At 72.7% G+C, this 55,781-nt stretch carries 52 protein-coding genes, 1 other RNA gene and 1 pseudogene (1 of these 54 only partly in view); 29 read left to right on the forward strand and 25 right to left on the reverse strand.

Annotated elements, in window-relative coordinates:
- The 5 genes from OG965_RS13995 to OG965_RS14015 all read left to right on the forward strand — a co-directional run.
- A protein-coding gene (locus tag OG965_RS13995) for an amino acid transporter (protein WP_371652381.1) crosses the window boundary here: on the forward strand, window positions 1-1,469 show its 3' portion. The gene continues 520 nt to the left of window position 1, outside the view; the window shows 1,469 of its 1,989 coding nt (coding positions 521-1,989); its start codon lies off the left edge, out of view; its stop codon occupies window positions 1,467-1,469.
- A 196-nt stretch (window positions 1,470-1,665) separates the two neighbouring features.
- On the forward strand, window positions 1,666-1,998 hold the full coding sequence (locus OG965_RS14000; protein ID WP_371652382.1) for a hypothetical protein: 333 nt from the start codon (window positions 1,666-1,668) through the stop codon (window positions 1,996-1,998).
- A 142-nt stretch (window positions 1,999-2,140) separates the two neighbouring features.
- The gene (locus OG965_RS14005; RefSeq protein ID WP_371652383.1) at window positions 2,141-2,797 is read left to right on the forward strand and encodes a DUF3105 domain-containing protein; all 657 of its coding nucleotides are present in this window, start codon (window positions 2,141-2,143) and stop codon (window positions 2,795-2,797) included.
- Window positions 2,794-3,426 carry a DUF305 domain-containing protein gene (locus OG965_RS14010; RefSeq protein WP_371652384.1) on the forward strand — a complete coding sequence of 211 codons (633 nt, stop codon included), beginning with the start codon at window positions 2,794-2,796 and terminating at the stop codon, window positions 3,424-3,426. The genes OG965_RS14005 and OG965_RS14010 overlap by 4 nt, the downstream gene beginning before the upstream one ends.
- A 254-nt stretch (window positions 3,427-3,680) precedes the next feature.
- Complete coding sequence (locus OG965_RS14015) at window positions 3,681-5,591, forward strand: protease pro-enzyme activation domain-containing protein (protein ID WP_371652385.1); 1,911 nt, start codon at window positions 3,681-3,683, stop codon at window positions 5,589-5,591.
- Between the two features lie 244 nt (window positions 5,592-5,835).
- Here OG965_RS14015 and OG965_RS14020 read toward each other — a convergent pair whose 3' ends face one another.
- From OG965_RS14020 to OG965_RS14035, 4 genes and pseudogenes are all read right to left on the reverse strand, one after another.
- Window positions 5,836-6,306 (reverse strand): NUDIX domain-containing protein, encoded by a 471-nt coding sequence (locus OG965_RS14020; protein WP_371652386.1) that lies wholly within the window; start codon window positions 6,304-6,306, stop codon window positions 5,836-5,838.
- 4 nt (window positions 6,307-6,310) lie between these two features.
- Window positions 6,311-6,757, reverse strand: a pseudogene (locus OG965_RS14025) (XRE family transcriptional regulator); the annotation flags it as partial.
- Window positions 6,758-6,773: 16 nt separating this feature from the next.
- Window positions 6,774-7,610 (reverse strand): alpha/beta fold hydrolase, encoded by an 837-nt coding sequence (locus OG965_RS14030; RefSeq protein WP_371652387.1) that lies wholly within the window; start codon window positions 7,608-7,610, stop codon window positions 6,774-6,776.
- A complete protein-coding gene (locus OG965_RS14035; RefSeq protein WP_371652388.1) occupies window positions 7,607-8,284 on the reverse strand; it encodes a DUF998 domain-containing protein in 678 nt (225 codons plus the stop codon). Before OG965_RS14035 ends, OG965_RS14030 begins: the two co-directional genes overlap by 4 nt.
- A 72-nt stretch (window positions 8,285-8,356) precedes the next feature.
- Here OG965_RS14035 and OG965_RS14040 point away from each other — a divergent pair, with 72 nt between their 5' ends.
- The 3 genes from OG965_RS14040 (at window position 8,357) to OG965_RS14050 (ending at window position 12,273) form a co-directional block, all read left to right on the forward strand.
- Window positions 8,357-8,776, forward strand: a complete 420-nt coding sequence (locus tag OG965_RS14040; protein ID WP_371652389.1) for a hypothetical protein — start codon at window positions 8,357-8,359, stop codon at window positions 8,774-8,776.
- Window positions 8,777-8,842: 66 nt separating this feature from the next.
- The gene (locus OG965_RS14045) at window positions 8,843-10,447 is read left to right on the forward strand and encodes a multicopper oxidase family protein (RefSeq protein ID WP_371652390.1); all 1,605 of its coding nucleotides are present in this window, start codon (window positions 8,843-8,845) and stop codon (window positions 10,445-10,447) included.
- Window positions 10,448-10,524: 77 nt separating this feature from the next.
- Window positions 10,525-12,273 carry an NAD+ synthase gene (locus OG965_RS14050; protein WP_371652391.1) on the forward strand — a complete coding sequence of 583 codons (1,749 nt, stop codon included), beginning with the start codon at window positions 10,525-10,527 and terminating at the stop codon, window positions 12,271-12,273.
- A gap of 27 nt (window positions 12,274-12,300) precedes the next feature.
- On the opposite strand, the gene OG965_RS14055 is transcribed toward OG965_RS14050, so the two are convergent.
- Entirely contained in the window at window positions 12,301-13,323 is a 1,023-nt protein-coding gene (locus tag OG965_RS14055) for an endonuclease/exonuclease/phosphatase family protein (protein ID WP_371652392.1), read from the reverse strand.
- A gap of 304 nt (window positions 13,324-13,627) precedes the next feature.
- Between OG965_RS14055 and panB the strand changes: the two genes are divergently transcribed.
- From panB to OG965_RS14070, 3 genes are all read left to right on the forward strand, one after another.
- Window positions 13,628-14,506 (forward strand): 3-methyl-2-oxobutanoate hydroxymethyltransferase, encoded by an 879-nt coding sequence (panB, locus tag OG965_RS14060; RefSeq protein WP_371652393.1) that lies wholly within the window; start codon window positions 13,628-13,630, stop codon window positions 14,504-14,506.
- 188 nt (window positions 14,507-14,694) lie between these two features.
- Window positions 14,695-15,720, forward strand: coding sequence for an ATP-binding cassette domain-containing protein (locus OG965_RS14065; protein ID WP_371652394.1), 1,026 nt, complete (start codon window positions 14,695-14,697; stop codon window positions 15,718-15,720).
- Entirely contained in the window at window positions 15,717-16,571 is an 855-nt protein-coding gene (locus OG965_RS14070; protein ID WP_371652395.1) for an ABC transporter permease, read from the forward strand. Before OG965_RS14065 ends, OG965_RS14070 begins: the two co-directional genes overlap by 4 nt.
- Window positions 16,572-16,604: 33 nt before the next feature.
- Here OG965_RS14070 and OG965_RS14075 read toward each other — a convergent pair whose 3' ends face one another.
- Window positions 16,605-19,949 carry a BTAD domain-containing putative transcriptional regulator gene (locus tag OG965_RS14075; RefSeq protein ID WP_371652396.1) on the reverse strand — a complete coding sequence of 1,115 codons (3,345 nt, stop codon included), beginning with the start codon at window positions 19,947-19,949 and terminating at the stop codon, window positions 16,605-16,607.
- A 167-nt stretch (window positions 19,950-20,116) separates the two neighbouring features.
- On the opposite strand from OG965_RS14075, the gene OG965_RS14080 reads away from it, so the two are divergent.
- The gene (locus OG965_RS14080) at window positions 20,117-20,917 is read left to right on the forward strand and encodes a site-2 protease family protein (protein WP_371652397.1); all 801 of its coding nucleotides are present in this window, start codon (window positions 20,117-20,119) and stop codon (window positions 20,915-20,917) included.
- Here OG965_RS14080 and OG965_RS14085 read toward each other — a convergent pair.
- Both OG965_RS14085 and npdG read right to left on the reverse strand, forming a co-directional pair.
- Window positions 20,907-21,098: a hypothetical protein gene (locus OG965_RS14085; RefSeq protein WP_371652398.1), complete on the reverse strand. Its 192-nt coding sequence runs from the start codon at window positions 21,096-21,098 to the stop codon at window positions 20,907-20,909. The genes OG965_RS14080 and OG965_RS14085 overlap by 11 nt on opposite strands.
- Window positions 21,099-21,164: 66 nt before the next feature.
- Window positions 21,165-21,878: an NADPH-dependent F420 reductase gene (npdG, locus tag OG965_RS14090; RefSeq protein WP_371652399.1), complete on the reverse strand. Its 714-nt coding sequence runs from the start codon at window positions 21,876-21,878 to the stop codon at window positions 21,165-21,167.
- Between the two features lie 118 nt (window positions 21,879-21,996).
- Between npdG and OG965_RS14095 the strand changes: the two genes are divergently transcribed.
- A complete protein-coding gene (locus OG965_RS14095; RefSeq protein ID WP_371652400.1) occupies window positions 21,997-22,599 on the forward strand; it encodes a hypothetical protein in 603 nt (200 codons plus the stop codon).
- A gap of 292 nt (window positions 22,600-22,891) precedes the next feature.
- Here OG965_RS14095 and OG965_RS14100 read toward each other — a convergent pair whose 3' ends face one another.
- Entirely contained in the window at window positions 22,892-23,116 is a 225-nt protein-coding gene (locus tag OG965_RS14100) for a hypothetical protein (RefSeq protein WP_371652401.1), read from the reverse strand.
- Window positions 23,117-23,193: 77 nt separating this feature from the next.
- Here OG965_RS14100 and map point away from each other — a divergent pair, with 77 nt between their 5' ends.
- Both map and OG965_RS14110 read left to right on the forward strand, forming a co-directional pair.
- Window positions 23,194-24,051 (forward strand): type I methionyl aminopeptidase, encoded by an 858-nt coding sequence (gene map, locus OG965_RS14105; RefSeq protein WP_371652402.1) that lies wholly within the window; start codon window positions 23,194-23,196, stop codon window positions 24,049-24,051.
- A gap of 180 nt (window positions 24,052-24,231) precedes the next feature.
- A complete protein-coding gene (locus tag OG965_RS14110) occupies window positions 24,232-24,882 on the forward strand; it encodes a heme oxygenase (biliverdin-producing) (protein WP_371652403.1) in 651 nt (216 codons plus the stop codon).
- Between the two features lie 137 nt (window positions 24,883-25,019).
- Here OG965_RS14110 and OG965_RS14115 read toward each other — a convergent pair whose 3' ends face one another.
- From OG965_RS14115 to OG965_RS14125, 3 genes are all read right to left on the reverse strand, one after another.
- Window positions 25,020-25,697 (reverse strand): PhzF family phenazine biosynthesis protein, encoded by a 678-nt coding sequence (locus OG965_RS14115; protein WP_371652404.1) that lies wholly within the window; start codon window positions 25,695-25,697, stop codon window positions 25,020-25,022.
- An 80-nt stretch (window positions 25,698-25,777) separates the two neighbouring features.
- On the reverse strand, window positions 25,778-27,283 hold the full coding sequence (locus tag OG965_RS14120) for an HtaA domain-containing protein (RefSeq protein ID WP_371652405.1): 1,506 nt from the start codon (window positions 27,281-27,283) through the stop codon (window positions 25,778-25,780).
- Between the two features lie 67 nt (window positions 27,284-27,350).
- Window positions 27,351-28,874, reverse strand: coding sequence for an HtaA domain-containing protein (locus tag OG965_RS14125; protein WP_371652406.1), 1,524 nt, complete (start codon window positions 28,872-28,874; stop codon window positions 27,351-27,353).
- A 156-nt stretch (window positions 28,875-29,030) separates the two neighbouring features.
- Here OG965_RS14125 and OG965_RS14130 point away from each other — a divergent pair, with 156 nt between their 5' ends.
- From OG965_RS14130 to OG965_RS14160, 7 genes are all read left to right on the forward strand, one after another.
- On the forward strand, window positions 29,031-30,044 hold the full coding sequence (locus OG965_RS14130; RefSeq protein ID WP_371652407.1) for a hemin ABC transporter substrate-binding protein: 1,014 nt from the start codon (window positions 29,031-29,033) through the stop codon (window positions 30,042-30,044).
- On the forward strand, window positions 30,041-31,132 hold the full coding sequence (locus OG965_RS14135; protein WP_371652408.1) for a FecCD family ABC transporter permease: 1,092 nt from the start codon (window positions 30,041-30,043) through the stop codon (window positions 31,130-31,132). The genes OG965_RS14130 and OG965_RS14135 overlap by 4 nt, the downstream gene beginning before the upstream one ends.
- The gene (locus OG965_RS14140) at window positions 31,129-32,076 is read left to right on the forward strand and encodes a heme ABC transporter ATP-binding protein (protein ID WP_371652409.1); all 948 of its coding nucleotides are present in this window, start codon (window positions 31,129-31,131) and stop codon (window positions 32,074-32,076) included. Before OG965_RS14135 ends, OG965_RS14140 begins: the two co-directional genes overlap by 4 nt.
- 165 nt (window positions 32,077-32,241) lie before the next feature.
- Window positions 32,242-33,381, forward strand: coding sequence for an iron uptake system protein EfeO (gene efeO / locus OG965_RS14145; RefSeq protein WP_371652410.1), 1,140 nt, complete (start codon window positions 32,242-32,244; stop codon window positions 33,379-33,381).
- A 34-nt stretch (window positions 33,382-33,415) separates the two neighbouring features.
- Window positions 33,416-34,708 carry an iron uptake transporter deferrochelatase/peroxidase subunit gene (gene efeB, locus OG965_RS14150; RefSeq protein WP_371652411.1) on the forward strand — a complete coding sequence of 431 codons (1,293 nt, stop codon included), beginning with the start codon at window positions 33,416-33,418 and terminating at the stop codon, window positions 34,706-34,708.
- Window positions 34,709-34,733: 25 nt separating this feature from the next.
- A complete protein-coding gene (efeU, locus tag OG965_RS14155) occupies window positions 34,734-35,729 on the forward strand; it encodes an iron uptake transporter permease EfeU (protein WP_371652412.1) in 996 nt (331 codons plus the stop codon).
- A complete protein-coding gene (locus tag OG965_RS14160) occupies window positions 35,617-36,588 on the forward strand; it encodes a hypothetical protein (RefSeq protein WP_371656938.1) in 972 nt (323 codons plus the stop codon). Before efeU ends, OG965_RS14160 begins: the two co-directional genes overlap by 113 nt.
- Window positions 36,589-36,758: 170 nt before the next feature.
- Here the strand turns inward: OG965_RS14160 and OG965_RS14165 are convergent, their stop codons facing one another.
- Complete coding sequence (locus OG965_RS14165) at window positions 36,759-37,493, reverse strand: bifunctional DNA primase/polymerase (RefSeq protein WP_371652413.1); 735 nt, start codon at window positions 37,491-37,493, stop codon at window positions 36,759-36,761.
- A gap of 94 nt (window positions 37,494-37,587) precedes the next feature.
- Window positions 37,588-38,184 (reverse strand): TetR/AcrR family transcriptional regulator, encoded by a 597-nt coding sequence (locus tag OG965_RS14170; RefSeq protein WP_371652414.1) that lies wholly within the window; start codon window positions 38,182-38,184, stop codon window positions 37,588-37,590.
- 189 nt (window positions 38,185-38,373) lie between these two features.
- On the opposite strand from OG965_RS14170, the gene ddaH reads away from it, so the two are divergent.
- Window positions 38,374-39,216: a dimethylargininase gene (gene ddaH, locus OG965_RS14175; protein WP_371652415.1), complete on the forward strand. Its 843-nt coding sequence runs from the start codon at window positions 38,374-38,376 to the stop codon at window positions 39,214-39,216.
- Window positions 39,217-39,374: 158 nt separating this feature from the next.
- Here the strand turns inward: ddaH and OG965_RS14180 are convergent, their stop codons facing one another.
- Both OG965_RS14180 and OG965_RS14185 read right to left on the reverse strand, forming a co-directional pair.
- Window positions 39,375-40,364 carry a small ribosomal subunit Rsm22 family protein gene (locus tag OG965_RS14180; protein ID WP_371652416.1) on the reverse strand — a complete coding sequence of 330 codons (990 nt, stop codon included), beginning with the start codon at window positions 40,362-40,364 and terminating at the stop codon, window positions 39,375-39,377.
- Window positions 40,365-40,397: 33 nt separating this feature from the next.
- Complete coding sequence (locus OG965_RS14185; protein WP_371652417.1) at window positions 40,398-41,663, reverse strand: multidrug effflux MFS transporter; 1,266 nt, start codon at window positions 41,661-41,663, stop codon at window positions 40,398-40,400.
- A gap of 139 nt (window positions 41,664-41,802) precedes the next feature.
- Here OG965_RS14185 and OG965_RS14190 point away from each other — a divergent pair, with 139 nt between their 5' ends.
- Entirely contained in the window at window positions 41,803-42,567 is a 765-nt protein-coding gene (locus OG965_RS14190; RefSeq protein WP_371652418.1) for an SDR family oxidoreductase, read from the forward strand.
- Between the two features lie 168 nt (window positions 42,568-42,735).
- Window positions 42,736-43,593: a PhzF family phenazine biosynthesis protein gene (locus tag OG965_RS14195; protein ID WP_371652419.1), complete on the forward strand. Its 858-nt coding sequence runs from the start codon at window positions 42,736-42,738 to the stop codon at window positions 43,591-43,593.
- 9 nt (window positions 43,594-43,602) lie between these two features.
- Here the strand turns inward: OG965_RS14195 and OG965_RS14200 are convergent, their stop codons facing one another.
- The 3 genes from OG965_RS14200 to OG965_RS14210 all read right to left on the reverse strand — a co-directional run bounded on the left by OG965_RS14200 (window position 43,603) and on the right by OG965_RS14210 (window position 45,945).
- Window positions 43,603-43,926, reverse strand: coding sequence for a nuclear transport factor 2 family protein (locus OG965_RS14200; protein WP_371652420.1), 324 nt, complete (start codon window positions 43,924-43,926; stop codon window positions 43,603-43,605).
- 131 nt (window positions 43,927-44,057) lie between these two features.
- Window positions 44,058-44,457: RNase P RNA component class A (gene rnpB, locus OG965_RS14205), an RNA gene on the reverse strand.
- Between the two features lie 54 nt (window positions 44,458-44,511).
- On the reverse strand, window positions 44,512-45,945 hold the full coding sequence (locus OG965_RS14210) for an RNB domain-containing ribonuclease (protein ID WP_371652421.1): 1,434 nt from the start codon (window positions 45,943-45,945) through the stop codon (window positions 44,512-44,514).
- A gap of 493 nt (window positions 45,946-46,438) precedes the next feature.
- On the opposite strand from OG965_RS14210, the gene yaaA reads away from it, so the two are divergent.
- Together yaaA and eda are read left to right on the forward strand one after the other, a co-directional pair.
- The gene (gene yaaA, locus OG965_RS14215; RefSeq protein WP_371652422.1) at window positions 46,439-47,239 is read left to right on the forward strand and encodes a peroxide stress protein YaaA; all 801 of its coding nucleotides are present in this window, start codon (window positions 46,439-46,441) and stop codon (window positions 47,237-47,239) included.
- Between the two features lie 80 nt (window positions 47,240-47,319).
- Window positions 47,320-47,934 (forward strand): bifunctional 4-hydroxy-2-oxoglutarate aldolase/2-dehydro-3-deoxy-phosphogluconate aldolase, encoded by a 615-nt coding sequence (eda, locus tag OG965_RS14220; RefSeq protein WP_371652423.1) that lies wholly within the window; start codon window positions 47,320-47,322, stop codon window positions 47,932-47,934.
- Between the two features lie 208 nt (window positions 47,935-48,142).
- Here the strand turns inward: eda and OG965_RS14225 are convergent, their stop codons facing one another.
- From OG965_RS14225 to OG965_RS14235, 3 genes are read right to left on the reverse strand one after another with little or no spacing between them, the layout of a single operon-like run.
- The gene (locus tag OG965_RS14225; RefSeq protein WP_371652424.1) at window positions 48,143-49,432 is read right to left on the reverse strand and encodes a bifunctional RNase H/acid phosphatase; all 1,290 of its coding nucleotides are present in this window, start codon (window positions 49,430-49,432) and stop codon (window positions 48,143-48,145) included.
- Complete coding sequence (locus OG965_RS14230; protein ID WP_371656939.1) at window positions 49,432-50,175, reverse strand: zinc ribbon domain-containing protein; 744 nt, start codon at window positions 50,173-50,175, stop codon at window positions 49,432-49,434. Before OG965_RS14230 ends, OG965_RS14225 begins: the two co-directional genes overlap by 1 nt.
- Complete coding sequence (locus OG965_RS14235) at window positions 50,172-51,023, reverse strand: Nif3-like dinuclear metal center hexameric protein (RefSeq protein ID WP_371652425.1); 852 nt, start codon at window positions 51,021-51,023, stop codon at window positions 50,172-50,174. Before OG965_RS14235 ends, OG965_RS14230 begins: the two co-directional genes overlap by 4 nt.
- Window positions 51,024-51,249: 226 nt before the next feature.
- Between OG965_RS14235 and OG965_RS14240 the strand changes: the two genes are divergently transcribed.
- A complete protein-coding gene (locus OG965_RS14240) occupies window positions 51,250-52,362 on the forward strand; it encodes a hypothetical protein (RefSeq protein WP_371652426.1) in 1,113 nt (370 codons plus the stop codon).
- A gap of 68 nt (window positions 52,363-52,430) precedes the next feature.
- Entirely contained in the window at window positions 52,431-52,595 is a 165-nt protein-coding gene (locus OG965_RS14245) for a hypothetical protein (protein ID WP_371652427.1), read from the forward strand.
- 86 nt (window positions 52,596-52,681) lie between these two features.
- On the opposite strand, the gene OG965_RS14250 is transcribed toward OG965_RS14245, so the two are convergent.
- From OG965_RS14250 to OG965_RS14260, 3 genes are all read right to left on the reverse strand, one after another.
- Window positions 52,682-53,623: a 3-oxoacyl-ACP reductase gene (locus OG965_RS14250; protein WP_371652428.1), complete on the reverse strand. Its 942-nt coding sequence runs from the start codon at window positions 53,621-53,623 to the stop codon at window positions 52,682-52,684.
- Window positions 53,624-53,646: 23 nt separating this feature from the next.
- Window positions 53,647-54,723, reverse strand: a complete 1,077-nt coding sequence (locus tag OG965_RS14255) for a Zn-dependent alcohol dehydrogenase (RefSeq protein ID WP_371652429.1) — start codon at window positions 54,721-54,723, stop codon at window positions 53,647-53,649.
- A gap of 76 nt (window positions 54,724-54,799) precedes the next feature.
- The gene (locus OG965_RS14260) at window positions 54,800-55,654 is read right to left on the reverse strand and encodes a MaoC/PaaZ C-terminal domain-containing protein (protein WP_371652430.1); all 855 of its coding nucleotides are present in this window, start codon (window positions 55,652-55,654) and stop codon (window positions 54,800-54,802) included.
- Window positions 55,655-55,781: the final 127 nt, after the last annotated feature.

The raw sequence follows: 55,781 nt of genomic DNA on the forward strand, positions 1-55,781 counted from the left end.
CCAACCTCTGGATCACGCTGGCCCTGGTCGCCGCCCTCGGCGCGGTCTTCCTCAAGGGGTTCAAGGAGGCCATCGGCGTCGCCGTGGTCCTCGTCGCGGTCTATCTGACGCTCAACCTGGTGGTCCTCGCCACCGCCATCGGCAAGATCGCCACCGAGCCTGTGGTGGTCGACGACTGGTGGCACGCGGTGAGCGCCGAGCACTCCTCGCCGCTGGCGATGGTCGGCGTGGCGCTGCTCGTCTTCCCCAAGCTCGCGCTCGGCATGTCCGGCTTCGAGACGGGCGTGGCGGTGATGCCGCAGATCACGGGGGACGCCTCCGACACGTACGCGAAGCCGCTCGGCCGTATCCGCGACACCCGCAGGCTGCTCACCACCGCGGCCCTCGTCATGAGCGGCTTCCTGCTGGTCTCCAGCCTCGCCACGACGATCCTCATCCCGGAGGCGGAGTTCAAGACGGGCGGCGACGCCAACGGCCGCGCGCTCGCCTATCTCGCCCACCAGCACCTGGGCGAGGCCTTCGGCACGGTGTACGACGTGTCGACCATCGCGATCCTCTGGTTCGCCGGGGCGTCGGCGACGGCCGGGCTGCTCAACCTCGTCCCGCGCTATCTGCCGCGCTACGGCATGGCCCCGGAGTGGACCCGCGCGGTGCGCCCGCTGGTGCTGCTCTTCGTGGCGATCGCCTTCTTCATCACCTGGTGGTTCGACGCCGACGTCGACGCGCAGAGCGGCGCGTACGCGACCGGGGTGCTCGTCCTGATGCTGTCGGCGTCGTTCGCCTCGACCGTCGCGGTACTGCACCGGGGCAGGCGGGCCGCCGCCCTCGGGTTCGGCGCCATCACCGCCGTCTTCGCGTACACCCTGGTCACCAATGTCATCGAGCGGCCCGACGGCCTCAAGATCGCGCTGCTGTTCATCCTCGCCATCCTGCTGTCGTCGTTCGCGTCCCGGGTGCACCGGGCGTTCGAGCTGCGGGCCACCGAGGTGACCTTCGACGAGGCGGCGAGCCGGTTCATCGACGAGGCGGCCGCGAGCGGGCCGCTGCGGCTGATCGCCAACGAGCCGCAGGAGCACAGCACCCGGGAGTACCGCGCCAAGGAGTACAGCCAGCGCGAGGAGACCCACATCCCGGACGGGCGGCCGGTGCTGTTCCTGGAGGTGTTCGTGCAGAACTCCTCGGACTTCACCACCGAGCTGACCGTGCACGGCGACGAGAAGCACGGAGTGCGCAGGCTGCGGGTGGAGGGCGCGGTGGTGCCCAACACCATCGCGGCGGTGATGATGAAGCTGCGCGAGCGCACCGGCGAGGTGCCGCACGCGTACTTCAACTGGACCGAGGGCCATCCGCTCAGCCATCTGCTGCGCTTCCTGGTCTTCGGCGACGGCGAGGTCGCCCCGGTCACCCGCGAGGTGCTGCGGCGCGCCGAACCGGACCTGAAGCGGCGGCCGCGCGTCCACGTGGGCTGACCTCCGGGTCCGCGTCGGGCCGCCGACGGATCCGCCGCACGCGGCTGCCGGGCGCACGGCGGCCCGGTTCCGGCCGGGTGGCCGGATCTTGGCCGACCCCGCCCTGCCGCGCGTGGCGCTCCCTCGCTTAGCATCTGCGCCTATGGGGGGAGTGCGACGCCTTCGCATCTCACGTCCTGTGGCGCTGGTGAGCGCCATGGCGACGCTCCTCGGCGCGCTCTTCCTCTGCCTCACCGCGGGCGGCCTCACCGCGGGCGGCGCGGCGAGCGCCGACCCGGCCCCCCTGGCCCACCACGCCATGCCGGTGAGCGGCGCGGCGCAGTACAGCTGTCCGTACGACCGGGGCGACTGCGGGCTCTTCCCGCACGCGGACCCGGCCGTACTGACCGCGCCGCCGCTCGACACCCCGGCGCTGGGGGCCGCACATGCGGTGCGGGCCGCCGCGGTCCGGCCCTCGGGGGCGCCGGTTCGGGGCGGGGCTCGGCCCCGGGCCCCTGATCTTCATGTCCTTCAGGTGCTGCGGACGTAGGCGTGCCGCCAAAGGCGCGGTTTCGACTGCGGGCCCGCTTGGGCTGGTCGCGCAGTTCCCCGCGCCCCTGAGCGGCAACGGGCCTCGCGGGGTCCGAAGATCCTCCCCCGACTTCCCCATCACCAGAAGGACTTGAGCCCCCATGGCCACCAAGGAATCGAAGAACTCCCGCCAGGCGCGGATAGCCGAGATGCGCCGCGCCGAGCAGGCCCGCGAGCGGCGCAACAAGATCGCCGCCGTCACCGTGTCGGTGGCGATCGTCGCCGGGCTCGTCGGCGTCGGCGCGTACCTGCTGAACAAGGAGTCCGACGACAAGGACAAGCAGCAGGCGCAGAAGGCCGCCGACGCCAAGGCGACCATCGCCGGCGAGAAGGACTGGGACCCGAAGAAGCTCGGCCGCAACCACGTCACCAAGACGGTGTCGTACCCGATGAAGCCGCCGGTCGGCGGCGACCACAACCAGGTGTGGATGAACTGCGGCGGCGCCGTCTACAAGAAGGCGCTCCCCGACATGAACGCGGTGCACTCCCTGGAGCACGGCGCGGTGTGGGTGACGTACAACGACAAGGCGCCCGCCGCCGATGTGCAGAAGCTCTCCGACAAGGTCTCCAAGACGCCGTACTCGCTGATGAGCCCCTACCAGGACCAGACCGGGGCGATCATGCTCAGCGCCTGGGGCAAGCAGGTCACCGTGACGAGCGCGGACGACCCGCGGGTCAACCAGTTCTTCGCCAAGTACGTGCAGGGCGCGCAGACGCCGGAGCCGGGCGCGGCGTGCACGGGCGGGCTGGACCAGTGAACCGCACCTACTGGGCGTCGCTGGCGGCGGTCGTGGCGGCTCTGGTGTTCGCGACGGTGGCCACGGTCGCGAGCGCCACCGGCGGGGACTCCGAGCCCGCCGCGCACACCCCGGTGGCGGCCTCGGCGGACGCGGGCTTCGCGCGCGACATGGCCGTCCACCACCAGCAGGCGGTGGAGATGTCGTTCGTGGTGCGCGACCGCACCAAGGACGAGGAGGTCCGCCGCCTCGCGTACGACATCGCCAACACCCAGGCCAACCAGCGGGGCATGCTGATCGGCTGGCTCGATCTGTGGGGGCTGCCCAAGTCGGAGCCGGACCGGCTGCCGATGGCCTGGATGGGCATGGGCAGCGAGCCCGGCGCGGACGGCGCGCTGATGCCCGGCATGGCGACCAACACCGAGCTCGACCGGCTGCGCGCGGCTGACGGCAAGCAGGCGGAGATCCTCTACCTCCAGCTGATGACCGAGCACCACAAGGGCGGTATCCACATGGCTCAGGGGTGCGCCCAGCGGTGTACGACCGAGGTGGAGCGCGCTCTGGCGCAGGGCATGGTCGACTCCCAGCAGTCGGAGATCGATCTGATGGCCGGGATGCTGAAGGCGCGGGGGGTCACCCCGCGTACGTAACGCGGTGAACGGCCCCGGGCCGGGCGGCGTACGCAATCCGCCCGAGTCGGCATTTCAGCCACCAAAAGAACCCAAGTCCCGCCACCCCGGCGGGACTTGGGTTTCTCTTGGGACTCACATGTCCCCGGCATGAACCGTTCCTCACCAGAGTGACGCTGTGCATGCGCAGATCAAGTGCGCATGCCTCCCAGGTGAAGAGCCTCATGCAGGGGGTCACATTGAGAACCAACCGCACCAGGCGGCGTGCCGTGAGCATGGCAGCGACACTGCCTCTGCTCGCCGGCGCGCTCGCTCTCGGCATACCGTCCGCCCACGCGGCGGACCCCGTGCCGTCCGGGCGGGCCGCCCTCACGGGCACCAAGCCCGCGTGGGCCACCGGCGCCGCCGACCAGGGCGCCACGGCGACCACGAGCAAGGTCGACGCACGGGTCTACCTCGCGGGCCGCGACGCCAAGGGCCTCGCCGCGTACGCCGCGGCCGTGTCCGACCCGAGCTCGGCGTCGTACGGGAAGTTCCTGAGCGCCGCGCAGACGCAGCAGCGCTTCGGGGCGACCAAGGAGCAGATCGCGGCGGTCACCGGCTGGCTGAAGTCGGCCGGGCTGACCGTCACGGGCAGCAACCAGCACTACGTCTCGGTCTCCGGTGACGTCACCGCCGCCGAGAAGGCGTTCGCCACCCCTCTCCACAACTACCGCAAGAGCGGCCGCACTTACCGCGCCCCGGTGAAGACCGCCTCCGCGCCGGGCGCGCTGGCCGACGCGGTGCTCACCGTGACCGGTCTGGACAACGCCCCGCACAAGGCGACGCACCACGAGACGCTGCCCGCACCGGGTCCCGCGTTCAAGAACTCGGGGCCGTTCTCGACGTACTACGGCTCGAACATCGCCACCACCCTGCCGGACGCGTACGGCACCAAGGTCCCGTACGCGGTCAAGGGGTACACCGGCAAGCAGCTGCGGGCGGCGTACGGCGCGGGCCGCTACACCGGCAAGGGCGTGACCGTCGCGATCACCGACGCGTACGCCTCGCCGACGATGGCGAAGGACGCCCAGCGGTACGCGCTGCGCAACGGCGACAAGTCGTACAAGCACGGCCAGTACAGCGAGGTGAAGCCCGCCGACTACAACAGCGTGGAGGCGTGCGACGCGGCCGGCTGGTACGGCGAGGAGTCGCTCGACGTCGAGGCCGTGCACGCGGTCGCGCCGGACGCGGACATCGTGTACGTGGCGGGCGCGTCCTGCAACGACCCGGATCTGCTCGACGCGCTGAACAAGGTCGTCGACAGCCACCTGGCCGACATCGTCTCCAACTCGTGGGGCGACATCGAGGCCAACGAGACGCCGGACGTCGCGGCGGCCTACGACCAGACGTTCAAGCTGGGCGCGGTCGAGGGCATCGGCTTCTACTTCTCCTCCGGCGACGACGGCGACGAGGTCGCCAACACCGGCAAGAAGCAGGTCGACACCCCGGCCAACTCGGCGTGGGTGACGGCGGTCGGCGGCACCTCGCTGGCGGTCGGCAAGGGCGACACGTACAAGTTCGAGACGGGCTGGGGCACGCTGAAGGCCTCGCTGGCGGCGGACGGCAAGAGCTGGACGGCCTTCCCCGGCGCGTACACCTCGGGCGCGGGCGGCGGCACGAGCTCGACGGTGAAGCAGCCGTTCTACCAGCGCGGCGTCGTCCCCGACTCGCTCGCCAAGGCGAACGGCGCGGCCCGCATGCGTACGATCCCGGACATCGCGGCGGTCGCGGACCCCAACACGGGCTTCCTGGTGGGCCAGACGCAGACGTTCCCCGACGGCGCGGTGAAGTACGACGAGTACCGCATCGGCGGCACGTCGCTGGCGGCGCCGGTCATCGCGGGCGTCCAGGCGCTGGCGCAGCAGGCCCGGCACTTCCCGATCGGCTTCGCGAACCCGTCGATCTACGCGCGCTACGGCTCGCCCCTGTACCACGACGTCACCGACCACCCGCTGGGTGCGCGTGACCTCGCGGTGGCGCGGGTGGACTTCGTGAACAGCGTCGACGCGACGGGCGGTCTCGCGACGTCGGTGCGCACGCTGGGCAAGGACAGCTCGCTGCACGCGGTGCGCGGCTACGACGACGTAACGGGCGTAGGCACCCCGTCCCGAGGCTACGTGGCGTCTTACGGCCGCCACTACTAGCCGACGGGCTCGACCCTGCCAACAGCCCCGCCCCGGGACCGGGTTCGGTCCTGGGGCGGGGGTTTTGCCCTGGGTCCCGGTGTTTGTCCGCGGGTCCGCTTCCGCTCTTCGTGCAGTTCCCCGCGCCCCTGGGTATCTCCAGCCCCTCCGGCGTTCGAGGAGCGAAGTCCCTTGGGGGTGCGGTAATTGCGCGACCAGTCCCCACCGAAACCGCACTACGCGAAGCTCATCGAACCTTGGTGGCTCAGCCGAGATGGGGCCGATCCTGGTGCTCCAGGTAGTGCGTGAGCCGTAGCCGCTGCGTGTGGTGCATGGGCAGCGCCTCGAAGTCTGCGGGCGAGACGTAGCGCAGCTCTGTCGACTCGTCCGACATGGCGAGCTTCCCTCCGACCACGCGTGCCGTGAAGACGACAGCGAACTGCCGGCGAACCTCTCCGTCGCTGTACGCGATGATGTGCCGTGGGTCCGTGTACGTGCCGACCAGCCCCGTGATCTCCACATCCAGGCCCGTCTCTTCCTTGACCTCGCGGACAGCCGTACCGGGCAGCGACTCCCCGATGTCCATGGCTCCACCGGGAAGCGCCCACAAGTCGTTGTCCCGGCGCCGCTGGAGGAGGATGCGCCCCTGGCCGTCCGCGACGACGGCAGAGGCGGCAACGACCAGGCTGTTGGGCTTCGGTGCGTTCGGGTCGTCGTAGTACTCGGTCCGTGCCATGCGATCACCCTTCCACGGGTCGGGCCGTCTTCCATACGGCGCTGAAGCTCTCCGCGTAGGTGTCGAACACGCCCCCACCGCTGTTGCGCCGGAGATGCCACACTGGCGCACCGTAGGCGTTCACGCCCCATACGTGGGCGTTGACCAACACCTGGTCGTCAGCGCGGTACATGCTGTTGTAGAGCGTCGTTGCGTGGGTCCGCAGCTCAATGCCGGGTACCTCCAGCAAGGGCCGGTAGTGCAGGAGTGCCAGACGGCAACGGCTCTCGATGCCGTGACCGAATTTCTCTTCCTGACCGCGTTGCTGAACGTTCGCACTGTCGGCGTCGCCCAGGGCGATCCGCACTGAGCACCCTTCGGCTGCACGCTCTCTGAGCAAGTCGGTCAGTCGGGGGTACGCCTCGTGAAGGAACACGGCGGCGTACACCAACACGTCGATCTGTGCAGGGGCCGCAGCCCCCTGGGGGTCAGGGAACGGGTGGAGTGGGGGAAGTCGTCCCCAGGATCGCCTCCGCCACCCGCTCCGCCGCGTCCAGCATCACCAGATGCCCCGCCCCCTCCGCCACCTCCAGGCGGCCCCCCAGCGTGTCCGCCAGAGCGCGTTGGCAGGTGAGCCAGGACGGGCCGCCCGCGCCGCCCGCGAGGACCGTCACCGGGACCGGGGGGAGGGGGAAGTGATCGCGCAGGGTGAGGAGTTCCGCTGCCACCGGGCGGTAGCGGGCGTTCTCCAGGAGCAGGCCCCGCCATACCCGGGAGGTGCGGTAGCAGCGGCGGACCAGGGCGCGGGGGGCCGGGTCGGCGCCGCCCGTGCGGGAGAGGCGGACTGTCGTCCGGCGCAGCAAAGGACCGAGCGCCGCCGGCAGACCCGCCCCCGCCAGCACCGCCCCCGCCACCCGCGCCGACACCACCCGCGCCGACGCCCCCACCCGAGCCTCCGGCTCCACGCTGGAGTCCACCAGTACGAGCGCGGCCGTGCGGTCCGGGTGCAGCCGGGCGTACGCCTCCGCGTGGAAGCCCGCGATCGAGTGCCCCACCACCGTCACCGGCCCGGAAACCCCCACCGCGTCCAGGACCCCCGCGATCCGGTGCGCCTCCCCCGAGGCCGTCGGCGGCGCCACCGCCGGGCCGGAGAGGCCGTGGCCGGGGCGGTCGAAGCGGACCACCGTGCGGTGGGGGGCCAGCAGGGCCGCCACCTCGTCCCAGTCGAACCAGGCCATGCCCAGGCCCGCGCTCAGCAGCACGGGCGGACCGTTCCCCTCCACCACCACGTGGTGCGGCACCCCGTCGATCCGTACGAACGTCATACTCGATTCTCGCGCGCGACCGCGTACGCGAGCACCCCCAGCCACACCGCCACGAACAGCACCTGCAACCGCTGTCCGGCCCCCAGCGACCAGGTGCCGCGCCCGGCCTCGAACGCGGCGATGGCGGCCAGCGTCCAGACGGTGACGGCCAGTTCGAGCACCACCAGGACCGGTCCGAACCGGGCCAGCGGGGCCCACCGGCCGTAGCGGCGGGCGGCGACCGTGAGCGCCACGACGGCGACCAGCGCGCCGGTCATCGCGAGGCTGCTGCTCACCGCGTGCGCCGTGTGCGTGGCCGGGACCAGACCGGCCGTCTCGCGGGCCGCGCACTCGGGGTCGACGGTCGGCGCACAGCTCAGCGGCAGCCGCGAGTCGGCCACGGTCGCCGCGCCGAACAGCACGAGCCCCGTCCACCCGGCCACCGACCAGGCCCGCCGGTCACACCGCCACAGCGCCCACGCCGACCCGGCGAACACCAGCGCCCCGGCCGTCAGGTCCGTCGCCCGGAAGAGCCCGCCGAGCGGCTGATCGGCCGCGGCGAGCTCGCTCACATACGTCTGTACGGGGTCGAGACCGGTGTGGACGACCACTTCGAGCACCCACGCCGTGTACGCGAGCGCGCCGAGCGCCAGCAGGACCACCGCGGGCCGGACGCGTGAACCACCAAGGGACATAGTGGCCGCAATGGTACTTACGCCACCTCCCCCACACGAGAAGCCATACCGGGTGGGGGTAGGGTGCGGTCCATGGTGACCGCGAGGAGGACGACGGCGTACGGGCAGCTGCTGCTCTGCGCCGCGCTGCTCTTCGGCATCTTCACCATGCACACGGTCGGGCACCCGGCGGAGCACACGGCGACTGCCCCCGGCGAGCACACCTCGATGGTCATGGCCGGCGCCATGGCCGCGCCCGCGACGGCCGGCCAGAGCCACCACCAGGCCGCCGCTCCCCGCCACGAGCCCATGCGCGGGATGGACCCCGGCTCCGCGTGTCTCGCGGTGCTCGGCGTGTGGGGCCTCGCCCTGCTCGCCGTACGGCTGCTGTCGGCGCGCGGCCGGACGCCGGGCGCGACCGCCGTACGCGGCCGGATCCCGCGGCCCCTGTGGCCCAACCCTCCCCCTCCCTACGGGAGTTCCGTCGCCGCCTTGTCGGTACTGCGCCAGTAGGAGCGTGCGAAGCAGGAGACGCGCCCCTACTTTTCCGCATGCCCACACCACGAGGTGCACTCAGTCATGTCCGCACACCCCACCCGCCGCGCCGTGCTCGGCGCCACCACCGCCGTCGCGGGCGGCGCCCTGCTCGCCGCCTGCTCGGGCTCCGGCTCCATGGACGGCATGGACGGCATGGATCACGGCTCCACGTCCTCGGCCGCTCCCGGCGGCTTCGTCGACCCCGCAGGTCCCGAGGTCGTCGCCGCCGAGGCCCGGCGCGGCTCCGGGCCCGTCCGCGACGTCCGGCTCACCGCCACCGCCACCCCGCTCGACCTGGGCGGCGGCCGTACCGTCCGGTCCTGGGCGTACGGCGACCGGCTGCCCGGGCAGGAGGTGCGGGTCACCGCGGGCGACACGCTCGCGGTCACCCTCGCCAACCACCTCCCCGAGCCGACCTCGCTGCACTGGCACGGCCTCGCCCTGCGCAACGACATGGACGGCGTGCCCGGTCTGACCCAGCGGCCGGTCGCGCCGGGGGCGTCGTTCGCCTACCGGTTCGCCGTCGCCCACCCCGGCACGTACTGGTTCCACCCGCACTCCGGCGTCCAGCAGGACCGCGGTCTGTACGCCCCGCTGATCGTCGAGGACCCGAAGGAGCCGCTGGCGTACGACCGGGAGTGGGTCGTCGTCCTGGACGACTGGGTCGACGGGGTGGACGGCTCGACGCCGGACGCGGTGCTGGCGGAGCTGCGCGGCGGGATGGGCAGCGGGGGCGGCATGAACCACTCCGGCCACGACATGGGAGACATGGGCGACATGGATGGCAGGCCGACGCGGACGCCCTCCACCGGCCCCTCCCGCATGCTCATGGGCGCCGACAGCGAGCTCCTCGGCGGGGACGCGGGCGACGTCGCGTATCCGTACTACCTGGTCAACGGCCGTACGCCGCAGGCCCCTTCCTCCTTCACGGCCAAGCCCGGCGAGCGCATCCGGCTGCGGATCGTCAACGCGGGCGGCGACACCGCGTTCCGGGTGGCGCTCGGCGGCCATGAGCTGACGGTGACCCACACGGACGGCTTCCCGGTCCGGCACACGACGACGGACGCGCTGCTGCTCGGCATGGGCGAGCGGTACGACGTGCTGGTCACGGCGGGCGACGGGGTGTTCCCGCTGGTGGCGCAGGCCGAGGGGAAGAAGGCGGCGGCGCTCGCGGTGCTGCGCACCGGTGGCGGGGCCGCGCCCACCGCCTCCGTACGCCCCAAGGAGCTGACCGGGCGGCTGGTCACGGCCGACCGGCTCGCGCCGGACGCGTCCGTGGCGCTGCCGCCGAAGGCGCCCGACCGGACGGTGAAGCTGACGCTGACCGGTGGGATGGAGAAGTACGACTGGGCCTTCGACGGGAAGCCGTACCGGCCGGACGCGCGGCACCCGGTGAGCGCGGGCGAGCGGGTGCGGATGGTCTTCGCCAACACGACGTCGATGTGGCACCCGGTTCATCTGCACGGCCACACGTTCGCGCTGGCGGGCGGGGCGGGCGGGGCCCGCAAGGACACGGCGGTGGTGCTGCCGGGGCGGACCCTGACCGTGGACTTCGACGCGGACAACCCGGGGCTGTGGATGATCCACTGCCACAACGTCTACCACTCGGAGGCCGGGATGATGACGGTTCTCGGCTACCGGAAGTAGGCCACCGGTGGGGTGGAGCGGGGTGCCGCGCCCCGCTCCACCCCCCATCGCGTCGCTTTGACGATTACACTGGCGGGGTGCCTCAACTACGTCTCGCTCTGAATCAGATCGACTCGACCGTCGGCGACATCGCCGCGAACGCCGAGGCGATCGTGCACTGGACCCGGCACTGTGCCGAGCAGGGGGCGCACCTCGCCGCCTTCCCCGAGATGATGCTGACCGGCTACCCCGTCGAGGACCTGGCGCTGCGCTCCTCGTTCGTCGAGGCGTCCCGGCAGGCGCTGACCGAGCTCGCGGCACGTCTGGCCGCCGAGGGCCTCGGGGAGCTGCCGGTGATCGTCGGCTATCTCGACCGGTCGGACACCCAGCCCCGCTACGGCCAGCCCGCGGGCGCCCCGCGCAACGCGGGCGCCGTGCTGCACCGCGGCGAGGTGGTGCTCAGATTCGCCAAGCACCACCTGCCCAACTACGGCGTCTTCGACGAGTTCCGGTACTTCGTGCCGGGCGACACCATGCCCGTGATCCGGGTCCACGGCGTCGACGTGGCCCTCGCCATCTGCGAGGACCTCTGGCAGGACGGCGGCCGCGTCCCGGCCACCCGGTCCGCCGGGGCCGGGCTGCTGGTCTCGATCAACGCCTCGCCGTACGAGCAGAACAAGGACGACACCCGGCTCGAACTGGTCCGCAAGCGCGCCCAGGAGGCGGGCTGCACCACCGCCTACCTGGCCATGGTCGGCGGCCAGGACGAGCTGGTCTTCGACGGCGACTCGATCGTCGTCGACCGGAACGGCGAAGTCGTCGCCCGCGCCCCGCAGTTCGCGGAGGGCGGTGTGCTGCTCGACCTGGAGCTGCCGGCCGCGGGCCCGGTCCCGTCCGGCACCGTCGACGACGGTCTGCGGATCGAGCACGTGATCCTCTCCGAGAAGCCCGTCCCGGCGTACGAGCCCGAGCTCACCGGGGGGCAGGCCGAGCGGCTCGACGACGACGAGGAGGTCTACTCGGCGCTGGTCACGGGGCTGCGCGCGTACGTCGCCAAGAACGGCTTCCGGTCCGTCCTGATCGGCCTGTCCGGCGGCATCGACTCGGCGCTGGTCGCCGCGATCGCCTGCGACGCGCTCGGCGCGGAGAACGTGTACGGCGTGTCGATGCCGTCCAAGTACTCCTCGGAGCACTCCAAGGCCGACGCGGCCGAGCTGGCCCGCCGCACCGGCCTCCAGCTGCGCACGGTGGGCATCGAGCCGATGTTCACCGCGTACATGGCCTCGCTCGGCCTCACCGGGCTCGCCGAGGAGAACCTCCAGTCGCGGCTGCGCGGCACCATGCTGATGGCGATCTCCAACCAGGAGGGCCACCTCGTGCTCGCGCCGGGCAACAAGTCCGAGCTGGCGGTGGGGTATTCGACCCTGTACGGCGACTCGGTCGGCGCGTACGGCCCGATCAAGGACGTCTACAAGACGACCGTGTTCCGCCTCGCCAACTGGCGCGACAAGGCGGCGGCCGAGCGGGGCGAGGTCCCGCCCATCCCGGAGAACTCGATCACCAAGCCGCCCAGCGCCGAGCTGCGCCCGGACCAGGTCGACACGGACTCGCTGCCGGACTACGCGGTCCTGGACGCGATCCTGGCCCTGTACGTCGACCGCGACCAGGGCCGCGAGGCGATCGTGGCGGCGGGGTTCGACGCGGAGCTGGTGGCGAGGACGCTGCGGCTCGTCGACACCGCCGAGTACAAGCGGCGCCAGTACCCGCCGGGCACCAAGATCTCCGCGAAGGGCTTCGGCAAGGACCGGCGGCTGCCGATCACCAACCGGTGGCGCGAGTCGGTCTGACGGGCACCCTGCCGATCGGCTGCCGGCTCAGATCTTCAGCCTGGCCGCGATCGGCAGGTGGTCGCTCGGCGTCCGGCCCAGCGTCCACGACGACTTCGGCTCGACGCCCTTGACCATGATCTGGTCGATCCGGGCCATCGGGAACGACGCGGGCCAGGTGAAGCCGAAGCCGTTGCCCGCCGCGCCCTGGGTGGAGCGCATCTGCGAGGTGATGTTGTTCAGGGCGCGGTCGTTCATGGTGCCGTTGAGGTCGCCGAGCAGAACCACCTTCTTCAGCGGGTCGCTCGCGATCGCGTCGCCCAGGGCGTCCGCGCTGGCGTCCCGCTGGCGCGCGGTGAACCCGGCGCTGAGCTTCACCCGCACCGAGGGCATGTGCGCCACGTACACCTTCACCTGGCCCGCGGGCGTGCTCACCGTGGCCCGCATGGCGCGGGTCCAGCCCATCTTGATGTCGACCGGCTCGGCGTCGCTCAGCGGGAACCTGGACCACAGGCCCACCGTGCCCTGCACCGAGTGGTGCGGGTAGGTCCCGGCCAGCGCCTTCTCGTACGCGCCGACGCTGCTGCCGGGCAGCTCCTCAAGGGCGAGGACGTCGGCGCCGGAGGCGATGAGGTCGCGGGCGGTGCCGGCCGGGTCGGGGTTGTCGGCGTTCACGTTGTGCGTGGCGACGACCAGGTTGCCGCCCTTGCTCTCCTTGTCGGTGAGCAGCCCGCCGAACAGATTGAGCCAGACGACCGCCGGGAGGACCAGGGCGATCAGCGCGGTCGCCGAGCGGCGCCACAGGGCGAGGCCGAGGAGCACCGGGACGAAGAGGCCGAGCCACGGCAGGAAGGTTTCCGTGAGGCTGCCCAGGTTGCCGATCCGGTTGGGGATCTTGGCGTGGACCAGCATGACCAGGGCGATCAGGACCGCGAGCCCGGCCAGGACCAGGCCCCGGCGCCAGATCTCGGGATCGTTTCTCCAGCCGTCCAGCAGGCGCCGGACCCGGGATTCGGAGCGCTCGCCCTCCGCGCTGCCGTTCCCCGTCTCCGTCACGTACGCCCGCGTCATACCGTCGTCCTCACTGCCTTGCCGTTCGCACTCCGCCGCACCGATGACCCTAGGCGATGGAGGGTGGCTTTCCCTGTCGTCGTACTGCCTCGATGACGACAGGGCGCCTCGCCGGGTTCCAACGGGTCACGGCTGAAGGGACGGCTGTGACAAAACGCGCATATTTGCCAGGCAGGTGGTTTAAAGCTCACGTATTTACGTGACTGAGGCACCCACTTCCCGTCGGCGGGGGTGGGATGCCACCATGGAAGTGGTCCGGAGACGCCGTCAGGGCGCTTCGAGATGACGAACAGGAGCCGTTGCGATGACGCAACAATTCAAGGCTGCGCAGAATCCGCCCGTAGAACGTTCCGACAGCAGCAAGGCGCTGTACGGGGGCAAGTCCACGCGCCGCGTCACGATCCACGACATCGCCGCCGCCAAGGCCCGGGGCGAGAAGTGGCCCATGCTCACCGCGTACGACGCGATGACCGCGTCCGTCTTCGACGAGGCCGGGATCCCGGTGCTGCTCGTCGGCGACTCGATGGGCAACTGCCACCTCGGCTACGACACGACCGTCCCGGTCACGCTCGACGAGATGACCATGCTGTCCGCCGCCGTCGTACGGGGCACCAAGCGCGCCCTCGTCGTCGCGGACCTGCCGTTCGGCACCTACCAGGAGGGCCCGGTGCAGGCGCTGCGCAGCGCCACCCGCCTGATCAAGGAGACCGGCGTCGGGGCCGTCAAGCTGGAGGGCGGCGAGCGCTCGCTGCCCCAGACCGAGCTGCTCGTGCAGTCCGGCATCCCGGTCATGTCCCACCTGGGCCTGACCCCGCAGTCCGTGAACGCCATGGGCTACCGGGTGCAGGGCCGCTCCGACGAGGCCGCGCACCAGCTGCTGCGCGACGCGAAGGCCGCGGAGGCCGCGGGCGCGTTCGCGGTGGTGCTGGAGCTCGTACCGGCCTCGGTGGCCGCCGAGATCACGCGCTCGCTGCACATCCCCACCGTGGGGATCGGGGCGGGTGTCGAGTGCGACGCGCAGGTCCTCGTCTACACCGACATGGTCGGGCTGACCGGGGGGAAGGTGCCGCGCTTCACCAAGCAGTACGCCGATATGCGGGGGGTCCTGGGCGACGCGGCCAAGGCGTTCGCCGGGGAGGTCGTCGGCGGGGCGTTCCCTGCGGAGGAGCACACGTTCCACTAAGCACGTTGTCGGTTGACTGCGGGTCGGCTGTGGCTGAGCGCGCAGTTCCCCGCGCCCCTAATGGGGCTCGGTAACGCGGCCGCAGCCGGACACCTGACAGCCCGCCGACACAGTCTGTGTCGGCGGGCTGTCGGTCGCTGTAGGTCGGCTGTCGGTGGATTGTCGGTGGCGGCTGGCACCTTAGGGGCATGACGCGAATCGACAACAACCCCGAAGGCGGCGCGGCCAACGCCGTCACGGTGCGGGGACTGGTGAAGCACTTCGGCGACACCAAGGCGCTGGACGGCGTGGACCTGGACGTCCGTGAGGGCACGGTCCTCGGAGTCCTGGGGCCCAACGGCGCCGGCAAGACCACCCTCGTCCGCTGCCTGTCCACCCTGATCGTGCCGGACGCCGGCACCGCCACCGTCGCCGGGTACGACGTGGTGAAGCAGCCCCGCCAGCTGCGCCGCACGATCGGTCTCACCGGGCAGTACGCCTCGGTGGACGAGAAGCTGTCGGGCTGGGAGAACCTGTACATGATCGGGCGGCTGCTCGATCTGTCCCGCAAGGACGCCAGGGCCCGCGCCGACGAGCTCCTGGAGCGGTTCTCGCTCACCGAGGCGGCGAAGCGGCCCGCGATGAACTACTCGGGAGGCATGCGCCGCCGCCTCGACCTCGCGGCCTCGATGATCGGCAACCCGGCCGTGCTCTACCTGGACGAGCCGACCACCGGTCTCGACCCGCGCACCCGCAACGAGGTGTGGGACGAGGTCCAGCGGATGGTGGCCGAGGGCGCCACCGTGCTGCTCACCACCCAGTACATGGAAGAGGCCGAGCAGTTGGCGAACCAGCTGACGGTCATCGACCGCGGCAAGGTCATCGCCAACGGCGGCATCAACGAGCTGAAGGCGAAGGTCGGCGGCCGCACCCTGCAGATCCGGCCCACCGACCCGGGTCAGCTGGGCGCGATGGCGCGCGCCATCACCGAGGCCGGTCTGGACGGGGTCTCCGGCACCCAGGCGGTCCCCGACGAGGGCCTGCTGAACGTGCCGATCCTCAGCGACGAGCAGCTGACCGCGGTGGTCGGCCTGCTGGGCGCCCGCGGCTTCGGCATCGCCCACATAGGCACCCATCTGCCCAGCCTGGACGAGGTGTTCCTGGCCATCACCGGCCAGAAGCCCACCCTCCAGGAGTCCGAGAGCGACGACACGATCGAGGAGGTCGCGGCATGAGCACCGCCACCACCGCCAAGGCGGCCCCCACCAAGGCGCCGACCGGTATCCGCCCGCCCGTCACGGACGCCGACAGCCGGATCGGCCCGCGCGCCAATCTGCGGCACATAGGCGCCCTGGTGCGCCGCAACGCGCTCCAGATCAAGCAGGACCCGGAGTCGATGTTCGACGCCGTGTTCATGCCGATCATCTTCACGCTGCTGTTCGTGTACGTGTTCGGCGGCGCCGTCTCCGGCAAGGGCAACCAGGGCGAGTACGTCAACTACCTGATCCCGGGCCTGATGGCGATGCAGGGCCTGAACATCGCGATGGCCGTCGGTACCGGCATCAACGACGACTTCAAGAAGGGCGTCATGGACCGGTTCCGGACCATGCCCATCGCCCGGTCGTCGGTCCTGATCGCCAAGATCGTGGTCGAGATCGGCCGCATGATCGTCGCCACCTCGATCCTGCTGATCATGGGCTTCATCCTCGGTCTGTCCATCCACACCTCGGTGTTCGAGCTCCTCGCGGCGGTCGGCCTCTCCCTGGTGTTCGGCGCCTCGCTGATGTGGATCTTCATCCTGCTGGGTCTCACCATGAAGACGGCCCAGGCCGTCCAGGGAGTGGCGATGCTGGTGCTGATGCCGCTGCAGTTCGGCTCGTCGATCTTCGCGAAGCCGACCACGATGCCGGGCTGGTTGCAGACCTTCACGGACTACAACCCGCTCTCCAACCTCGCGGACGCCGCCCGCAACCTGGTCAACGGCGGCCCGGTCGCCCACTCGGCGCTGATGACGCTGGGCTGGGCGGTCGCGATCACCGCGGTGACGGCCCCGCTGGCGGTCGCCAAGTTCCGTAAGCGCACGTGATCCTGACGACCCATCAGCAGGTCTGACGGTCCATCAGTCCCGTTCGCGTTGTGCCAGGGCGGCGGCCTCTTCCAGGGAGAGGCCGCCGCCCTCGGCGTACGCGGCGTCGTAGACGGCGTCGTCGAGCAGCGGGCGGACCGTCGCCTCCACCCTCTCCCGCAGCTGCACCTCCATGGGCGTGGCGAAGTGGATCGACGGCAGCAGGGTGTCGTGCGCGCCGATCAGCCGCGCCGCGTCGGCGGCGGTCCCGGTGCCGGGTTCCGCGAGACCGGCCCACGCCCAGGCGACGGAGAGCAGATGCACCGGGACCATCTGGGGCGCGACCATCTGGGACATCGGCTCCACGCCCCGGGCCAGCGCGGCGCGGGCGTCCGCCAGGCCCTTGTCGTAGGCGCCCTCCAGGTTCTCCAGCCAGGCGCGGATGCCGAGCACGAAGCCCTCGAAGAGCGCGAGGTTGCTCGACTTGAAATCCTCCAGCATCAGCGCGATCTGCTCCCGGGCCTCCGCGATCCGCTCGGTGCGGCCCAGCCACATCGACAGGAACAGCCGGGCGGCGGGCTGCGCCTCGTACCCCGCCTGGCGGCCCGCGGCGAGGATCTCGCGCAGCATCGCCTCGCCGCGCTCGCCCTCGCCGGTCTCCAGGAGCACCGACGCCAGGCGCGCCTTCAGGAGCGACACCTGCGCCTGGGCGCCGAGCCGTTCGGCGTACCGCACGGCCTCGGTGTAGTCCTCGCCCGCCAGCGCGTACTCGCCGCGCCGCTCGCGTGCCTCGCCGCGCGCGGACAGCGCCTCGGCGGCGCCCCAGTCGTCGCCGAGGCGCCGGAAGATGTCCAGCCCCGCGTCGGCGTCGCGGGTCGCCTCACCGGCCCAGTCGCTGCGGTTGGCGAGGACGTTGGCCCGCATCTGGAGGGCGTTGGCGAGCTCCCACTCGTAACCGAACTCCTCACAGGCCCGTACGGTCGCGTCGAGCAGCTCCTTGAGCGCGCCCGCGTCGCTGATCAGGATGACCGGGAAGAACCAGAGCGCGCCGGGCATCCGGCAGGTCTGCGGCAGCCCCGGCCGGTAGACGCCCACGATGGTGCGCAGGCGCTCCCGCGCCTCGGGCGTCGTCCAGTTGTCGCCGGTGTGGTCCATGGAGGCGAGCAGGTACAGCCGCACCCCGCGCCGCGCCTCCTGGCGCACCTCGGGCTCCATGGGCGGCGGGCTGTCGGTGCAGCGCGGGTAGACCGGGGGCGCGGGCTCGGCGGGCGGCGCGAACGGGTCGGGGCCGAGCTCCGCGGCCGCCTCGGCCCAGCGGTGGGCCTCGCCGCGCAGATCGCGCATGTGCCAGTACGAGCCGAGCGCGTGCACCAGGCAGAGCGCCTCGTCCTCGTCGGCGAGGTCCACCGCCCGGCGCAGCGCGGTGCGCAGGTTCTCGTACTCCCGCTCCAGGAGCGCGACCGCGGCGCGCTGCCCCCGGCCGCGCAGCTCGGGGTCGGTGGTCCGGGCCAGCTCGCGGTAGTGCACCAGGTGGCGGCGCTCGGTGGCGCCCCGGTCCCCGGCGTCGTCGAGCCGCTCCGCCGCGTACTCGGCGACGGTCTCCAGGAGCCGGTAGCGCATCTCGCCGCCGTCCCCGGGCGCGGCGACGACCAGCGACTTGTCGACGAGGGAGCCGAGGAGCGGGGCGATGTCGCGGGCGGCGACGCCCTCGGCCGCGCCGTCCGCGCAGACCTCCTCCGCCGCCGCGAGGACGCAGCCGCCCGCGAAGACGGAGAGGCGGCGCAGGACCGTGCGCTCCGGTTCCTCCAGGAGGTCCCAGGACCAGTCGACGACCGCGCGCAGGGTCTGCTGGCGCGGCAGTACGGTCCGGCTGCCGCTGGTCAGGAGGCGGAACCGGTCGTCGAGCCGGTCCGCGATCTGACGTGGCGTCAGCATCCGGAGGCGGGCGGCGGCGAGCTCCACCGCCAGCGGCAGACCGTCGAGGCGGCGGCAGATCTCGGCGGCCGCCCCGGGGTCGTCCTCCACCCGGAAGCCCGGCCGCGCCGCCGCGCCCCGGTCCGCGAGCAGCCGCAGCGCCACCGGCCCCGGCAGCGGCTCCACCGGCCGCACCAGCTCGCCCGGCACACCCAGCGGCTCCCGGCTGGTGGCCAGGACGGTCAGCCCCGGACAGCGGGCCAGCAGATACTCCGCGAGCTCCGCGGCGGCGCCGATCACGTGCTCGCAGTTGTCCAGGAGCAGCAGCATCCGGCGGCGCTCGCAGTGCGCGGCGAGGTGGACGAGCGGGTCGCCGCCGGTGCGGTCGGCGGCCCGCAGCTCCTCGGCGCCGGCGCCGTGCAGCACGGTCTCGCGGGCGCCGACCGAGGTGAGGACGGCGGCGGGCACGGCCGCCGGGTCGGTGACCGGGGCGAGCTCGGCCAGCCACACCCCGTCGGGCCAGCCGTCCCCGGCCGCGCCGACGGCCTCGGCGGCCTCCTGGGAGAGCCGGGTCTTCCCGGCCCCGCCGGGCCCGAGCAGCGTCACGAGGCGTGCGCCGCCCAGGTCCCCGCGGATCGTCTCGATGTCCGCCTCGCGCCCGACGAAGGAGGTGAGCCGGGCGCGCAGATTGCCGGGGGCGGCGGGGCGGGCCGCGGGCGCGGGGTCCGGACCGGGCGGGTACGCAACGGCAGGCGACGCGTCCGGTGTGTGCAGCAACTCCCCGTGCAGCGCCCGCAGTTCGGGGCCGGTGTCCGCGCCGAGGCGGTCGGCGAGGGTGCGGCGGACGTCCTCGTACGCGGCGAGGGCCTCGGCCGTGCGGCCCGCCGCGCGCAGGGCGCGGATGCGCAGGGCGTGCAGCGGCTCGTCGAGCGGGTGGGCGGCGCAGAGCGCGGCCAGCTCGGGCAGCACCTCGTCGGCCCGGCCCAGGGCGAGGGCCGCGGCGAGGCGGGCCCGGCGGGCGTCGAGGCGGCGAGCCTCCCAGCGGGCCGCCTCGGCCGTCCGGTCGGGCAGATCGGCCAGGACGGGGCCGGTCCACAGCGCCAGCGCGTCGTCGAGCCGGCAGAGGGCCTTCGCCGGGTCGCCCTGCTCAAGCGCGCGGGTCCCGTCCCCGGCCAGCCGCTCGAAGCGGTACAGGTCGATGTCGTCCGGCTCGGCGTCGAGGCGGTAGCCGCCGCCCTCCACCGAGGCGACCGCGGTGTGCCCTGCGGTCCGCCGCAGCCGCCCCACGAGCGCCTGGAGCGCACCGGCCGCGTCGGCGGGCGGCTCGCCGTTCCACACCTCGTCGACGAGGAGGCCGACCGGGACCGTACGGCCGGGGCGCAGGGCGAGCACGGTCAGCAGGGCGCGCAGCCGCGCCCCGCCGACGGCGACCGCCGTTCCTTCGGGGTTCAACAGCTGGGTGGTGCCGATAATCCGGTAGCGCACGGCCCCATTCTCCGCGACGTCCGGCGCCCGCGTGCCCACGCCTGCCAACTCCCGGCCAAGCGGCGGTGGCCAGGGGTGGAACTCGTAAGGGATCGCCGGACGTTCACGGGGTATCACCTGTACGGTCGGGGCCGTCCGACCGCACCTCCACCCCGGGAGCCCCGCACATGGCCACCGCCACCTCGCGTCGCAGCGACCGGAGGATCAGCCCGGTCTTCCTGGGGATCGTCGCCGTCACGGCGGTCGGCGGATGGGCGGTGTGGACGGGGTTCTCGACCGCGCCGGGCTTCGCCGTCTTCCTCTTCGTGACGGGCGCCTGGGTCGTCTCCCTGTGCCTGCACGAGTACGCGCACGCGCGCACCGCGCTGCACGGCGGCGACATCTCGGTGGGCGCCAAGGGCTATCTGACGCTCAACCCGCTGAAATACACACACGCGATGCTGTCGATCGTGCTGCCGGTCATCTTCGTGATCATGGGCGGCATCGGTCTGCCCGGCGGCGCCGTGTTCATCGAGCACGGCCGGATCCGGGGCCGCTGGAAGCACAGCCTGATCGCGGCGGCGGGCCCGCTCACCAACGCGCTGTTCGCGGTGGTCTGCACGGCCCCGTTCTGGCTGCACGCGCTGGACGGCGTGCCCGCCGGGTTCCGCTACGCGCTGGCGTTCCTGGCGCTGCTCCAGGTGACGGCGGCGATCCTGAACTTCCTGCCGGTCCCGGGCCTGGACGGGTACGGGGTGATCGAGCCGTGGCTGTCGCACGGGATCCGCCGCCAGATCGAGCCGTTCGCGCCCTTCGGGCTGCTCGCGGTCTTCGCGTTCCTGTGGCTGCCGTCGGTGAACCACGCCTTCTTCGACGTGGTGGACACGATCCTGCGCGGCCTCGGCGTCACCGAGTCGGACACCTACTGGGGCCAGCGCCTCTACCGCTTCTGGCAGCACGCCCCGGACATCGACTCGCTCACCGGCTGACGGCGGCGGCCCGTCGCGCGTCGGCCTTCGCCTTGCGCAGGTAGTACCAGGCCATGTTGGAGGAGAGCCCGGCGAGCAGGATCCAGACGACGCCGGTCCAGTTGCCCTGGACGAAGGAGACCACAGCGGCGGCGACCGCGAGGGCGCAGACGGCGAGGGCGTACAGAGCGAGGCGGGGCATGGGGGTCGGCTCCTGTCCGGGTACGGCGCTGATGCCCGTCCAGTGTCCCCCATGCCCCGGGCGGACCTACACGTCGGTCACGCGCAGCCCGGCGTGCGCCTTGTAGCGGCGGTTCACCGAGATCAGGTTGGCGACCAGCGACTCCACCTGGTGGGCGTTGCGCAGCCGCCCCGAGAAGACGCCGCGCATGCCCGGGATACGGGCGGCCAGCGCCTGCACCAGGTCGGTGTCGGCGCGGCTCTCGCCGAGCACCATCACATCGGTGTCGATCTCCTCGATCGAGGCGTCCTGGAGGAGCACGGCCGAGAGGTGGTGGAAGGCGGCGGTGACCCGCGAGTCCGGCAGCAGGGCGGCGGCCTGCTCGGCGGCGCTGCCCTCCTCGGGCTTGAGGGCGTACGCGCCCTTCTTGTCGAAGCCGAGCGGGTTGACGCAGTCGACGACGAGCTTGCCTGCCAGCTCCTCGCGCAGCGCCTCAAGCGTCTTGGCGTGCCCGTCCCACGGCACCGCGACGATCACGATGTCGCTGCGGCGCGCGCACTCGGCGTTGTCCGCGCCCTCCACGCCGAGGCCCAGCTCGTCGGCGGCGGCCCGGGCGCGCTCGGCGGCCCGCGAGCCGATGATCACCTTCTGGCCCGCGCGGGCCAGCCGGTAGGCGAGCCCGCGGCCCTGGTCGCCGGTGCCACCGAGCACGCCGACGACGAGGCCGGAGACGTCGGGCAGGTCCCAGGGGTCTTTGGCGGCGGGCTTCGGGGGGGTCGCGGCGCTGTCAGTGGAAGTCATGAGGCCGACCCTACGCCGGGCCCTACTGGTAGGTACGCCCCGGTACACCTGCTCCCAATCGGGTGAGGAGTGACCGATGCGGCCCGCCGGGGCGTGCGGTGCGGCAGGATGCCGGGGCATGGATGCCGTACGCGTCGCACTGTTGCGGGAAGTCCTCGCGGGGACGGAGTGGCTGCGGGGCACCCGCCGGTTCGCGGGGGTGCTGCGGGGGTCGGTGGTGCCGAACGGCGGGGGGCTGCTGCTGGTGGGGACCGAGGCGTACGAGCCGTGGCACCTGGCGGCGCACCTGACCGACGAGGCCGCCTGGTCGGGGGTCCCCGAGCTCACCCCCACCCTCGTACGCCACCGGGTCGAGCCGGGCCGCGGCCCGCACCTGTCCGTAGGGCTCGGGCGCCTGGAGGCGGCCGGGCGGGGCGAGACGCTGCTCGTGGTGGCCCCGGAACGGCCGGACGGGGGCCTCCTGGAGCGGGTGCACGACGCCCGGCGGGCCGGGGCGCGGGTGCTCGCGCTGGACGGGGGCGACCCGGAGGTGCGGGGCCTGGTCCACGAGTCGCTGACGGTGCCGCCGGGCGCGGAGGTGGACCTGGACACGGTGCAGCACCTGGTGAGCGCGGCGGCGGGCGAGAACGGGCTGCCGGTGCAGCGGGGGCGACGGGGGTTCCGCGACCGGCTGTCCCGGCTCGCGGACCAGCTGACGGCACCGCCGCCGGCGCGGTGGTGAGGGCAACTGTTTCACCGGGGCTTCGCCCCAGACCCCCACTTTCACCTGCGGGCCGGTGGGGGCTGGTCGCGCAGTTCCCCGCGCCCCTAAAAGCGCCCCTCCGGGCCGCCCAGGGGATTGCCGCGCAGCGGCATTCTCAGGGGCGCGGGGAACTGCGCGAGCAACCCACCACCGGGCCGCAGACGAACACCGGGCCAAAAAGGGGCGCGGGGAACTGCGCGACCAGCCACCCACGGCCCGCAGCCGAACGGGGCCTGGGGCGGAGCCCCAGCAGGAGGGGGTGCGGGGGGGCTCAGTCCCCCGACTCCGGCTGCTTGTCGTGCCACTTCGGGTCCGTGTCCCACTCCAGGTTCCGCTCCTGGGCGGTCTGCATCGCGTGCTCGGCTTCCTCACGGGACTCGTAGGGACCGAAGCGGTCCTTCGCGGGGCACTCGGGGCCTTCCTCGACCTTGCCGTGGACCAGGCAGTAGTACCACTCGCCCGGCTTGCCGACCGTGCGCTTCTTGAACAGGGCCATGCGGAGGCTCCTTCCTCGGCCCGTGCTCGGACCTTCTCGACCATGCTGCCCCAACGCGGCTCGATAGACTCGGCGGCATGTCTGGCCAGTCGCTGCTCGTACCAGGGGAGCTCTCTCCCACCCGCTCCGTCCCGGGGAACATCCGCCGCCCCGAGTACGTCGGGAAGCCCATGCCCACGCCGTACACCGGCCCCGAGGTGCAGACCGCCGAAACGATTGAGCTCATGCGGATCGCGGGGCGCATCGCCGCCCGGGCGATGGAGGAGGCCGCCAAGCTCATCGCGCCCGGCGTGACCACCGACGAGCTCGACCGGGTCGCGCACGAGTACATGTGCGACCACGGGGCGTACCCCTCGACGCTGGGCTACCGGGGCTTCCCGAAGTCGCTGTGCAGCTCGGTCAACGAGGTCATCTGCCACGGCATCCCGGACTCCACCGTCCTGAACGACGGCGACATCGTGAACCTCGACGTCACCGCGTACATCGGCGGCGTCCACGGCGACAACAACGCCACCTATTTCTGCGGCGACGTCGACGAGGAGTCGAAGCTCCTCGTCGAGCGGACCCGGGAGTCGCTCAACCGCGCCATCAAGGCCGTCAAGCCGGGCCGCCAGATCAACATCATCGGGCGCGTCATCGAGTCGTACGCCAAGCGGTTCGGCTACGGCGTCGTGCGCGACTTCACCGGGCACGGCATCAGCACGGCCTTCCACTCCGGCCTGATCGTGCCGCACTACGACGCGCCGCACGCCACCGCCGTGATCAAGCCCGGGATGACCTTCACCATCGAGCCGATGCTGACGCTGGGGACGCACGAGTACGACATGTGGGAGGACGGCTGGACGGTCGTCACCCGCGACCGCAAGCGGACGGCCCAGTTCGAGCACACGCTGGTGGTGACCGAGACGGGCACGGAAATCCTCACGCTGCCGTGATCGATCCCCCGTGTGCGGGGTACGCATGAGGGGTACGGCATTTACCGACAGGGCGTCGGGAACCAGTTGACTTAGGTGAACCTAAGTAGTTAGGTAAGCCTAAGTAGCGGGATCGGTGCTGCTCCGAGCTGTCCGATCAGTGCTGGTTCCCCGTACCCCCTCGGTCTCCGGAGGCACGCCTTGGACACGCCCTTCTCCACTCTCATCCGCACGGCGTCGCACGAACAGCACACCGAGGCGGAGAACTCCGGCTTCATGAGCGCCCTGCTCGGCGGACGGCTCGGCGTCGAGGCGTACGCCCGCTACACCGAGCAGCTGTGGTTCGTGTACCAGGCACTGGAGGAGGGGGCGGGCGCTCTGCGGAGCGATCCGGTGGCGGGTCCGTTCATACGGCCCGAGCTGATGCGTACGGCGTCGCTGGAGCAGGATCTGACGCATCTGCGGGGCGCGGGGTGGGAGCGGGGCGTTTCGCCGCTCCCCTCGACGCGTGCCTACGCGGCCCGGGTCCGCGAGTGCGCCGTGACCTGGCCCGCGGGGTATGTGGCGCACCACTACACCCGGTATCTCGGGGACCTCTCCGGGGGCCAGATCATCCGTGACCGGGCGGAGAAGACCTGGGGGTTCGCCCGCAAGGGCGACGGTGTGCGGTTCTACGTGTTCGAGGCGATTCCGAACCCTGCGGCGTTCAAGCGGGGGTATCGGGAGTTGCTGGATGCGGTGGATGTGGACGAGTTGGAGCGGCAGCGGATTGTTGAGGAGTGTCGGCGGGCGTTCGCGCTGAACACTGCCGTGTTCCGGGAGCTTGGCCAAGAGTTCCCGCTGAGCGCGTGAGTGGTCCTCGTTTCGGCTGCGGGTCCGTTGTGGCTGGTCGCGCCCACGCGGCGGAGCCGCAAATGTCACAGCCCCGCGCCCCTAGGGGGTTGGGGTCTCCGGCGAGCCAGCCCAGCGCCACTTAAGGGGGCGGCCCCTCAGCGCGTCAGTGTGCGCTCCAAGCGGACCCTGCCGCCCAGTTCTATCGTGTCGTCCGGGCCCGGGGCCGTCAGCAGTTGTGAGCCTTGGCCCTGGGTGATGTTCAGGGCCCGGCCCAGACCGGCCGTGAGCAGGAGGGCCGCCGCGCCCGTTGCCTCGTCCTCGTCGATTCCGTCGCCCCGGCCGGGGAACGCCCGTGCCCGGACGCGGCCGGCGGCCTCGTCCTCCCAGCCCCAGGCGTACACCCACTCCCCCGGCTCGGGCACGTCCAGGGCGTCCACCTCGGCGGCCGAGGCGTACTGCCGCAGGGTGCGCGGCGGGGCCCACTCCGGGCGGGCGGTGATCCAGGTGAACTCGCCGTCCTGGCGCGCGAAGACCTCTCCCACGGCCAGTTCCAGTACGTCGATGTCGAGCAGCCAAGCCGCCCCGACCAGCGGATGCCCCGCGAAGGGGAGCCGCAGGCCGGGCGTGTAGATGTCGACGGCGCCCCGCTCGGGGTCGTCCACGAACACCGTCTCGCTGAAGCCGAGTTCCTTGGCCAGCGCCTGCCGGGCCGCCTCGTCGGGCAGCGCGGAGCCCTCGCGCACCACGCCGAGGGCGTTGCCGTGGCGGCCGTCGGGGCCGCAGAAGACCCTGAGTACGTCGATGAGCACGCCGGGTACGCCGTTTTCCGTCACCCCGGCATTCAACAACACCCGCGACGGCCGCAGGGCCGCACCCTGCGGAAAGGGTGCGGCCCCGCGGTGCGGGTCGGGGATCAGGCGCGGCCGAGGGCCGTCCGGCGGCGGGCCGCGTACACGGCGGCCGCCCCGGTCACCGCGATCGCGCCCGCCGCGCCGAGCAGCGGGCCGGTCGGGGCGGCGGAGCCGGTGGCGGCGAGGGAGCCGCCGGCCGTCGAGCCGCCGACGTTCCCGCCGGTGCCGCCGGTGGTCCCGGAGGTGCCGGAGGTCCCGGTTCCCCCGGCCGTACCGCCGCTCGTCCTCACCGTGTCACCGGCCTCCAGATCGGCGCTCTCGCTCAGGCCCAGCGCGACGGTGACGGGGTCGATGGACTCCCCCGCCTTGTACTGGGACTGCTCGCCGGGCCGGGCGAAGGCGGCGGCGCCGTCGGCGGTGAAGGCCGCCGGTACGGCCGTCAGCCGCACCACGTCCTTGCGGGCCGTGAAGTCGGCCCGGGAGAGGTCGAGAGAGGCGAACTCGACGTTCCGCTTGACCCCTTGGGGCGTGGTGACGTCGACATACAGGGCGCCCTTGGCTCCGGCCGCCTCGATCCGTACGGCACCGAAGGCGATGTCGAGGTTGCCGTGGGCCGCATAGGTGAAGCGGACGCTGCCACGGAAGGAGGCGTTCACCTTGCGGGCGTCGGGCTTCAACTCGCCCTTACTGAGGGGGAACCCGAAGGCGTCCTTGGAGGCGGTCGCACCCTCGGAGACGGCGGTGCTGCCGCCGCCGGCGATGTACGCCCGCCACGACTGCTTGAGCCCCCAGCTCAGCTTGGCCTTCACGACTTTGTCGGGAGAGGGAGCGGGAGCGGGAGTGGTGGGAGTGGGCTTGGTGGGGGCGGGCTTGCTCGGGTCCGGCTTGGCAGGGTCGGGCTTCGTCGGATCGGGCTTCGTCGGGTCCGGCTTCGTCGGGTCCGGCTTGGTGGGGTCGCCTCCCATCGGGAACGTCAACGTCGCCGGGTCGAGCTTCTCGCCCTTCTTGTAGTTGCCGTTGAACGCGGCGGCGCCCTGCTCGGTGAGGGTGGCCGGGATGTCCTTGAAGGTCATCGCCGCGCCCGGCGACGGCTTGACCTGCGACAGGTCGAGATCGGCGAGCGGTACGTCGTCGGCCGTCCTGTCCTTGCCGCCGTCCTTGGTGGTCACGTCGGCGGTGATGACCCCGGTCGTGGTGGTCGTCGTCACCTTCAGGTCGGACAGTTTGATGTCGAGGACGCCGCCGTGCGCCGAGAACCGGACGCTTCCCTTGAAGGCCGTGGCGCCGGCATGCGTGGACGTGTCGTACGTACCCGTGCCGTCCACGAACGTGAACACCCCGTTGCCGGGGGCCTGCTTGGCGCCGTCCGCGACCGTGATGCCGCTCGCGCCGACGTACCGCCGGAAGCTGTCCTTGAAGCCCCAGTCGAACGTGGCGCCCTTCAGCTCGACTTTCGACGCGGCGAGGGCGGGAGCGGCGGACAGCACCGAGGCGGCAGTGGCCGCACAGACGACGGCGATCGCCGTCGCACGGGCGGCGGGCCGAGGAAGACGGGAGGTGACGGACATGGTCAGGAGGCTCCTTGGTGAAGGTGAATTCGGGGGTGGGGAAGGTCAGTTCTGGGTGGGTTGGGTATCAGGGGCGGTCGCTGAAGCGGTCCCGGTGTCGGCTGTCGTCGCGGTCGTGGCTCCCCGCGGCCCGGCGCTCTCGTTTTCCGCCGCGGGCTGTGGGTGGCTGGTCGCGCAGTTCCCCGCGCCCCTTGGGGGTACGGGTGACCGGCGACGGCGAAGCCGAGCCTTCAAGGGGCGCGGGGAACTGCGCGACCAGCCCCCGCCGAGCCGCACCCGAAGAACGCCGCACCGCGAACGCGATCGCCGCCGCGGCGAGCAACCCCGCGCCCACGAGCCCGACGTACAACCGCCCGTGGTCCGGCGAGGACGAGGGGGAGGCGGCCTCCGGCCGGGCCACCGGCGAGGGCGACGGCACCGGCGCAGCCGACCCCCCGCTCCCCACGTCCGGCAACGCCGGCAACCGCGCCGCCCCGTCCACGGCGACCGCGAGCGACACCGGATCCATGGCCGTGCCCGCCGGGTACATCCCGCCGAACACCTTCGCGCCCTCGGCCGTGAGCGTGGCGGGCGCCTCGGAGACGGCCACCAGGCCGCCGCGCGGGGCGAGTCGGCCCGCCGCGAAGGTGATCAGGGGCCGCCCGGCCGAGGAGAGCGTGCCCCGGCCGTCCGCGACCCGCACCGCGATCCGGTCGAGGGTGAGGCCGAAGTGGGCGCCCGCGAACCGCACCGTGCCCGCGAACGAGGCGTCGAGCGTGCCCTTCTCCTGGTCGTACGAGCCGTGTCCGCGCGGGAACCTGAACAGCGCGCCGCCGTCCTGGGCCCCGCCGGAGAGCGTCCAGCCGCCCTGGGCGACCGACCCGGTGACGTACTCGCGGAAGGTCCGGCGCACCCCCCAGTCGACGGCCGCGTCCGCGAAACCGGCGCTCGCGCTCCGGGACGGTGTGGGCGACGGGCTCGCGGGCGCGTCCGCCGCCCGGGTGTCCACCGACAGGCTCACCGGGTCGAGCGCGGTCCCGGCCGGGTAGTACCCGGCGAAGGCCGTCGCGCCCTGGGAGGTCAGCGTCGCGGGGACGTCGGTGAGCGCCACGGGCGAGCCGCCGCCGCGCATGTCGATGCCGCCCAGCGAGAGTGCGGCGAGCGGCACTTGGCTCGCCGTGGTGACCTTGCCGGTGCCCTTCGCCCGGCTGGTCATGTCGGCGTAGAGGGTGCCCCGGCCGCCGGAGATGCGGACGGTGGGGCGGGCGATGGTCAGGTCGAGCTCGTACGAGCCGTCGGCCTTGGGGTGTCCGGTGAACCGGACGCCGCCGGAGAACCCGGCGTCGAGGACGCCGCCGCCCGGGTCGTACGAACCGGCCGCCGAGTGGAACCGGAACCGGCTGGAACCGACGGTGGCGGCCCCGCCGAGCAGGCTCCAACTCCCGTGCGCCACCGGGCCGGTGACATAGCTCTGGAAGGACGATTTGACGCCCCAGTCGAGCCTGCCGCCGCGCACGGTCCGGTCCGCCGCGTGCGCCGCGCCCGCCGGGACGAGCAGGGCGCCGAGGACGGCCGCGAGCAGGGCGGACGCGAGGGAGCGGGACGGCAGCATGACGAACCCCTTCAAGGGCTGGCGACTTAGGTAAGGCTAACCTAAGCTAATCCCGGTCAACAGGCCACACCCGAAAGCCGACCCCAACGGCCGCTCGCAGATGCCCCCTCGACAGACGACCACTCCACAGATGACCCCTCCGCAGACGACAGGACGGTGCACCCGGTGCGCACCACACGCACATCACGCCTACTCACGGGCGCGCTGATCTCCGTACTCGCCCTCACGGGCTGCGGCACGAGTACGAGCGGTGGCGGCCCCACCCCGGCCGCCTCCGCCGACCGCGCCGAGCCGCTCGCCGCGCGGGACATCGCGGTGCCCCGCCTCCCCGCCACCGTCGAATCGGCCGACGGCCGACGCGTCGAAGTGGCCTCCGCCGACCGGATCGTGCCGCTCACCGGCTCGCTCAGCGAGATCGTCTTCTCGCTCGGCCTGGGCGGCCACGTCGTCGCCCGGGACATCACCGCCACCTTCGAACAGGCCGCGAAACTCCCGGTGGTGACCCGCGCCCACGACGTCTCGGCCGAAAGCGTGCTCTCCCTGAGGCCGACGCTCGTCCTCGCCGACACCGAGACGGGCCCCGCCGAGGCGATCGGCCAGATCCGCGCCGCCGGGATCCCGCTCGTGGTGGTCGCGCCCGCCAAGAACCTCAGCGACGTGGGCCGACGCATCACGACCGTGGCCGGGGCCCTGGGCGTACCGGGGGCGGGCCGACAGCTCGTCACCCGGACCGAGGACCGGATCTCGGCCGTACGCAAGGGCGTTCCGGCCGCGCCGGACGGCAGGAAGCCGCGCGTCGCCTTCCTCTATCTGCGCGGCTCGGCCGCCGTCTATCTGCTCGGCGGCGCCGCGTCCGGCGCGCCCTCGCTCCTTGAGGCGGCGGGCGCGGTCGACGCGGGCGCGGAGTCGGGTCTGCGCAAGGACTTCACGCCGCTCACCAGCGAGGCGCTGGTCAAGGCCGCGCCGGACGCGATTCTCGTGATGCGCAAGGGACTTGAGTCGGTGGGCGGGGTCGGCGGGCTGTTGAAGATCCCGGGCGTCGCCCAGACCCCGGCCGGGCTCGACCGCCGGATCGTCTCCATCGACGACGGCGTGCTCCTCAACTACGGCCCCCGCACGGACCAGGTCCTGAAGTCGCTGGTGGACCAGCTGTACAAGGGCACCAAGTGACGGCCTCCCCGATCGAAGCGGCTCCCGCCGAAGTGCGCGATCCCGTCGCGAGGTCCCGCCGCCCCACGCCCGCCTGGGCGCTCACCGTCGCCCTGGCCGCCGCCCTGCTGGTGCTCGCCCTGCTCTCCGCGGGCATCGGGGCGTACCACATCCCCCTCTCCGACGTGCTCGGTTCGGTCCGCCACCGGGCGGGGCTCGGCGGGCACCCGCTCGACCGGGTCGGCGAGAGTGTGCTGTGGAACGTACGGCTGCCCCGGGTGGTCCTCGCCCTGCTCGTCGGGGCCTCGCTCGGGTGCGCGGGGGCGCTGACGCAGGGCGTGTTCGGCAATCCGCTGGCCGAACCGGGTGTCATCGGGATCTCGTCGGGTGCGGCGGTCGGCGCGGCCGGCTCGATCGCGCTCGGGCTGAGCTTCCTCGGCACCTGGACCGTGACGCTCTGCGCCTTCGCCGCCGGGCTCGTCACCGTCCTGCTCGTCTACGCCCTGTCCCGCTCGGGCGGCCGTACGGAAGTGGTCACCCTGATCCTCACGGGCATCGCCGTGAACGCCTTCGCGGGCGCGCTCATCGGCCTGTCCGTCTTCTTCGCGGACAGCGCGCAGCTCTCCCAGATCACGTTCTGGCAGCTCGGTTCGCTCGCCCAGGCCACCTGGCCCAAGGTGCTGGCCGTGCTGCCCTGCGCGGTGGTGGGCCTGGCCGTCGCCCCGCTGTACGCCCGCAAGCTGGACCTGCTCGCGCTCGGCGAGCGCCCGGCCCGGCATCTGGGCGTGGACGTGGAGCGGCTGCGGATCGTTCTCGTCCTGGTGGTCGCGCTGCTGACGGCGGCCGCGGTCGCGGTGGCCGGGGTCATCACGTTCGTCGGGCTGCTCGTGCCGCATCTGCTGCGGATGGCTGCCGGGCCCGGGCACCGGTTCCTGGTGCCCGGGAGCGCGCTCGGCGGGGCCGTCGTGCTGGTCGCGGGCGATCTCGCGGCCAGGACCGCCGCCGCGCCCGCCGAGCTCCCCCTCGGCGTGCTCACCGCGCTCATCGGCAGCCCGTTCTTCTTCTGGCTGCTGCGCAGGACCCGTCGTGGACAAGGTGGTTGGGCATGAGGTTCGCAGGGATCACGGCAGCGCGCCGCAGGAGCGTGCCCCGGCCCGCCGCCCCTGGCGAGGTCCTGGCCGAGGCGCGCGGGCTGCGGGTGCGCCTGGGCGGGCGGACCGTGCTCGACGGAGTGTCGGTCCGGGCCCGCGCCGGGGAGGTGCTCGCGCTGGTGGGGCCGAACGGCGCGGGCAAGTCGACCCTGCTGGCGGCGCTCGCCGGGGACCTCACCGCCTCGGCGGGCGAGGTGCGGATCGACGGGCGGCCGCTCGCCGACTGGTCCCCGGGCGATCTGGCGCTGCGCCGCGCGGTGCTCCCCCAGTCCGCCGCGCTCTCCTTCCCCTTCCCGGTCGAGGAGGTGGTCCGGATGGGCCGGGCGCCCTGGGCCGGGACTCCTGGGGAGGACGAGGACGACGCGGTGGTCGCGGCGGCCATGGCGGCCACCGAGGTCGCCCCGTTCGCCGCCCGGCCGTACGCCGCCCTGTCCGGGGGCGAGCGCGCCCGGGTGGCGCTGGCCCGGGTGCTGGCCCAGCGCACCCCGGTGCTGCTGCTCGACGAGCCGACCGCCGCGCTCGACCTGCGCCACCAGGAGCTGGTGCTGCGGCTGTGCCGGGAGCGGGCCGGGGCCGGGGACGCCGTGGTGGTCGTACTGCACGACCTGGGGCTCGCGGCGGCGTACGCGGACCGGGCGGCCGTGCTGCACGCCGGGGTGGTCGCGGCGGAGGGGGCGCCCGCCGAGGTGTTCGGCCAGGAGCTGCTGAGCCGGGTCTACCGGCAGCCGGTGGAGGTCTTCCCGCACCCGGAGACCGGGGTTCCGCTGGTGCTGCCCAAACGAGAGCCCGTACGGAGTCACGGGGGCGCAAAGAAGCGTGCGGGGGCGCAAGAAATCAGCCATGCGCAGGGGTGTGAGCCGGGGGCGAAACAGGTGGATCATGCTCCACGCAGCGCCGCTTGACCATCCCTTGACTCCACCATGGCTTTCCTGTGATTGGCCTGTTATCGACGGCCGCGACCGGTCGGGAGGTGAGAGCTGAATCACTGACCCGATGGGTATCGGTCAGGTAAGCCTCGGTTAAGTTAGGTCCGCCTCACCCCCTGACCGAAACCCCGTGGAGCCCGCATGCGAGCCGTCCGTCTCTCCGTAGTCACCGCCGCCACGGCCGTGGCGGCTCTGGCCGCCGTCACGGGCTGCTCCTCGAAGAGCGACTCCAAGAGCGCCGACGGCGCCATCCAGGTCACCGCCTCCGACGACGCCTGCAAGCTGTCGAAGACGGAGTTCGCGGCCGGCCACGTGCAGTTCGCCATCGAGAACAAGGGCAACAAGGTCACCGAGGTCTATCTGCTCTTCCCGGACGACCGGATCGTCGCCGAGCGCGAGAACATCGGCCCGGGCACGAAGCAGAACCTCACCGCCGAGGTGAAGGCCGGTTCGTACGAGGTCGCCTGCAAGCCCGGTATGAAGGGCAGCGGCATCCGCCAGAAGGTCACCGTCACGGGCGGCCAGACCGCCAAGCGCGACCCCAAGCTGGACGCGGCCGTCGCCGCCTACCGCACCTATGTGCAGCAGCAGGCCGACGACACCCTGCCGAAGCTGAAGACCTTCACCGACGCCATCGCGGCCGGTGACGTCGAGGGCGCCAAGAAGGCGTACGCGCCCTCGCGCATCGGCTGGGAGCGCACCGAGCCGGTCGCGGAGTCCTTCGGCGACATCGACCCGAAGACGGACGTGCGCGAGGACGGCCTGGAGAAGGGCCAGACGTGGACCGGCTGGCACCGCCTGGAGAAGGCGCTGTGGGCCGACGGCAAGATCGGTGACGAGGAGAAGAAGCTGGGCGTCCAGCTCTCCAAGGACATCGCGGACTGGCAGAAGCGCGTCGGCACCGCCGAGATCACCCCGACCTCCATGGCCAACGGCGCCAAGGAGCTCCTGGACGAGGTCGCCACCGGCAAGGTCACCGGCGAGGAAGAGCGCTACAGCCACACCGACCTGGTCGACTTCAAGGCCAACGTCGAGGGCGCCCAGAAGGCGTACGAGCTGCTCAAGCCGGTCGCCTCGAAGAACGACCCGGCGCTGACCGCCGAGCTCGACAAGCAGTTCGCCGCGATCGAGGCCCAGCTCGACAAGTACCGCACCGACAAGAGCTCGTACGAGTTCACCTCGTACGACAAGGTCGGCCCGAGCGACCGCAAGCAGCTGTCCGACGGCGTGAACGCGCTCAGCGAGCCGCTCTCCAAGCTCGCCGCCGCCGTCGCCAAGTAACACCGCACGCAGACAGAACAGGAGGGGATCCGCCATGAGCGACACGACCGACGCCGGCGCCGGCACCACCACCGACGCCGCCGGGGGCACCACGTCCTCTGCCCCGTCCCGCCGTTCCCTGCTCGGCTGGGGCGGTGCGGGCCTGGCGCTCGGCGCCGCCGCGGCGGGCGGTGCCGTCGCCGCCGTGCGCGACGACGGGAGCGACGCGGTGCCCGCCGCCGACACCGGCGCCGCCGTGCCGTTCTACGGCGCCCACCAGGCCGGCATCGCCACCGCGGTCCAGGACCGGCTGCACTTCGCCGCGTTCGACGTGACCACCAAGGACCGGGCCGAGCTGATCCAGCTCCTCAAGGACTGGACGGCCGCCGCGGCGCGCATGACCGCGGGCCAGACGGTCGGCGAGGGCGCCTACGGCGGCCTCGCGGAGGCGCCGCCGGACGACACCGGCGAGGCGCTCGGCCTCAAGCCGTCCCGGCTCACCCTGACGATCGGCTTCGGCCCCTCGCTCTTCGCCAAGGGCCGCTTCGGCCTGGAGGGCAAGCGGCCCGAGGCGCTGGTCGACATCCCGAAGTTCCCCGGCGACAACCTCGATCCCGCGCGCAGCGACGGCGACCTGTGCGTCCAGGCGTGCGCGGACGACCCGCAGGTCGCGGTGCACGCGATCCGCAACCTGGCCCGGATCGGCATGGGCAAGACCGCCATCCGCTGGTCGCAGCTCGGCTTCGGCAAGACCTCCTCGACGACACCGGACGCCCAGACCCCGCGCAACATGATGGGCTTCAAGGACGGCACCCGGAACGTCTCGGGCACCGACGCCGCCGCCCTGGACAAGCACGTCTGGGTCGGCGAGAAGGACGGCTCGCCCTGGCTGGCCGGCGGCTCCTACCTGGTGGCCCGCCGCATCCGGATGCACATCGAGACCTGGGACCGCACCTCGCTGTCGGAGCAGGAGGACATCTTCGGCCGCGACAAGGGCGAGGGCGCCCCGGTCGGCAAGGCCAAGGAGCGCGACGAGCCGTTCCTGAAGGCGATGAAGCCGGACGCGCACGTGCGCCTGGCGCACCCCGACACCAACAGCGGGGCGACGATCCTGCGCCGCGGCTACTCCTTCACGGACGGCACGGACGGCCTCGGCCGCCTGGACGCGGGCCTGTTCTTCCTCGCCTACCAGCGGGACGTCCGCAAGGGCTTCCTGCCGGTGCAGCGCAGCCTCGCGGGCCACGACGCGCTCAACGAGTACATCCAGCACGTGAGTTCGGCGATTTTCGCCGTCCCGCCGGGCATCCGCGACAAGGATGACTGGTGGGGCCGGGCACTGTTCAGCTGATCGGCCGAGGGCTGAGGGGAATCTAATGTTCGGCAATTATCTGATCGGCCTGCGCGAGGGTCTGGAAGCCAGTCTGGTCGTCTGCATCCTCGTCGCGTACCTGGTCAAGACGGGTCACCGCGAGGCGCTGCGGCCGATCTGGATCGGCGTCGGCGTCGCCGTCCTGGTCGCGCTGGGCTTCGGCGCGGGCCTGGAGTTCGGCTCGCAGGAGATGACGTTCAAGGCCCAGGAGGCGCTCGGCGGCTCGCTGTCGGTCGTCGCCGTCTGCCTGGTGACCTGGATGGTCTTCTGGATGCGGCGCACCGCGCGGTTCCTGAAGTCCGAGCTCCAGGGCAAGCTGGACGCGGCGCTGCGGCTCGGCACCGGCGCCCTGGTCGCCACCGCGTTCCTGGCGGTCGGCCGGGAGGGCCTGGAGACCTCGCTGTTCGTCTGGACGTCCGTGCACGCGGCCGGGTCCGACAGCGGCAACACGGACCCCCTGATCGGCGCGCTCCTCGGGCTCGCCACCGCGGTGTTCCTGGGCTGGCTCTTCTACCGGGGCGCGCTCAAGATCAACCTGGCGAAGTTCTTCACCTGGACCGGCGCGATGCTGGTCGTGGTCGCGGCGGGCGTGCTCGCGTACGGCGTGCACGACCTCCAGGAGGCCGACTTCGTCCCGGGCATCAAGAACCTGGCGTTCGACATCAGCTCGACGATCCCGCCGGACAGCTGGTACGGCACGGTCCTCAAGGGCGTCCTCAACTTCCAGCCCGACCCGACCGTCCTCCAGGTCACGGTGTGGGCGCTGTACCTCATCCCCACGCTCGCACTGTTCTTCGCCCCGGTAGGGTTCGCGAAGTCCGCCGGGAGCGCCGCTCCCGCGGCGGCGGCCAAGCAGGACGAGGGGCAGAAGGCAGTCCATGAGCAGGGTGAGTCGGCTGACGGCGGCGCTCGCGACGGTGACCGTACTGACGGTGACGGCGAGCGGCTGCGTGACGGTGCACGGCGAGCGGGAAGTAGTACCGTCGGCGACCAGGGCTGAGGCCGCACAGGCGCTCAGGGACTTCACGGACGCGTACAACAGGGCCGACAAGGCCTTCGACCCGGCCCTCGACGCGGGCCGGGTCACCGGTCCGCTCGGGGCGGTCAACCAGGCGGGCCTCAAGGCCCGGCACGTCACCAACCCGGGCGGCAACCCGCAGCACGTGCCGCTGGAGCTGACCGACGCGAGGTTCGCGATACCCAGGAAGGCGGGCTGGCCGCGCTGGTTCGTCGCGGACACCGACTCCAACCGGGACAAGGACACGGGCCCGGACGACACGCGCTGGCTGCTGGTGTTCGTACGCGACGGCGTGAACGACGTCTGGAAGGTGGCCCACCTCTCGGTCCTGGCCCCCAAGGACGTCCCGGCCCTCGCTTCGGACAAGGACGGCTTCGCCGAGCCGATACGGCCGGACGACACCGGGCTCGCGGTGGCGCCGAAGGATCTGAGCGAGAGTTACGTGTCGTATCTGCGCACCGGCCGCCCCGAGAGCTTCGCGCCCGGCCCGCACACCACCGAGTGGCGCGAGCTGCGCAAGAAGAACGCGACGCGGCCGGGTCTGTCCACGCAGTACGTGGACCAGCCGCTCGACAGCGGCGACTTCGCGCCCCTCGGTCTGCGCACCCGGGACGGCGGCGCGCTCGTCTTCTTCGCCAGTCGGCACTTCGAGCGGCAGACGGCGGCGAAGGGGGTCCGTCTGGACATCAACGCGGATGTTCGGGCGCTGATGACGGGCGAGGCCCGGTCGACCGTGACGAAGGAGCGGGTGTCGGACGACGCGGCGCTGGTCCCGGCGGGACGGGGCTCTGTCACCGTGATCAACCGGCTTCAGGGGCTTACGTCCGCGAAGGGCGAGTAGCTTGCAGGTCAGCTGCGGGCCGGTGGGGGCTGGTCGCGCAGTTCCCCGCGCCCCTTGAAATGCCGCTACGCGGCATCCCCGGGATCGCCCCGCAGGGGCGCATTAGGGGCGCGGGGAACTGCGCGAGCAGCCAAGCACGGTCCGCAGACGGAAGCGCACCCCCGCAGGGGCTACCGGCCCAGTGGCCAAGCCACCGCGTGCGCGTCCGCCACGCCATGCCTGGCGCACGCGTCCGTCAGGGTTTCCAGGAGTGTCAGGGGGTCCGGCAGGTCGTGCTCCGGGCCCCGTACCCAGGAAACCTCGTGGTCGCCGGGGAGGCGGGCCGGGGGGACCAGGACGTAGCTGCCCCGGCAGTGCCAGCGCAGGCCGGGGTGCTCGTCCATCGTCTCGGGGTGGCAGTCCAGCTCGCAGGGCCACCACTCGTCCTCGTCCTCCGGCGTGCCACGCGTCGCCGTGAAGAAGAGCATCCGGGCCTGGTCGCCCACTCCGCCGGACTCGGCCACCGGGCCGACGTCGACACCCTCGGCGAGCAGCCGCTCCAGGGCCTCGCGGCCCGCTTCGAGGGGCACGTCCAGTACGTCGTGGACCATGCCCGTCGCCGTGATGAAGTTCGCCTCGGGCTGGCCCAGCGCCCACCGCTCGATCTGGGCACGGTCGGTGGTCGACTGGGTCTGCCAGGCGAACGAGACCGGATGGCGCGCCGGGGTCGGACAGCCCACGCGGTCACAGGAGCACCGGTAGCCGGCGGGGTACGCGGCCGGGGCGAGCGGCAGTTTCGCGGCGGCGGTGGCGAGCAGCAGGCCGAGGCGGTCCGCGTCGGCGCCGGGGGCGTCCTTGGGGCGCCTGCGCAGCCAGCGGGACAGCCTGCTCTGCGGACTGTCGGAACGCCCGTACTCCGCGCCCATCTATCCCCTCACCTCACCGTTGCCCCGCGAGAACCTTCCCCCATGCTCCCACCATCCTGCGCCCGGCGAGGCCGTACCCCCCAACCCGGGGCCCTCAGCGGGGGGTGAGTCCGCGCAGGGCGTATTCGACGACGGTGTCCGCGTACGCGTGGGTGAGCGGCAGGGTGCGCAGCAGCCAGCGGTGCGAGAGCGGGCCGACCAGCAGTTCCAGGGCGGTGCGCGGGTCGACGTCGGCCCGTACCTCGCCCGCGTCCTGCGCGGACCGCAGCCGGTCCATGTACAGCCGAAGCTGAGGCTCCAGGAGGTTCTGCACGAACGCGGCGCAGAGCTCCGGGTCGATGACGCCCTCCGCCGCGAGCGCCCGGTACGGCGCGTCGGTCGCGGTGTCGTTGAGCTCGTCGACGGTGGCGCGCAGCACCAGTTTGAGGTCGGCCTCCAGGTCCCCGGTGTCGGGCAGGGCCACCTCGCCCTGGACGGCCTCGCGGCTGAGGTCGACGAACGCTTCGAGCAGGACCGCCGCCTTCGAGGGCCACCAGCGGTAGATGGTCTGCTTGCCGACCCCGGCGCGGGCGGCGATGCCCTCGATCGTCGTCTTCGCGTACCCGGCCTCGCCGACGAGGGAGAGAGCCGCGTCGTAGATCGCGCGCCGCGAGCGCTCGCTGCGGCGGGTGGAGTCGGGTGCGTTCGCCATGACGGGATCCTAGCGTCACCGAGGCGAAACGTATCGTCTCTGTCAAGGGCGCGCGCGGGGCAACAGCGTGTGAAGCGGCGAAAAACACCCGGACGGATCACTGCGCGAACGGCGGGCAGGCCGCACCATGGGCTGACCACGACCGCAGATGCGGCGCGTGCAGCCGAAGTCGTCCGTGAGGAGCCCTCATTGCTCAGTGAGACCCGTGACCTCAGTGCACCCCGAGTCGCCAGACCCCGGCGCTATCTGATGTGCCCACCGGCACACTTCAAGGTCACGTACTCCATCAACCCCTGGATGGACCCCGCCAAGCCCGTCGACCTGCCGCTCGCCCTCGCCCAGTGGGAGGACCTGCGCGACCGCTACCGGGCGCTCGGCCACACCGTCGAGCTGCTCGAACCCCGCCCCGACCTGCCCGACATGGTCTTCGCCGCCAACGGGGCCACCGTGATCGACGGCCGGGTGCTCGGCGCCCGCTTCGCCCACCCCGAGCGGGCGGCGGAGGCCGAGGCCCATCTGGACTGGTTCCGCGCCCACGGCTTCACGGAGATCCACGAGCCGTCCCACATCAACGAGGGCGAGGGCGACTTCGCCGTCACCGCCTCGTATCTGCTGGCCGGGCGCGGCTTCCGGTCCAGCCCGCTCTCGCACGACGAGGCCCAGGAGTTCTTCGGCCGCCCGGTGATCGGGCTCGACCTCGTCGACCCGCGCTACTACCACCTGGACACGGCCCTGTGCGTGCTCGACGACTCGGCCGACGAGATCATGTACTACCCGGGCGCCTTCTCACCCGGCAGCCGGGCCGTCCTCGCCCGGCTCTTCCCGGACGCGGTGATCGCCTCGGAGGCGGATGCGGGGGCACTGGGACTGAACGCGGTGAGCGACGGTCTTCATGTGCTGTTGCCGCAGGGGGCGTTGGGGCTGTTCGACTCCCTGCGCGAGCGCGGCTTTGTTCCCGTGGGGATGGACCTGGGCGAGCTGCTCAAGGGTGGGGGCAGCGTGAAGTGCTGCACGCAGGAGCTTCGCGTTTAGCAGGTCGTTTCGTCTGTGGGCCGGTGGGGGCTGGTCGCGCAGTTCCCCGCGCCCCTGAGGTGGTCCGCCGCAGCCGGAGAACCCAGCTCAGCCACAGGCCTTTAGGGGCGCGGGGAACTGCGCGCTCAGCCCCCACCGGCCCGCACCCGAAAACCGACCTACCCGGCCGGAGGCCACACGTCGCCCCACGACGCGTCGCGGGCCGCGCGGTACAGCGTCCCGTTCCGCTTCGTCACCGTCTCGCGGCGCAGCACCTCATCCACCGTGCACAGGTCGAGCAGCACCTGACCCTTGCGGATCTGGGGCCGCCGCACGACCCGGTTCACGGCGGCCTCGGCCGCCCCCCGCACCGCCGCGACGTAGCTGAACTTCTCGTCCTCGTACGCCAGTGAGCCGCCCTTGACCTGCCGGTGCAGGGAGGAGCGGCTGACCCGGGCGGAGAAGTGGCACCAGTCCGTGCCGGGCTCGATGGGGCAGGCGGCGCTGTGCGGGCAGGGCGCGGCGACGGTGAACCCGGCCGCGATCAGCCGGTCCCGGGCCTCGATGATCCGGGCGTAGCCGTCCGGGGTGCCCGGCTCGACGATGACCACGGCGCCCCTCGCGGCGCGGGCGGCGGCGTCCACCAGGGCCAGGCGGTCGTCGGCGGTCAGCTCGTTCAGTACGTACGAGACGGTGACGAGGTCGGTCTCCGGGAGGCTCAGCGCCGAGCCGATCCTGGCCCGCTCCCAGCGGATCGCGCCGAGGCTCTCGATGCCGGAGGCGTCGGCGAGTTCACGGCCGAGCGCGAGCGCGGGCTCGGCCCAGTCGAGGACCGTGGTCGCGGTGTCCCACGCCTCCGCGACCGCCCAGCTCGCCGCACCGGTACCGCCGCCGACGTCGGTGTGGGTGGCCGGGGTCCAGTCCGGGACGGCGTCCTGGAGGGCGGCGAGGGCGGACCGTACCGCCTCGAAGGTCGCGGGCATCCGGTACGCGGCGTACGCGGCCACGTCGGAGCGGTCGCGCAGCACCGGGGCGTGGGTCTGGGTGGCTCCCCGGTAGTTGGCGATCAGCCGGTCGACGGCCTGCGCGGCCTGCGACGGCGGCAGCCCGTCGAGCAGCCCGGCGAGGGCGGAGCGCAGGGCCTGCGGGACGGGGACGTTCTCGTTCACCTGGGGATTCTACGGGCGGGAGCCCGGGGCGGCTCAGACCCCGGCTTCCTGCCGCTGCCAGGGGCGGCACATCCCCAGGAAGCACAGCAGCGCGGCCACGCCGGACACCAGCTGCACCACCGCCATGGGAACGGCCGTCCCCTCCCCCGCGATCCCCACCAGCGGCGACGCCACCGCCCCGATCAGGAACGACGACGTGCCGAGCAGCGCGGACGCGGAGCCGGCCGCGTGCGGGGTGCGCATCAGGGCCTGGGCCGTGGTGTTGGGCGTGGCCATGCCCATCGCGGACATCAGCACGAACAGTCCGGCCGCGACCGGCGCGAGGCCGGGGTCGCCGAACACCCCGGTCGTCATCACGAGCAGCGCCGCCGCCGCGAGCACCACCGTGCTCAGCGAGCACACCAGCACCTTGTCGAGGCTGACCCGGCCCACCAGCAGCTTCCCGTTGATCTGCCCGGCGGCGACGAGGCCGACCGAGTTGAGCCCGAAAAGGAGCGAGAAGGTCTGCGGCGAGGCCCCGTAGATCTCCTGGATCACGAACGGGGAGGCGGAGATGTACGAGAAGAGCGCGGCGAAGGCGAGCCCGCCGGCCAGCACGTACCCGGTGAAGACCCGGTCCTTGAGCAGCGCGCCCATGGTGCGCAGGGCCTCGCCGACCCCGCCCTCGTGCCGTCGTTCGGGCGGCAGCGTCTCGCCCAGGCACCGCCAGACGAAGAGGGTGAGCAGCAGCCCGACGGCGGTGAGCACCACGAACACCCCGCGCCAGTCGGTCAGCCGCAGCACCTGCCCGCCGATCAGCGGCGCCACGACGGGGGCGGCGCCCGAGATCAGCATCAGGGTGGAGAAGAACCGGGCCATCTCGACGCCGTCGTACAGATCGCGCACCACCGCCCGGGCGATCACTATGCCCGCCGCGCCCGCCAGGCCCTGGAGCAGCCGGAAGGCGATGAGCAGTCCGGCGTCGGGCGCGAAGGCGCAGACGGCGGTGGCGATCACGTACACGACCATGCCGACGAGCAGCGGCCTGCGGCGGCCCCACTTGTCGCTCATCGGCCCGACGACCAGCTGGCCGAGCGCCATGCCCGCCAGGCACGCGGTGAGCGTGAGCTGCACGGTGGCGGCGGGCGCGTGGAGCGCGCCGGTGACCTCGGGCAGCGCGGGCAGGTACATGTCCATGGAGAGCGGCGGGAGCGCGGTGAGCCCGCCGAGGACCAGCGTGACCAGCAGACCGGCACGGCGGGCGGCGACGGGGGCCGCGGCCGGTATCGGGGCCGGTGCGGTCCGGCTGGTCTCCGCCATGGTGTCTCCCGTTTCCGGCCGCATGGACCGTTGTAGTTTCAAGCATCCATGCTCTCAGCCCGGCGGGGGTGCTCGGGACCGGGCCCATATCCCGGACGGCTCCGGCCGGGGCGCGGGCCGCTCCCGTACGCTCCGGACCATGAACGCATCCGCAGCGCGCAAGACCGCCGTCGTCACCGGCGCCGGTTCCGGCATCGGCCGCTCCGTGGCGCTCACCCTGGCCGCGGCGGGCTGGTCGGTGGCCCTGGCCGGCCGCCGGTCGGAAACCCTGGCGGAGACCGCCGCCCTTGCGGGCCCCGAAGCCGATGTCCTCCCCGTCCGTACGGACGTGACGTCACCGGACGAGGTGGCGGCGCTCTTCGAGGCGGTACAGGACCGGTACGGACGGCTCGACCTGCTCTTCAACAACGCGGGTACGTTCGGGCCGGGCGGGGTCGCGGTGGAGGACCTGGCGTACGAGGCGTGGCGCCATGTCGTCGACACCAACCTCAACGGGGCGTTCCTGTGCGCGCAGGCGGCGTTCCGGCAGATGAAGGAGCAGGACCCGCGGGGCGGCCGGATCATCAACAACGGCTCGATCTCGGCGCACGTGCCGCGGCCGCACTCGGTCGCCTACACGGCGACCAAGCACGCGATGACGGGCCTGACCAAGGCCCTCTCCCTGGACGGCCGCCCGTACCGGATCGCCGTGGGCCAGATCGACATCGGCAACGCGGCCACCGACATGACGGCCCGGATGAGCACGGGCGTGCCCCAGGCCAACGGGGAGCTGGCGGTGGAGCCGGTGATGGACGCGGCGGACGTGGCCCGCACGGTGCTGCACATGGCGGAACTGCCCCTGGAGGCGAACGTGCAGTTCGCGACGGTGATGGCGACGGCCATGCCGTACATCGGGCGGGGTTGAGCGCGCGCCCCACCATGGGTGCGGTTGTTCGTCTGCGGACCATCTCGGGTTGCTCGCGCAGTTCCCCGCGCCCCTGAATGCGCCCCTTCGGGACGCCCAGGGGATTGCCGCGCACCCACTTCAGCTCCCGCGCGGAATGCCGTGCCGTCGTCCGGAGTTGATCACGGCATGACAGACGTACTGCGTTACACCGCCTTCTCCTCCGACCCCGCCGGCGGCAACCCCGCCGGGGTCGTCCTGGACGCCTCCGGGCTCGACGACGAGCGGATGCTCGCGATCGCCGCGGAGCTCGGGTACAGCGAGACCGCGTTCCTGACCGCTCCCCCGGAAGGCCTCGGCGAGGAGGGGCGCGCGTTCACGATCCGGTACTTCAGCCCGCAGGCCGAGGTCCCGTTCTGCGGTCACGCGACCGTGGCGACGGCCGTGGCGCTCGGCGAGCGGATCGGCGTGGGCGACCTGGTCTTCGCGACCCCCGTCGGCACGGTCCCGGTGACCGTCACCGAGGACGGCGGCGCCCTGCGGGCCACGCTGACCAGCGTCGAGCCGCACAGCGAGGACATCGCGCCCGACGACCTCACCGAGGCCCTGGCCGCGCTCGACTGGCCCGCCGCCGACCTCGACCCGGCCCTGCCGCCGCGCATCGCGTACGCCGGAGCCCGCCACCTGGTCCTGGGCGCCGCCACCCGCGAGCGTCTGGCGGACCTCGACTACGACTTCGACCGGCTGGCCACGCTGATGCGACGGCTCGACCTGACGACGGTTCAGCTGGCGTGGCGCGCGTCGGACACGGTCTTCCACGTCCGCGACCCGTTCCCGATCGGCGGGGTCGTCGAGGACCCGGCGACGGGCGCGGCCGCGGTGGCCTTCGGCGCGTACGTACGCGAACTCGGCCTGGTCCCCGAGGAGTCGGTCCTCACGCTCCACCAGGGCGAGGACATGGGCCGCCCCGGCGTCCTGACGGTGACGCTGCGAGCGGGCGACGCGCGCGTACGGGTGGGCGGCGCGGGCACCCGTATCCCCGAGTGACGACAGGCCCTAGGCCTGCCCGGTCTCGAACCGCCTGACCTTGCCGTCCTCGACGTCGAAGCGCCAGGCGGTGCGCATCGCGCCCCAGGTGTCGTTGCGGTAGTTCACGATCAGCGAGAGCCCGCCATCGCTCTCCTTCTCGACGTCCATGTGCCCATTCGAGGAGAAGACCTCACGTTCGGTCCACTCGGCCAGGTCCCGGTCGGACCCGTCGTCGGACATGGTGGCGTCCGGGGTGAGGGCGGCCTGGAAGGCGGCGCGGTCGTTCGCGTTGAGCGCGGTGGCGAAGGCGCGGACGGCCGGGTCGCTGAGCTGTTCGACGGGGACGGTCATGCGGGGCTCCTCCGGATGCGGGAGTACGGGACCGGGCTCGCCCACCACGGGGACGGGCCCGCCTCCCAGCTCACCCCATCGCCACCACTCCCGCCACCGGTCGCGGCGCGGGAGGGGGAGGTGTGAAACGGCAGACGAGTCGGGCTGTACGCCGGGTTCTGTCGCCCGGTCGCCTCGCGGCGGCCGGGGAGACGGCCATCCATCTAGGACCGGTGTTGCCACCGGCCTCGTGCGGTCTACCCGCGGACTCGGGCGGGCAGCCCTCGAACGTCCGCGCAGGAGCACCGGAGTGCTCCCTCTTGACCTTGCTCCGGGTGGGGTTTACCTAGCCGCCTGAGTCACCCCAGGCGCTGGTGGTCTCTTACACCACCGTTTCACCCTTACCCGGCACCTGAGCGCCGGGCGGTCTGTTCTCTGTGGCACTGTCCCGCGGGTTACCCCGGGTGGGCGTTACCCACCACCCTGCCCTGTGGAGCCCGGACGTTCCTCGGGGGGATCCGAGGATCCCCACGCGGCCGTCCGCCCGGCTCGTCTGCCGTGCCGACCATGCTACCTGCCGGAGGGGCGGGCCCGCTGCCGACGCCGTCAGGCAGGGGCGAACTCCACCTTCGCCGTGCCCGGGTCGGCCTGGGTGAGGCGGACCCGTAGGCGTTCGCCCAGCGGGAGGGGGGCGGTGCCCTTGACGGGGGCCACCACGGCCGGGTCGGTCAAGTGGACGGTGCCGACGGCCGGTTCGTCGTCCTTGAGGTCGACGACGGTCGCGTCGAAGACGTCGCCGACCCGGTCCTTGAGGAGGGCAGCCTCCACCAGGTCGACGCACTCGCGCTCGACCGTGTTGGCCCTGCGGGTGCCCTCGGCCATCTCCTTGGGGAGGGCGTCGAGGGCGGCGAGCACCCAGTCGGGGATGTCGGCGGTGGCGACCGCCGCGAGGCAGAGCTCACTGGCGTATCGGTCGACGAGACGGCGCAGCGGGGCCGTGCAGTGGGTGTACTCGTCGGCGACGGCGGCGTGGATCGCGGGGTGCGGGACGTTCCCGCCGGTGAACACGGTGTACCCGGCGCCGCGCAGCAGCGCCGTGCACTCCTGGAGGAACGCCGCGTGGTGCGGGTCGCTCGGGTCGAGGGAGCGGATGACCTGGGCGTACGAGACGTGGTGCGGCCAGTCGATGCCCAGCGCCCGGGCGCACAGGCGCAGCCGGGCGACGGCGCCGTCGGGGGCGCTGGGGAGGGTGCGCAGGACACCGGTGCCGTACGCCAGCATCAGGTCGGCCGCGGCGATGCCGGTGAGCAGGGAGATCTGGGCGTTCCAGCCGTCGGCGGGGAGGGGGGCGCGGTACTCCAGGCCGTACCGGCCGCCGCGCTCGACGACCTCTTGCTCAGGGACATTGAGGGAGATCCCGCCACGGGCGACCTCCTGCTGTTCGCGCAGCCGCCCGATGTCCTGAAGGAGGGCGAGGGCCGGCTCGGCGGTACCGGCGTCGATCTGCCGCTGCGCCCCCTCGTAGTCGAGCTTGGCGCGGCTGCGGACGAGGGCGCGCTCGACGTGGGTCGCGGTGGTGGCGCCGTCGGCGTCCAGGTCGATGGTCCACAGGACGGCGGGCCGCGTACGGCCGGGCAGCAGGCTGGCGGCGTCCTCGGACAGTACGGGTGGGTGGAGCGGGATGCGCTCGTCGGGGAAGTAGAGGGTGTTCACGCGGCGGTGGGCCTCGATGTCCACGGGGCTGCCGGGGACGACGTAGGCGGCGACGTCGGCGATGGCGTAATGCACGCGATACCCGCTGCCGCGCCGGGCCAGATGCATGGCCTGGTCCAGGTCCATGGACGCGGGCGGATCGATGGTGAAGAAGGGGAGGTCGGTGGCGTCGCGGGCGGGCAGCCGGGGGTTGCCCGCGGCTCTGTCCGCCTCGGCGAGGACGTCCGGGGGGAAGCCCTCGGGGACGTCGAGGGTGGTGCGGAGGTCGCGCAGGGCGGCCCTCAGCGGGTCGGCTGCGCCGGTCATACGGAGGTGGCGGCGAGGCATGCCCCGAGCGTAGGCCGCGCGCCGGGGCTTGGCCCCTTTTCGTGGCTGGGCCCCGGGCCCGGCGGATCCGACTGCGGGGCTCCGCCCCGACCCCTATTTGTCCGCGGCCCCGGTGGGGGCTGGCCGCGCAGTTCCCCGCGCCCCTTTTTGGCCCGGTGTTTGTCTGCGGGTCGGCGGTGGTTGCTCGCGCAGTTCCCCGCGCCCCTTAGGTAACTCCAGCCCGGGCGGCGTTCGAGGTGCGGGCCCCGTTAGGGGCGCGGGGAACTGCGCGACCAGCCACAGACGGCCCGCAGACGAACGAAGGTGCAGGGGCCGCAGGCCCCGCCAGGGGTGCAGGGGGCGCAGCCCCCGCCGGGGGTCCGGGGGCGTAGCCCCCGGGAAACGAGCCTCCGCCCCCCACCCACCCCCGGAGGGTTTAGGGAAGGGGTGGGGTGGGGGCTTAATCTGGCTGCGGGGCCGCACCCCCGTCCCGTACCACCCCCAAGGAGACCCCGTGCTCGTGCTGCTCCCGCCCTCCGAAGGAAAGGCCGGCGGGGGGCGCGGGACGCCCCTCAAGGAGGAGGCGCTGTCCCTGCCGGGGCTCACCACCCCCCGCGCCGCCGTCCTCGACGAGCTGGTCGAGCTGTGTCTCGGGGACGAGGACAAGGCTCGCGACGTGCTCGGCCTCAGCGAGGGCCTGCGCGGCGAAGTCGCCAAGAACGCCGACCTCCGCACCGCCGGCACCCGCCCCGCGGGCGAGATCTACACCGGCGTCCTCTACGACGCCCTCGGCCTCGCCACTCTCGACCCCGCCGCCAAGCGCCGCGCCGCCAAGTCGCTGCTCGTCTTCTCCGGCCTGTGGGGCGCCGTCCGCACCACCGACCGCATCCCGTCGTACCGCTGCTCGATGGGCGTGAAGCTGCCGGGCCTTGGCGCGCTCGGGGCGTACTGGCGCGGCGTCATGGACCCGGTCATGACCGAGGCCGCCGGGACCGGCCTCGTCCTCGACCTGCGCTCCTCCGCGTACGCCGCCGCCTGGAAGCCCAAGGGCGAGGTGGCCGGGCGGACCGCGACCGTACGCGTACTGCACTCCCAGATCGTCGACGGCGTCGAGAAGCGCTCGGTCGTCAGCCACTTCAACAAGGCCACCAAGGGCCGCCTGGTGCGGGATCTGCTGCTGTCGGGGGCCGCCCCCGCCGACCCGGCGCGGCTCGTGGAGGCCCTGCGCGACCTCGGGTACGCCGTGGAGTGCGCCGCCCCCGCGAAGCCGGGCAGGGCGTGGGCGCTGGATGTGGTCGTGGAGCAGATCCACTAGCCGCCACGCCCTTTTGACGTCCCGTTGCATCCTCCGCAACGACCGTTGCAGGCCCCGCATCCGCCCGGCAGGATGCCCCCATGACCTCCGTCCTGGACCTCGCCCCCGTCGTCCCCGTGGTCGTCCTCGACGACGTGGCCGACGCCGTACCGCTCGCGCGGGCCCTCGTGGCGGGTGGGCTGCCGGCGATCGAGGTGACCCTGCGTACGCCCGCCGCGCTCGACGCGATCCGGGCGATCGCGGACGGCGTGCCGCAGGCCGTGGTCGGCGCCGGGACCGTGGTGTCGGCCGCCGGGGTCGCCGACGCCGTGGCGGCCGGGGCGCGTTTCCTGGTCAGCCCCGGCTGGACCGGCGGCCTCCTCGACGCGATGACCGCGTCCGGGGTCCCGTTCCTGCCCGGGGTCGCGACCGCGTCCGAGGTGGTGGCGCTCCTGGAACGCGGAGTCAGCGAGATGAAGTTCTTCCCGGCGGAAGCGGCGGGCGGTACCGCCTATCTGAAATCCCTCGCCGGGCCGCTTCCCGGCGCCCGCTTCTGCCCCACCGGCGGCATCTCGCTCGCCTCGGCGCCGGAGTATCTGGCGCTGCCGAACGTGGGCTGCGTCGGAGGTACGTGGATGCTGCCCCCGGACGCGCTCGCCGCGCGGGACTGGGGGCGGGTGGAGGCGCTGGCGCGGGAGGCGGCGGGGTTGCGCTGAGGGGTGCGGTCGTTCGGCTGCGGGTAGTCGGTGGCTGGTCGCGCAGTTCCCCGCGCCCCTTATCTGCCCGGTGTTTGTCTGCGGGCTGTGTGTGGTTGCTCGCGCAGTTCCCCGCGCCCCTTAAATGCGCCCCTTCGGGGCGCCCCTTTAGGGGCGCGGGGAACTGCGCGACCAGCCCCCACCGGCCCGCGGACGGAAAACAACCGCCTCAGCGCAAATGCGACGTGTCGTTCAGCAGCCGCACCGACGCGTTGCCGTCGCTGTAGTACGCCACCGCCGACACCGACGCCGCCGACAGCTCCATCCGGAACAGCGACTCCGGCGGGGCGCCCAGGGCGAGCCGGACCAGCGTCTTGACCGGGGTCACATGCGTGACCAGCAGGACCGTACGGCCCTCGTACGCCGTGAGCAGCCGGTCCCGGGTCGCCGAGACGCGCCGCGACACCGTCGCGAAGCTCTCGCCGCCGCCCGTCGGCGCCGCCTTGGGCGAGGCGAGCCACGCGTCGAGGTCGTCGCCGTACCGCTCGCGCACCTCCGCGAAGGTCAGGCCCTCCCACGCGCCGAAGTCCGTCTCGCGCAGGCCTTCCTCGACCCGTACGTCCAGACCGAGGCGCGTCGCGACCGCCGCCGCCGTCTCGCGGCAGCGCCGCAGCGGGGACGAGACGACCGCCTGGATCGTGCCCCGGGCGGCCAGCGCGGCGGCCACCTGCTCGGCCTGGCGCCGGCCCGCCGCCGACAGCTCGGGGTCGGAGCCACCGCTGCCGGAGAACCGCTTCTCGGGGGTCAGCGCGGTCTCGCCGTGCCGCAGCAGGACGAAGGTCGTGGGCGTGCCCAGATCGGGCGCGCTCCACCCGGCGGCCGGCGCCCCGGCCGTCGCCGCCCGGGCCGGAGCCGGAACGGTGGCCGTGGTCGCGGCAACAGCCGGAGCCGGAGCCGCACCAGAACCCGCCCCCGGCCCCGTCGCCAGCGCCGCCCTGGCCCGCGCCGCACCCGCCGCCGCGTCCCCGACGACCCGTGCCGCACCCGAGTCGGCGGAGCCGGTGCCCGTGTTCAGCGCGGCCATGGACGCCGACGGCTCCCACTGCTTGCCGCGCTTGCCCGCGTCCATCGCCTCGTTGGCGAGCCGGTCCGCGTGCTTGTTCTTCTCGCGCGGGATCCACTCGTACGTGATCTGCCCGGGCGGCAGGATCCGCCCGGCCTCGGCCGCGAGCGGCTTCATGTCGGGGTGCTTGATCTTCCAGCGGCCCGACATCTGCTCGACGACCAGCTTGGAGTCCATCCGGACCCGCACCTTCGCCGCCGGGTCCAGGGCCTTCGCCGCCTTGAGTCCGGCGATCAGGCCCTTGTACTCGGCGACGTTGTTGGTCGCGACGCCGATGTACTCCGCCGCCTCGGCCAGCGTCTCGCCCGTCACCGGGTCGAGGACCACCGCGCCGTAACCGGCCGGGCCCGGGTTGCCCCGGGAGCCGCCGTCGGCCTCGACAACGAACTGCCGCACTACAGGCCCGACTCCGACGTACGGACCAGGATGCGGTGGCAGTTCTCGCACCGCAGCACGGTGTCCGGGGACGCCGACTTGACCTCGTTGACCTCGGTGATGTTGAGCTCAAGGCGGCAGCCCTCGCACCTGCGCTGGTAGAGGCGGGCCGCGCCGACGCCGCCCTGCTGCAGGCGGAGCTTGTCGTAGAGCTTCAGCAGGTCGGCGGGGATCACGCCCGCGACGACCTCGCGCTCCTTGGCCACGTCGGCGGCCTCGGCGTCGAGCTGCTGCGTCGCGGCGTCGCGGCGGGCGGTCGCGTCGTCGGTCTTCGACTGCACGGAGGAGACGCGCTCGGTCAGCTCGGCCGCCCGCTCCTGGGCGGACTCACGGCGCTCCATGACCTCCAGGACGACGTCCTCCAGGTCACCCTGGCGCTTGGCGAGCGAGACGATCTCGCGCTGGAGGGACTCCAGGTCCTTGGGGGACGAGACGGCGCCCGAGTCCAGGCGCTGCTGGTCGCGGGCGGCGCGCTGGCGGACCTGGTCGACGTCCTGCTCGGCCTTGGTCTGCTCGCGGGCGGTGTCGCTCTCCTCGGTCTGCGCGGCGACCAGCAGGTCGCGGAGCTGGGCGAGGTCCTTGTTCAGCGACTCGATCTCGGCGTGCTCGGGCAGCGACTTCCGCTTGTGGGCGAGCTGCGACAGGCGTACGTCGAGGGCCTGTACGTCGAGGAGGCGGATCTGGTCGGCGGGCGCGGCGTTCAGTTGGGGGCTCCAGAAGAGTGGTGGGATGACCAGGGGTCGGTGACCGTCTTCGAGACGTGGACCCGCAGGTCCCAGCCGTGACGGTCGGAAATCTCGTCGAGCTGTGCGGCGGCCTGCTCGCACCAGGGCCACTCGGTGGCCCAGTGGGCGGCGTCGATCAGGCCGAGTGGGCCGGAAGAAAGAGATGCGGCCTGGGTCGCCTCCGAAACCGGGTGGTGGCGCAGGTCCGCGGTGAGGAAGGCATCGGCTCCCGACGCCCGTACGGCGTCGAAGAGGCCGTCGCCCGAGCCGCCGCTGACCGCGACGGTCTTCACCGGCGCCCCGGTGTCGCCCGCGACCCGGATCCCCTGCGCGGTGGCGGGCAGCCGGGCGGCGGCGTGGGCGGCGAACTCGCCCAGCGTCATCGGGTGGTCCAGCTCGCAGATCCGGCCGAGGCCCCGGCGGCCCGAGGGGTCCGTGGCGTCGGGCACGAGCGGCCGGACGACCCGGATGTCCAGGGCGCCCGCGAGGGCGTCGGAGACGCCGGGGTCGGCGGTGTCGGCGTTGGTGTGGGCGACGTGCAGCGCGATGTCGTGCTTGATCAGGGTGTGCACGACCCGGCCCTTGAAGTGGCCGGCCGCGACCGTCGTCGTGCCGCGCAGATAGAGCGGGTGGTGGGTGACGATCAGATCGGCGCCGAGCTTCACGGCCTCGTCCGCGATCTCCTGTACGGGGTCGACGGCGAACAGCACGCGCCGGACCTCCGCGTCGGGCTCGCCGCAGACGGTGCCGACCGCGTCCCATCCCTCGGCCCGCTCGGGCGGCCAGAGGGCGTCGAGCGCGGCGATGACTTCAGACAGACGGGGCACGGACACAGGTTACCCGCGCGGGGCGCCCCGCCCACCATGGCTTCGGCCCGCCCGCCCCGAGCGGCTGCCCAGGTACGCCTTGCCTTACTTGCACCGCACTGCACATCCGTCGCCCCGATCACAGGGGAATCGCCCGATGGCCACCCTTTGGTGTGAAGCGAGTGGTCTCGTGTTGTTCGGCAGGAAGTGCGAAAACTAGCTTCATGGGCCGGAGGTGAGCCATCTCATGACGGCCTTGGCCATCGAGACCGCTGCCGGGAACGGCGCGGTCCGGCAGACGGAGTTCACGATCACCGCGGACGGCGCCTACGCGGCCCGCCTGGTAAGGGGAGAGGGCGGGGGCGACCGCTGGTTCCCCGAGCGGTGGACGCTCGACGGACCCGAGCCGTACGCGGTGCCGCTGCCCGGCAACCAGCCGGAGGAGCCGGACGCCTCGGTGCTGCCGATGGCGGACGGGCGGGTGCTGATCCACCGCCGGGTCGCGGACCGGGACGCCTTCGCCCTGCTCTACCCGACCGGCCCCGGCACCGGCGAGCTCGCCCTGGGCACGGTCGCCCACGACGACACGCCCGGGCGGCGGCTGTCCCTGCTGCCGCCGTCCCCGAACGGCAGCTGCGCGTACGCGCTGGCGGACGGGCCACAGGACAGCACGATCTGGCTGGTGGCGGGCGGCGCCTTCGGCCCGGAGCCGGTCGCCACCGTCAAGGGCCGCTGCTCGGGCGGCGTCTGGCTGGACCGGACGGGCAGGATGCTGGCCCTGGACCGGGAGCTGGACGGGCGGACCAAGGCGGTCGCGGTGGACCTGGAGCGCGGCGGCGAGGTGACCCCGCTCCTCCAGATCACCGAGGAGAGCCAGGACCGGCTGCTGCTCGCGGACCCGGACACCGGTCTGCTGCTGCTGCGCTCCGACGCGCCCGGCCACGACCGGCTCGGCTGGGGCGTGCTCGGCTCCACCCTGCCGGTCCGCTTCCCCGAGTGCCTGCGGCTCGCGGACGCGGCGGTCACGCCGTTCGCCGTACAGCCCGGGCAGGTGCTGATGCCGGAGAGCTGCGCGGTGGCGCTGCGGATCGACGCGGCGGCGGGCACCTGGCTCGGGGTGTGGCGCCCGGCGGGTCGCCGGCTGCACCAGCTGGCCGCGCCCGAGGGGTGGCTGGCGGGCTCGGGCCTGTGGACCCGGGACGGGGTGCTGCGGCTGCCGTGCGCGACGCCCGCGGCGCCCTGCTCGGTGGCGGCGGTCCCGGCCCCGGCGGACGTGCCGCGGCCCGCCCCCGTACCGCTGAAACCGCAGGCCCCCCGGCCCGTACCGCTCGCGCAGGCACCGCTGACCGGCCGTCAGTAGGCAGTGGACCTCTGGCTAAGATCCACGGCGAACGCAAGGGACGAAACACAACGGGGTGACTGCACCACATGTCCGAGACACTGACCGCCGCGTCCGCCGAAGCCACGACGGACACCGACAGCCACGGCCGGCACCGGGGCGGCGCCGCGGCGACCGAGGAGCCGACGACCGAGGCCCACGGACGCGGCCGCCACCGGCGGGAGAACGGGGAGGACGGCTACCACCACGGCTGACGGATGCTTCACGGAAGTGATCTTTCGACTGCGGACCGTTTGTGGCTGGTCGCGCAGTTCCCCGCGCCCCTTGAGGGGCGCGGGGTTCAGCCGCGCTTGAGCCCCAGGACCTCCGCCGCCGCGAAGGTCTCGTTCGCCGGGCGGTCGGCGTAGTACGGCGAGAGCAGCTCGTCCAGTTCCCCGTACGAGAACGTCTCCTTTGCCGCGTCGAACTTGGCGGCCACCTTGGGGCGTTCCACGATCGCCACCATCCCGCCGTGCACCACCATCAGCTGGCCGTTGACCCGGGCAGCCGCCGGGGACGCCAGATAGCCGACGAGCGGCGCCACGTGCTCGGGCGCCAGCGGGTCGAGCTGACCGGCACCCGGCTCCTCGAAGCCAGCAAAGACGTCCTCGGTCATCCGGGTGCGGGCGCGGGGGCAGATGGCGTTGGCGGTGACCCCGTACTTGGCGAGCGCGAGGGCGGTGGACGTGGTGAGGCCCACGATCCCGCCCTTGGCGGCCGCGTAGTTGGGCTGTCCGGCCGACCCGGCGAGGAACGCCTCCGAGGAGGTGTTGACGATCCGGCCGTAGACCGGGCCGCCCGCTTCCTTGGACCGCCGGCGCCAGTGCGCGGCGGCGAAGTGGGTGGTGTTGAAGTGGCCCTTGAGGTGGACGTGGATCACCGCGTCCCACTCGGACTCGGTCATCGAGAAGATCATCCGGTCCCGCAGGATGCCCGCGTTGTTGACCAGGACGTCGAGCTTCCCGTACGTGGCGACCGCCAGCCCGACCAGCTCGCGGGCCTGCTGGTGGTCGGCCACGTCGCCGGTGTGGGCGACCGCCGCGCCGCCCGCCGCGCGGATCTCGGCGGCGACCTCCTCGGCGGGCCCGGCCGAGGCCTCGCCGGAGCCGTCCCGGCCCGGCTGCCCGAAGTCGTTGACGACGACGGACGCGCCGAGCCGGGCGAGTTCGAGGGCCTCGGCCCGGCCCAGGCCCCGCCCGGCGCCGGTGACGATCGCGCTGAGCCCTTCAAGTGGCAGTGCCATCGGTCGACCGCGTCCTTTCGGGGTCAGAGGGAGATGCTCGTACGCAGGGCCTCGCCCGTGCGCATCTGGTCGAGGGCGTCGTTGATCCCGGCGAGCGGTACCCGGTGGGTGATCAGGCCCTCCAGGTCGATGCGGCCCGCCCGCCACAGCGCGACGGCCCGCTCGTAGGAGCGCAGCACGTCGCCGCCGCCGTACAGCGACGGCAGGATGCGCTTCTCGTCGAAGAACAGCTCGAACATGTTGACCTGGAAGAAGTCGTCCATGGCGCCCGCGCCGACCACGCACAGGGTGCCGCCGCGCCGGGTCGCCCCGTAGGCGGTGCGGGCGGTGGCGGACTTGCCGACGACCTCGAAGACGTAGTCGAAGCCCTCGCCGCCGGTGATCCGCTGCTTGGCGTCGTCGAGTTCGCTGGGCGAGACGGCCTCGGTCGCGCCGAAGGTGAGCGCGGCCTCGCGCCGGGAGGCCACCGGGTCGACGGCGACGATCTGCGCCGCGCCCTGCACCTTGGCGCCCTGGATGGCGGAGATGCCGACCCCGCCGCAGCCGATGACGGCGACCGACGAACCGGCCTCCACCTTCGCGGTGTTGATGGCCGCCCCGAGCCCGGTGGTCACCCCGCACCCGATGAGCGCGGCGATCTCGTACGGCACGTCGTCGGGGATCGGGACCGCGCATCCGGCGGCGACCACGACCTCCTCCGCGAAGGTGCCGGTGCCCGCGAAGCCGAAGAGGTCGCCGCCGGGGCGCTTGAAGTTGGGGGTGCCCGCGTTCATGAACCCGGCGAGACAGAGGTGGGTCTGGCCGCGCTTGCAGGAGGGGCAGACACCGCAGGCGGGCAGCCAGCACACCAGCACGCGGTCGCCCGGGGCGAGCGAGGTGACCCCGTCGCCGACGTCGAGGATCTCGCCCGCACCCTCGTGGCCGGGGACGAAGGGGGCGGGCTGCGGGAGCACCCCGCTCATCGCGGAGATGTCGGAGTGACAGAGCCCGGTTGCCCGGATCCGGATCCTCACCTTCCCGGGCCCGAAGCCCACCGCCTCGACGTCGTCGAGCACATCGAGCTTGTCCTGGCCGATCTCGTGCAGTACGGCTGCGCGCATGGTGCGGCTCCCCTCTGCTGAGCCCTCTGATGAGCCTTCTTGATGAGCCTTCTTGATGCGCCTCGGGTGAGGCGGTTCAGACGTGTTCGACGAGCGTGTCGGAGAGCACCGGCGCGTCGTCCCGCTCGACGGCCGTCACCGACACCTGGACGCGGCCCTGACCGGCCCACATCCGGATGCGCAGGGTCTCGCCGGGGAAGACGACCCCGGTGAAGCGGGTGGTGTACGAGCGGACGCGGGCCACCTCGCCGCCGAGCAGGGTGTCGACGACCGCCTTGAGCGTCATTCCGTACGTGCACAGGCCGTGCAGGATCGGCCGGTCGAACCCGGCGAGCTTCGCGAAGTCGGGGTCGGCGTGGAGCGGGTTCCAGTCGCCGGAGAGCCGGTAGAGCAGCGCCTGCTCCTCGCGCACCTTCCACTCGACGGTGCGGTCGGGGGCGCGGTCGAGCTGCTCGGTGCGGGCGGAGGGGCCGCGCTCGCCGCCGAAGCCGCCCTCGCCGCGTACGAAGATCTGGGCGTCGCTGGTCCACAGCGGCCCCTCCGCGTCGGCGGCCTCGGTGCGCAGCACCAGGACGGCGGCCTTGCCCTTGTCGTAGACGGCGGCCACCTTGGAGGTGGAGACGGCCTTGCCCCGTACCGGGATCGGGCGGTGCAGGACGATGCCCTGGCCGCCGTGGAGCACGGCGGCGAGGTCGACCTCGATGCCCGGCGCCGAGAGCCCGCCGACCACGCCCATGCCGGCGCCCGCGACGGTGGCGAAGGAGGGCAGCACGTGCAGCTTCGACTCCAGGGTGTACCGCAGTTCGTCGGGGTCGGTCGCCGGGACGCCCGCCCCGAGTCCCAGGTGGTAGAGCTGGATGTCCTTGTGGTCCCAGACGATCTCGGTGGACCGGGGCTCGGCGGCGAGCGCCTTCGCGACGTCGATGGGCATACGGGGGCTGCTCCTTGGAGGTGGGAAGACCTCGGCGCGGCCGTCCGCACCGTCGGCCGCACCGAGGCCGTGCGGGACCGGCTCCGGGCGCCGGTTCTAGAACGCGTTCTAGGGCTCGATGGCCCCT

It is taken from the genome of Streptomyces sp. NBC_00224, assembly GCF_041435195.1.
Classification (GTDB): domain Bacteria; phylum Actinomycetota; class Actinomycetes; order Streptomycetales; family Streptomycetaceae; genus Streptomyces.

Excerpts from the sequence above, each read along its gene's own strand:
- OG965_RS14000 (WP_371652382.1), top strand. The coding sequence starts at position 1,666 with ATGGCGACGCTCCTCGGCGCGCTCTTCCTCTGCCTCACCGCGGGCGGC.
- OG965_RS14005 (WP_371652383.1), top strand. The coding sequence starts at position 2,141 with ATGGCCACCAAGGAATCGAAGAACTCCCGCCAGGCGCGGATAGCCGAG.
- OG965_RS14015 (WP_371652385.1), top strand. The coding sequence starts at position 3,681 with ATGGCAGCGACACTGCCTCTGCTCGCCGGCGCGCTCGCTCTCGGCATA.
- OG965_RS14020 (WP_371652386.1), bottom strand. The coding sequence starts at position 6,306 with ATGGCACGGACCGAGTACTACGACGACCCGAACGCACCGAAGCCCAAC.
- OG965_RS14030 (WP_371652387.1), bottom strand. The coding sequence starts at position 7,610 with ATGACGTTCGTACGGATCGACGGGGTGCCGCACCACGTGGTGGTGGAG.
- OG965_RS14035 (WP_371652388.1), bottom strand. The coding sequence starts at position 8,284 with ATGTCCCTTGGTGGTTCACGCGTCCGGCCCGCGGTGGTCCTGCTGGCG.
- OG965_RS14040 (WP_371652389.1), top strand. The coding sequence starts at position 8,357 with ATGGTGACCGCGAGGAGGACGACGGCGTACGGGCAGCTGCTGCTCTGC.
- OG965_RS14045 (WP_371652390.1), top strand. The coding sequence starts at position 8,843 with ATGTCCGCACACCCCACCCGCCGCGCCGTGCTCGGCGCCACCACCGCC.
- OG965_RS14055 (WP_371652392.1), bottom strand. The coding sequence starts at position 13,323 with ATGACGCGGGCGTACGTGACGGAGACGGGGAACGGCAGCGCGGAGGGC.
- panB (WP_371652393.1), top strand. The coding sequence starts at position 13,628 with ATGACGCAACAATTCAAGGCTGCGCAGAATCCGCCCGTAGAACGTTCC.
- OG965_RS14065 (WP_371652394.1), top strand. The coding sequence starts at position 14,695 with ATGACGCGAATCGACAACAACCCCGAAGGCGGCGCGGCCAACGCCGTC.
- OG965_RS14070 (WP_371652395.1), top strand. The coding sequence starts at position 15,717 with ATGAGCACCGCCACCACCGCCAAGGCGGCCCCCACCAAGGCGCCGACC.
- OG965_RS14080 (WP_371652397.1), top strand. The coding sequence starts at position 20,117 with ATGGCCACCGCCACCTCGCGTCGCAGCGACCGGAGGATCAGCCCGGTC.
- OG965_RS14085 (WP_371652398.1), bottom strand. The coding sequence starts at position 21,098 with ATGCCCCGCCTCGCTCTGTACGCCCTCGCCGTCTGCGCCCTCGCGGTC.
- npdG (WP_371652399.1), bottom strand. The coding sequence starts at position 21,878 with ATGACTTCCACTGACAGCGCCGCGACCCCCCCGAAGCCCGCCGCCAAA.
- OG965_RS14095 (WP_371652400.1), top strand. The coding sequence starts at position 21,997 with ATGGATGCCGTACGCGTCGCACTGTTGCGGGAAGTCCTCGCGGGGACG.
- OG965_RS14100 (WP_371652401.1), bottom strand. The coding sequence starts at position 23,116 with ATGGCCCTGTTCAAGAAGCGCACGGTCGGCAAGCCGGGCGAGTGGTAC.
- map (WP_371652402.1), top strand. The coding sequence starts at position 23,194 with ATGTCTGGCCAGTCGCTGCTCGTACCAGGGGAGCTCTCTCCCACCCGC.
- OG965_RS14120 (WP_371652405.1), bottom strand. The coding sequence starts at position 27,283 with ATGTCCGTCACCTCCCGTCTTCCTCGGCCCGCCGCCCGTGCGACGGCG.
- OG965_RS14125 (WP_371652406.1), bottom strand. The coding sequence starts at position 28,874 with ATGCTGCCGTCCCGCTCCCTCGCGTCCGCCCTGCTCGCGGCCGTCCTC.
- OG965_RS14140 (WP_371652409.1), top strand. The coding sequence starts at position 31,129 with ATGAGGTTCGCAGGGATCACGGCAGCGCGCCGCAGGAGCGTGCCCCGG.
- efeO (WP_371652410.1), top strand. The coding sequence starts at position 32,242 with ATGCGAGCCGTCCGTCTCTCCGTAGTCACCGCCGCCACGGCCGTGGCG.
- efeB (WP_371652411.1), top strand. The coding sequence starts at position 33,416 with ATGAGCGACACGACCGACGCCGGCGCCGGCACCACCACCGACGCCGCC.
- efeU (WP_371652412.1), top strand. The coding sequence starts at position 34,734 with ATGTTCGGCAATTATCTGATCGGCCTGCGCGAGGGTCTGGAAGCCAGT.
- OG965_RS14165 (WP_371652413.1), bottom strand. The coding sequence starts at position 37,493 with ATGGGCGCGGAGTACGGGCGTTCCGACAGTCCGCAGAGCAGGCTGTCC.
- OG965_RS14170 (WP_371652414.1), bottom strand. The coding sequence starts at position 38,184 with ATGGCGAACGCACCCGACTCCACCCGCCGCAGCGAGCGCTCGCGGCGC.
- OG965_RS14185 (WP_371652417.1), bottom strand. The coding sequence starts at position 41,663 with ATGGCGGAGACCAGCCGGACCGCACCGGCCCCGATACCGGCCGCGGCC.
- OG965_RS14190 (WP_371652418.1), top strand. The coding sequence starts at position 41,803 with ATGAACGCATCCGCAGCGCGCAAGACCGCCGTCGTCACCGGCGCCGGT.
- OG965_RS14195 (WP_371652419.1), top strand. The coding sequence starts at position 42,736 with ATGACAGACGTACTGCGTTACACCGCCTTCTCCTCCGACCCCGCCGGC.
- OG965_RS14200 (WP_371652420.1), bottom strand. The coding sequence starts at position 43,926 with ATGACCGTCCCCGTCGAACAGCTCAGCGACCCGGCCGTCCGCGCCTTC.
- OG965_RS14210 (WP_371652421.1), bottom strand. The coding sequence starts at position 45,945 with ATGCCTCGCCGCCACCTCCGTATGACCGGCGCAGCCGACCCGCTGAGG.
- eda (WP_371652423.1), top strand. The coding sequence starts at position 47,320 with ATGACCTCCGTCCTGGACCTCGCCCCCGTCGTCCCCGTGGTCGTCCTC.
- OG965_RS14240 (WP_371652426.1), top strand. The coding sequence starts at position 51,250 with ATGACGGCCTTGGCCATCGAGACCGCTGCCGGGAACGGCGCGGTCCGG.
- OG965_RS14245 (WP_371652427.1), top strand. The coding sequence starts at position 52,431 with ATGTCCGAGACACTGACCGCCGCGTCCGCCGAAGCCACGACGGACACC.
- OG965_RS14250 (WP_371652428.1), bottom strand. The coding sequence starts at position 53,623 with ATGGCACTGCCACTTGAAGGGCTCAGCGCGATCGTCACCGGCGCCGGG.
- OG965_RS14255 (WP_371652429.1), bottom strand. The coding sequence starts at position 54,723 with ATGCGCGCAGCCGTACTGCACGAGATCGGCCAGGACAAGCTCGATGTG.
- OG965_RS14260 (WP_371652430.1), bottom strand. The coding sequence starts at position 55,654 with ATGCCCATCGACGTCGCGAAGGCGCTCGCCGCCGAGCCCCGGTCCACC.